The organism is Actinokineospora xionganensis (assembly GCF_014323725.1).
Classification (GTDB): domain Bacteria; phylum Actinomycetota; class Actinomycetes; order Mycobacteriales; family Pseudonocardiaceae; genus Actinokineospora; species Actinokineospora xionganensis.
Genome location: NZ_JABVED010000024.1, coordinates 1 through 56612, shown reverse-complemented (window position 1 = coordinate 56612; position 56612 = coordinate 1). Strand labels below are relative to the sequence as shown.

Annotated in this window: 56 protein-coding genes and 1 pseudogene (1 of these 57 running past the window's edge); 33 read left to right on the top strand and 24 right to left on the bottom strand. The window is 70.0% G+C overall.

Going from position 1 to position 56612, the window contains the following annotated elements:
* From GPZ80_RS28665 to ychF, 5 genes are all read right to left on the bottom strand, one after another.
* Positions 1-125, bottom strand: the start of a protein-coding gene (locus GPZ80_RS28665) for a type II toxin-antitoxin system death-on-curing family toxin (RefSeq protein ID WP_187224220.1). 265 nt of this gene lie to the left of the window's left edge; 125 of the gene's 390 nt are visible here — the first part of the coding sequence; the start codon lies at positions 123-125; its stop codon lies beyond the left edge, outside the window.
* Positions 122-244 (bottom strand): hypothetical protein, encoded by a 123-nt coding sequence (locus GPZ80_RS33510; RefSeq protein ID WP_281401506.1) that lies wholly within the window; start codon positions 242-244, stop codon positions 122-124. The genes GPZ80_RS28665 and GPZ80_RS33510 overlap by 4 nt, the downstream gene beginning before the upstream one ends.
* A gap of 79 nt (positions 245-323) precedes the next feature.
* Entirely contained in the window at positions 324-746 is a 423-nt protein-coding gene (locus tag GPZ80_RS28660) for a type II toxin-antitoxin system VapC family toxin (RefSeq protein WP_187224219.1), read from the bottom strand.
* Positions 743-1000 (bottom strand): type II toxin-antitoxin system Phd/YefM family antitoxin, encoded by a 258-nt coding sequence (locus tag GPZ80_RS28655; RefSeq protein ID WP_246477573.1) that lies wholly within the window; start codon positions 998-1000, stop codon positions 743-745. The genes GPZ80_RS28660 and GPZ80_RS28655 overlap by 4 nt, the downstream gene beginning before the upstream one ends.
* A 46-nt stretch (positions 1001-1046) precedes the next feature.
* Entirely contained in the window at positions 1047-2126 is a 1080-nt protein-coding gene (ychF, locus tag GPZ80_RS28650; protein ID WP_187224218.1) for a redox-regulated ATPase YchF, read from the bottom strand.
* A 338-nt stretch (positions 2127-2464) separates the two neighbouring features.
* On the opposite strand from ychF, the gene GPZ80_RS28645 reads away from it, so the two are divergent.
* Positions 2465-5695: a S8 family serine peptidase gene (locus GPZ80_RS28645; protein ID WP_187224217.1), complete on the top strand. Its 3231-nt coding sequence runs from the start codon at positions 2465-2467 to the stop codon at positions 5693-5695.
* Between the two features lie 123 nt (positions 5696-5818).
* Positions 5819-7288: an AlkA N-terminal domain-containing protein gene (locus GPZ80_RS28640; protein ID WP_187224216.1), complete on the top strand. Its 1470-nt coding sequence runs from the start codon at positions 5819-5821 to the stop codon at positions 7286-7288.
* Positions 7289-7378: 90 nt separating this feature from the next.
* Here the strand turns inward: GPZ80_RS28640 and GPZ80_RS28635 are convergent, their stop codons facing one another.
* The gene (locus tag GPZ80_RS28635; protein ID WP_187224215.1) at positions 7379-10303 is read right to left on the bottom strand and encodes an AAA family ATPase; all 2925 of its coding nucleotides are present in this window, start codon (positions 10301-10303) and stop codon (positions 7379-7381) included.
* Positions 10300-11445 carry an exonuclease SbcCD subunit D gene (locus GPZ80_RS28630; RefSeq protein WP_187224214.1) on the bottom strand — a complete coding sequence of 382 codons (1146 nt, stop codon included), beginning with the start codon at positions 11443-11445 and terminating at the stop codon, positions 10300-10302. Before GPZ80_RS28630 ends, GPZ80_RS28635 begins: the two co-directional genes overlap by 4 nt.
* 134 nt (positions 11446-11579) lie before the next feature.
* Between GPZ80_RS28630 and rmuC the strand changes: the two genes are divergently transcribed.
* Both rmuC and GPZ80_RS28620 read left to right on the top strand, forming a co-directional pair.
* The gene (rmuC, locus tag GPZ80_RS28625; protein WP_187224213.1) at positions 11580-12527 is read left to right on the top strand and encodes a DNA recombination protein RmuC; all 948 of its coding nucleotides are present in this window, start codon (positions 11580-11582) and stop codon (positions 12525-12527) included.
* A gap of 179 nt (positions 12528-12706) precedes the next feature.
* Complete coding sequence (locus GPZ80_RS28620) at positions 12707-13633, top strand: DUF6542 domain-containing protein (protein ID WP_187224212.1); 927 nt, start codon at positions 12707-12709, stop codon at positions 13631-13633.
* Positions 13634-14083: 450 nt separating this feature from the next.
* Here GPZ80_RS28620 and GPZ80_RS28615 read toward each other — a convergent pair whose 3' ends face one another.
* On the bottom strand, positions 14084-15043 hold the full coding sequence (locus tag GPZ80_RS28615; protein WP_187224211.1) for a 4-hydroxy-3-methylbut-2-enyl diphosphate reductase: 960 nt from the start codon (positions 15041-15043) through the stop codon (positions 14084-14086).
* Between the two features lie 98 nt (positions 15044-15141).
* On the opposite strand from GPZ80_RS28615, the gene GPZ80_RS28610 reads away from it, so the two are divergent.
* Entirely contained in the window at positions 15142-15735 is a 594-nt protein-coding gene (locus GPZ80_RS28610) for a lipid droplet-associated protein (RefSeq protein ID WP_187224210.1), read from the top strand.
* 38 nt (positions 15736-15773) lie between these two features.
* Here the strand turns inward: GPZ80_RS28610 and GPZ80_RS28605 are convergent, their stop codons facing one another.
* Entirely contained in the window at positions 15774-16577 is an 804-nt protein-coding gene (locus GPZ80_RS28605; RefSeq protein ID WP_446678432.1) for an RNA-guided endonuclease InsQ/TnpB family protein, read from the bottom strand.
* Between the two features lie 319 nt (positions 16578-16896).
* Here GPZ80_RS28605 and xseA point away from each other — a divergent pair, with 319 nt between their 5' ends.
* Genes xseA through GPZ80_RS28585 form a run of 4 tightly spaced genes read left to right on the top strand, consistent with a single transcriptional unit; the run spans position 16897 to position 19484 of the window.
* Positions 16897-18141, top strand: coding sequence for an exodeoxyribonuclease VII large subunit (gene xseA / locus GPZ80_RS28600; protein ID WP_187224209.1), 1245 nt, complete (start codon positions 16897-16899; stop codon positions 18139-18141).
* 2 nt (positions 18142-18143) lie between these two features.
* A complete protein-coding gene (locus GPZ80_RS33055) occupies positions 18144-18566 on the top strand; it encodes a sugar ABC transporter substrate-binding protein (protein WP_312880634.1) in 423 nt (140 codons plus the stop codon).
* Positions 18563-18766, top strand: a complete 204-nt coding sequence (locus GPZ80_RS33050) for an exodeoxyribonuclease VII small subunit (RefSeq protein WP_187224208.1) — start codon at positions 18563-18565, stop codon at positions 18764-18766. Before GPZ80_RS33055 ends, GPZ80_RS33050 begins: the two co-directional genes overlap by 4 nt.
* Before the next feature lie 49 nt (positions 18767-18815).
* Positions 18816-19484, top strand: coding sequence for a GNAT family N-acetyltransferase (locus GPZ80_RS28585; RefSeq protein ID WP_187224207.1), 669 nt, complete (start codon positions 18816-18818; stop codon positions 19482-19484).
* On the opposite strand, the gene GPZ80_RS28580 is transcribed toward GPZ80_RS28585, so the two are convergent.
* Complete coding sequence (locus GPZ80_RS28580) at positions 19456-20031, bottom strand: DUF4245 domain-containing protein (RefSeq protein WP_187224206.1); 576 nt, start codon at positions 20029-20031, stop codon at positions 19456-19458. The two genes, GPZ80_RS28585 and GPZ80_RS28580, sit on opposite strands and share 29 nt — an antisense overlap.
* A 168-nt stretch (positions 20032-20199) precedes the next feature.
* Here GPZ80_RS28580 and GPZ80_RS28575 point away from each other — a divergent pair, with 168 nt between their 5' ends.
* From GPZ80_RS28575 to GPZ80_RS28560, 4 genes are all read left to right on the top strand, one after another.
* The gene (locus GPZ80_RS28575) at positions 20200-20340 is read left to right on the top strand and encodes a hypothetical protein (protein ID WP_187224205.1); all 141 of its coding nucleotides are present in this window, start codon (positions 20200-20202) and stop codon (positions 20338-20340) included.
* Positions 20341-20412: 72 nt separating this feature from the next.
* Positions 20413-20949, top strand: a complete 537-nt coding sequence (locus GPZ80_RS28570) for an RNA-guided endonuclease TnpB family protein (protein ID WP_187224204.1) — start codon at positions 20413-20415, stop codon at positions 20947-20949.
* 204 nt (positions 20950-21153) lie between these two features.
* The gene (gene glpX, locus GPZ80_RS28565; RefSeq protein WP_187224203.1) at positions 21154-22218 is read left to right on the top strand and encodes a class II fructose-bisphosphatase; all 1065 of its coding nucleotides are present in this window, start codon (positions 21154-21156) and stop codon (positions 22216-22218) included.
* Between the two features lie 126 nt (positions 22219-22344).
* Positions 22345-22953 (top strand): L,D-transpeptidase, encoded by a 609-nt coding sequence (locus GPZ80_RS28560; protein ID WP_187224202.1) that lies wholly within the window; start codon positions 22345-22347, stop codon positions 22951-22953.
* On the opposite strand, the gene GPZ80_RS28555 is transcribed toward GPZ80_RS28560, so the two are convergent.
* Entirely contained in the window at positions 22954-23931 is a 978-nt protein-coding gene (locus GPZ80_RS28555; RefSeq protein ID WP_187224201.1) for an NAD(P)/FAD-dependent oxidoreductase, read from the bottom strand. It lies immediately after the preceding gene.
* A 64-nt stretch (positions 23932-23995) separates the two neighbouring features.
* Between GPZ80_RS28555 and GPZ80_RS28550 the strand changes: the two genes are divergently transcribed.
* On the top strand, positions 23996-25387 hold the full coding sequence (locus GPZ80_RS28550; RefSeq protein WP_187224200.1) for a class II fumarate hydratase: 1392 nt from the start codon (positions 23996-23998) through the stop codon (positions 25385-25387).
* Here the strand turns inward: GPZ80_RS28550 and GPZ80_RS28545 are convergent.
* Positions 25384-26247, bottom strand: coding sequence for a DMT family transporter (locus GPZ80_RS28545; protein ID WP_312880633.1), 864 nt, complete (start codon positions 26245-26247; stop codon positions 25384-25386). The two genes, GPZ80_RS28550 and GPZ80_RS28545, sit on opposite strands and share 4 nt — an antisense overlap.
* Before the next feature lie 47 nt (positions 26248-26294).
* Between GPZ80_RS28545 and pdxR the strand changes: the two genes are divergently transcribed.
* Positions 26295-27686: a MocR-like pyridoxine biosynthesis transcription factor PdxR gene (gene pdxR, locus GPZ80_RS28540; protein ID WP_187224199.1), complete on the top strand. Its 1392-nt coding sequence runs from the start codon at positions 26295-26297 to the stop codon at positions 27684-27686.
* On the opposite strand, the gene GPZ80_RS28535 is transcribed toward pdxR, so the two are convergent.
* Entirely contained in the window at positions 27687-28337 is a 651-nt protein-coding gene (locus GPZ80_RS28535; protein ID WP_187224198.1) for a hypothetical protein, read from the bottom strand. It lies immediately after the preceding gene.
* 103 nt (positions 28338-28440) lie between these two features.
* On the opposite strand from GPZ80_RS28535, the gene GPZ80_RS28530 reads away from it, so the two are divergent.
* From GPZ80_RS28530 to GPZ80_RS28515, 4 genes are all read left to right on the top strand, one after another.
* Positions 28441-29967: an ATP-dependent DNA ligase gene (locus GPZ80_RS28530; RefSeq protein ID WP_187224239.1), complete on the top strand. Its 1527-nt coding sequence runs from the start codon at positions 28441-28443 to the stop codon at positions 29965-29967.
* A 204-nt stretch (positions 29968-30171) separates the two neighbouring features.
* Complete coding sequence (locus GPZ80_RS32240) at positions 30172-30693, top strand: helix-turn-helix domain-containing protein (protein ID WP_312880636.1); 522 nt, start codon at positions 30172-30174, stop codon at positions 30691-30693.
* A 13-nt stretch (positions 30694-30706) separates the two neighbouring features.
* The gene (locus GPZ80_RS28520) at positions 30707-31624 is read left to right on the top strand and encodes a hypothetical protein (RefSeq protein WP_187224197.1); all 918 of its coding nucleotides are present in this window, start codon (positions 30707-30709) and stop codon (positions 31622-31624) included.
* Between the two features lie 18 nt (positions 31625-31642).
* Positions 31643-33079, top strand: a complete 1437-nt coding sequence (locus GPZ80_RS28515) for a GuaB1 family IMP dehydrogenase-related protein (RefSeq protein ID WP_187224196.1) — start codon at positions 31643-31645, stop codon at positions 33077-33079.
* 300 nt (positions 33080-33379) lie between these two features.
* Here GPZ80_RS28515 and phoH2 read toward each other — a convergent pair whose 3' ends face one another.
* Together phoH2 and GPZ80_RS28505 are read right to left on the bottom strand one after the other, a co-directional pair.
* Positions 33380-34768: an RNA 5'-3' helicase PhoH2 gene (gene phoH2 / locus GPZ80_RS28510; RefSeq protein ID WP_187224195.1), complete on the bottom strand. Its 1389-nt coding sequence runs from the start codon at positions 34766-34768 to the stop codon at positions 33380-33382.
* A 369-nt stretch (positions 34769-35137) separates the two neighbouring features.
* On the bottom strand, positions 35138-35920 hold the full coding sequence (locus GPZ80_RS28505; protein WP_187224194.1) for an isoprenyl transferase: 783 nt from the start codon (positions 35918-35920) through the stop codon (positions 35138-35140).
* A gap of 43 nt (positions 35921-35963) precedes the next feature.
* Here GPZ80_RS28505 and GPZ80_RS28500 point away from each other — a divergent pair, with 43 nt between their 5' ends.
* Positions 35964-36401, top strand: coding sequence for a CoA-binding protein (locus tag GPZ80_RS28500; protein WP_187224193.1), 438 nt, complete (start codon positions 35964-35966; stop codon positions 36399-36401).
* A 105-nt stretch (positions 36402-36506) separates the two neighbouring features.
* Positions 36507-37133, top strand: coding sequence for a PAQR family membrane homeostasis protein TrhA (trhA, locus tag GPZ80_RS28495; RefSeq protein ID WP_187224238.1), 627 nt, complete (start codon positions 36507-36509; stop codon positions 37131-37133).
* A gap of 386 nt (positions 37134-37519) precedes the next feature.
* Here trhA and GPZ80_RS28490 read toward each other — a convergent pair whose 3' ends face one another.
* A complete protein-coding gene (locus GPZ80_RS28490) occupies positions 37520-37891 on the bottom strand; it encodes a hypothetical protein (RefSeq protein WP_222720000.1) in 372 nt (123 codons plus the stop codon).
* Positions 37892-38221: 330 nt separating this feature from the next.
* Positions 38222-39442, bottom strand: coding sequence for an RNA-guided endonuclease InsQ/TnpB family protein (locus GPZ80_RS28485; protein ID WP_222719999.1), 1221 nt, complete (start codon positions 39440-39442; stop codon positions 38222-38224).
* Positions 39443-39695: 253 nt separating this feature from the next.
* Between GPZ80_RS28485 and GPZ80_RS28480 the strand changes: the two genes are divergently transcribed.
* Both GPZ80_RS28480 and neuC read left to right on the top strand, forming a co-directional pair.
* Positions 39696-40766, top strand: a complete 1071-nt coding sequence (locus GPZ80_RS28480; RefSeq protein ID WP_187224191.1) for an N-acetylneuraminate synthase family protein — start codon at positions 39696-39698, stop codon at positions 40764-40766.
* Positions 40759-41913, top strand: coding sequence for a UDP-N-acetylglucosamine 2-epimerase (gene neuC, locus GPZ80_RS28475; RefSeq protein ID WP_187224190.1), 1155 nt, complete (start codon positions 40759-40761; stop codon positions 41911-41913). The genes GPZ80_RS28480 and neuC overlap by 8 nt, the downstream gene beginning before the upstream one ends.
* Positions 41914-41919: 6 nt before the next feature.
* On the opposite strand, the gene GPZ80_RS28470 is transcribed toward neuC, so the two are convergent.
* Positions 41920-42648 (bottom strand): acylneuraminate cytidylyltransferase family protein, encoded by a 729-nt coding sequence (locus tag GPZ80_RS28470; protein ID WP_187224189.1) that lies wholly within the window; start codon positions 42646-42648, stop codon positions 41920-41922.
* Between the two features lie 59 nt (positions 42649-42707).
* Here GPZ80_RS28470 and GPZ80_RS28465 point away from each other — a divergent pair, with 59 nt between their 5' ends.
* Both GPZ80_RS28465 and GPZ80_RS28460 read left to right on the top strand, forming a co-directional pair.
* On the top strand, positions 42708-43358 hold the full coding sequence (locus tag GPZ80_RS28465; RefSeq protein WP_246477572.1) for a hypothetical protein: 651 nt from the start codon (positions 42708-42710) through the stop codon (positions 43356-43358).
* Complete coding sequence (locus GPZ80_RS28460; RefSeq protein WP_187224188.1) at positions 43355-43831, top strand: hypothetical protein; 477 nt, start codon at positions 43355-43357, stop codon at positions 43829-43831. The genes GPZ80_RS28465 and GPZ80_RS28460 overlap by 4 nt, the downstream gene beginning before the upstream one ends.
* A gap of 235 nt (positions 43832-44066) precedes the next feature.
* On the opposite strand, the gene abmR is transcribed toward GPZ80_RS28460, so the two are convergent.
* Positions 44067-44621: an ATP-binding transcription factor AbmR gene (gene abmR / locus GPZ80_RS28455; RefSeq protein WP_187224187.1), complete on the bottom strand. Its 555-nt coding sequence runs from the start codon at positions 44619-44621 to the stop codon at positions 44067-44069.
* 115 nt (positions 44622-44736) lie between these two features.
* On the opposite strand from abmR, the gene GPZ80_RS28450 reads away from it, so the two are divergent.
* Positions 44737-45285 (top strand): hypothetical protein, encoded by a 549-nt coding sequence (locus GPZ80_RS28450; RefSeq protein ID WP_187224186.1) that lies wholly within the window; start codon positions 44737-44739, stop codon positions 45283-45285.
* A gap of 69 nt (positions 45286-45354) precedes the next feature.
* Here GPZ80_RS28450 and GPZ80_RS28445 read toward each other — a convergent pair whose 3' ends face one another.
* From GPZ80_RS28445 to GPZ80_RS34270, 3 genes are all read right to left on the bottom strand, one after another.
* Positions 45355-47358, bottom strand: a complete 2004-nt coding sequence (locus GPZ80_RS28445) for a thioredoxin domain-containing protein (RefSeq protein WP_187224185.1) — start codon at positions 47356-47358, stop codon at positions 45355-45357.
* A gap of 171 nt (positions 47359-47529) precedes the next feature.
* On the bottom strand, positions 47530-48516 hold the full coding sequence (locus GPZ80_RS28440; RefSeq protein ID WP_222719998.1) for an RNA-guided endonuclease InsQ/TnpB family protein: 987 nt from the start codon (positions 48514-48516) through the stop codon (positions 47530-47532).
* A gap of 9 nt (positions 48517-48525) precedes the next feature.
* Positions 48526-48606 (bottom strand): helix-turn-helix domain-containing protein, encoded by an 81-nt coding sequence (locus GPZ80_RS34270; RefSeq protein WP_512699357.1) that lies wholly within the window; start codon positions 48604-48606, stop codon positions 48526-48528.
* 102 nt (positions 48607-48708) lie between these two features.
* Between GPZ80_RS34270 and GPZ80_RS28435 the strand changes: the two genes are divergently transcribed.
* The 5 genes from GPZ80_RS28435 (at position 48709) to GPZ80_RS28415 (ending at position 54117) form a co-directional block, all read left to right on the top strand.
* Positions 48709-50115 (top strand): 3' terminal RNA ribose 2'-O-methyltransferase Hen1, encoded by a 1407-nt coding sequence (locus GPZ80_RS28435; protein ID WP_187224184.1) that lies wholly within the window; start codon positions 48709-48711, stop codon positions 50113-50115.
* Positions 50115-52640: a polynucleotide kinase-phosphatase gene (locus tag GPZ80_RS28430; protein ID WP_187224183.1), complete on the top strand. Its 2526-nt coding sequence runs from the start codon at positions 50115-50117 to the stop codon at positions 52638-52640. Before GPZ80_RS28435 ends, GPZ80_RS28430 begins: the two co-directional genes overlap by 1 nt.
* Positions 52637-53284: a nucleotidyltransferase domain-containing protein gene (locus GPZ80_RS28425; RefSeq protein WP_222719996.1), complete on the top strand. Its 648-nt coding sequence runs from the start codon at positions 52637-52639 to the stop codon at positions 53282-53284. The genes GPZ80_RS28430 and GPZ80_RS28425 overlap by 4 nt, the downstream gene beginning before the upstream one ends.
* A gap of 84 nt (positions 53285-53368) precedes the next feature.
* Positions 53369-53587 carry a DNA polymerase beta superfamily protein gene (locus GPZ80_RS28420; RefSeq protein WP_222719995.1) on the top strand — a complete coding sequence of 73 codons (219 nt, stop codon included), beginning with the start codon at positions 53369-53371 and terminating at the stop codon, positions 53585-53587.
* 71 nt (positions 53588-53658) lie between these two features.
* Positions 53659-54117: a VOC family protein gene (locus GPZ80_RS28415; protein ID WP_187224182.1), complete on the top strand. Its 459-nt coding sequence runs from the start codon at positions 53659-53661 to the stop codon at positions 54115-54117.
* Between the two features lie 28 nt (positions 54118-54145).
* Here the strand turns inward: GPZ80_RS28415 and GPZ80_RS28410 are convergent.
* Positions 54146-54325 (bottom strand): annotated as a pseudogene (locus GPZ80_RS28410) (hypothetical protein); the annotation flags it as partial.
* Between the two features lie 35 nt (positions 54326-54360).
* A complete protein-coding gene (mca, locus tag GPZ80_RS28405; RefSeq protein WP_187224181.1) occupies positions 54361-55242 on the bottom strand; it encodes a mycothiol conjugate amidase Mca in 882 nt (293 codons plus the stop codon).
* Between the two features lie 127 nt (positions 55243-55369).
* Between mca and GPZ80_RS28400 the strand changes: the two genes are divergently transcribed.
* The gene (locus GPZ80_RS28400; RefSeq protein ID WP_187224180.1) at positions 55370-55810 is read left to right on the top strand and encodes a DUF4307 domain-containing protein; all 441 of its coding nucleotides are present in this window, start codon (positions 55370-55372) and stop codon (positions 55808-55810) included.
* Positions 55811-55982: 172 nt separating this feature from the next.
* Positions 55983-56480, top strand: a complete 498-nt coding sequence (gene greA / locus GPZ80_RS28395) for a transcription elongation factor GreA (RefSeq protein ID WP_187224233.1) — start codon at positions 55983-55985, stop codon at positions 56478-56480.
* Positions 56481-56612 lie beyond the last annotated feature (132 nt).

The window sequence follows — 56612 nt, the reverse complement described above, 5'->3', positions numbered from 1 at the left end:
CCCATCACCGCGGTTCGCGGGCGGTGGGCGGCGGACTCCAGGAGGCCGAGGTCTCGGACCTGGTCAGCATTCAGGTCCGCCGCGACGGACAGCAGGTCCTCGACGGTGGGGTAGTCGACGGTCATTTCGACAGCCGGTCCAAGAGAGAGGCGTAGCGCTCCCGGCCCGCCTTCGACAGCGCGCGCAGTCGGGCTTCGCGCTCAGCCGGCGTGGGCGTGGGCTCGCTCGGCGGCGTGCTGTCCATGTCGGAAAGCTACCGCTGGCACGGCCCCACGGACGACCTGTTTAGACCGGAGACCTGAACTCGACCCGGCTGAACAACGTCAGGTGGCCGACCATGGATTCACGATGTCGCCACCCATGACGGAGAAGTCGGCGACATTGCGAGTGGCCACGACGAGGTTGTGCTCCTGCGCGGTTGCCGCGATCAAGGTGTCCCGTTCCGGCCGTGGATCGGGGACATGCATCGCAGCGGCACGCCGTGCGACGCCCATGTCCACTGGAAGGATTCTCCCCGAGAACCCTTCCAGCACATCATTCTCAAGCCAAGCGCGCAGTTTCTTACCGCTCGTGGGATCTCGCCTTTCCACCCGAGCGATTCCGATTTCGATCTCCATCACGGTGATGACGCTGAGCCATAGCTCACTGGTGCGCTGGGATCGCGCCCATGATCGAACGGCCGGATCTGCCAGTCGCTCGGATTTGCGCAGCTCACTTACGACATTCGTGTCCAGCAGAAAGCTCACAGGTCCGACGCCTTCAACGCGACGTCCAACCGCTCCGGCTCGAAGTCGATGTCGTCGTCTTCCATGCTCAGCCAGTCGACGATGCTCCGCTCGTCGGCCACGAGTCGTCGATAATCATCGATCGACAGCAGGACATGGGACGGCTCTCCGCGATCCGTGATCACGACGGGCTCGTTCGAAGCGGCCCGTTTGGCGGCGCTGACGTCTTGGTTGAACTCGCGCGCAGTAATGACCGCCATGACAACCACCTCCATGTAGCTACGTACCTACATTACCTGGGTTGTCAAGCGTCGGACCGACTCAGACGTTGAAGCGGAATTCGACCACGTCGCCGTCGGCCATGACGTAGTCCTTGCCCTCGATGCGGACCTTGCCCGCCGCCTTCGCCGCCGCCATCGAGCCGGTGTCGACCAGGTCCGCGAACGAGACGACCTCAGCCTTGATGAAGCCGCGCTCGAAGTCCGTGTGGATGACGCCCGCCGCCTGCGGTGCCGTGGCGCCCTGGGGGATCGTCCACGCACGCGCCTCTTTGGGCCCGGCGGTCAAGTAGGTCTGCAGGCCCAGGGTGTGGAAACCGGCCCGGGCCAGTGCGTTGAGGCCGGGCTCGGACTGGCCGACCGACTCCAGCAGCTCCAAAGTGGACTCGTCGTCCAGCTCCAGCAGTTCCGCCTCGACCTTCGCGTCCAGGAACACCGCGTCGGCGGGGGCGACCAGCTTGGCCAGTTCCTCGCGGCGGGCAGTGTCCATCAGGACGCCCTCGTCGGCGTTGAAGACGTAGAGGAACGGCTTGGTGGTGAGCAGGCTCAGCTCGCGCAGCTGCGAGATGTCCACTTCGGACTGTGCGGCGAACAGAGTGCGGCCGCCGTCGAGGATTTCCTTGGCCTTGAGGGCCGCCTCGGCCGCGGGGCGCGCCTCCTTGCGGACGCGGGCCTCCTTCTCCAGCCGCACGACCGCCTTGTCGAGGGTCTGCAGGTCGGCGAGGATCAACTCGGTGTTGATCGTCTCGATGTCCGACAGCGGGTCGACCTTGCCGTCGACGTGCACCACATCGGGGTCGTCGAACACGCGGATGACCTGGCAGATCGCGTTGGCCTCGCGGATGTTCGCGAGGAACTTGTTGCCAAGCCCGGCGCCTTCGGACGCGCCCTTCACGATGCCCGCGATGTCGACGAACGACACCACCGCGGGCACGATGCGCTCACTGCCGAAGATCTCCGCCAACTTCTCCAGGCGAGGGTCGGGCAGGGCGACGATGCCGACGTTGGGCTCGATGGTCGCGAACGGGTAGTTCGCGGCGAGCACGTCGTTGTTCGTCAGGGCGTTGAAAAGGGTGGACTTGCCGACGTTGGGCAGGCCGACGATCCCGAGGGTCAAACTCACGCGTGGCAGTCTACGGACCCCATTCGGGGCCATCCCCGCCGCCGCCCGTGCACCAAATAGTTACGAACTCTTCGCGGCCCAGCCAATTACTCAGCGGTGAGCGTCGTAGGACGGATGTACGCACGTCAGGGGCTATTAGCGGCGTAACAGAGTGACTACTGGGCGCGATAGACGCACAGCCCGTTCACCTTGTCCAGTGTGATTGGTGAGGATTAGCCCAGATGGACGCTAGTCAGGGCAAGGCCCCTCAACAACACTCCGTGAGCGCCCTGCTGTCCTCCGCCTACCGGAGTGCCAGGCGCCACCCAGCTCACCCTGCTGAGGAAGAAGGAAGTCGGATGATTCAACCCGAATGGCGCCGGCGTGGCCGGATCGCCCTCGGCTTGGCGGCCGCAACCGCGGTCGTTGGCACCATGCTGGCCACTGTCCCGAGTGCCGGCGCGGCCCCGACCCCCCAGGGTCCGGCCGAAGAGGCACCTGGCCTCGGCAAGCATGACCAGGAGCTGCTCGCCACCGCGGAGCGTGAAGGCAAGAAGACCGTCACCGTCCTGATCGCCACCAAGAAGGGCGACAGCGCGGGCAAGGTCCACCAGCTCGAGCAGGCGGGTGCGAAGGTGCAGTACCGCGCCGACGAGCTCGGCTACGTGCGCGCCGAAGTCGCCACGGACAAGGTGGAGAAGCTCGCCAAGCTCCCGGGCGTCCAGGCACTCGACCTCGACGAGACGACCCCGCTTCCCGACCCGCGGCCCGTGGGCTACGAGGACCCGACGCCGCAGCCCGCCCCCGGGCCGTCGACGCCGATGGCGAACCCGTACATGCCGACGACGGACACCAACGCGGCGCAGTTCGTCAACGAGCACCCGACCTGGGACGGCCGCGGCACGACGGTCGCGATCGTGGACAGCGGTGTCGACCTCGACCACCCGTCGCTGAACACCACCAGCACCGGCGAGCGCAAGGTCGTCGACTGGGTCACCTCGACGAACCCGAAGTTCGTCAACGGCGTCAACGCCGACAACGACGCGACCTGGCTGCTCATGACCAACAAGGTCGCGGGCTCCACCGTGGGTCTCCCGGCTGAGGCCGAGGTCCGCTTCGCGGAGTTCAACGAGCGCGACCCGCGCCTGGGCGGCGAGGTCGGCAACGACGTCAACCGCGACGGCAACCCCGCGGGCAGCAACGGCAAGTTCGGTGTGGCCTGGAACCCGGCCACCGGGACCGTCTGGGTCGACACCGACCAGGACAAGTCCTTCGCGAACAACGCCGCGATGACCGACTACAAGGTCAAGTACGACATCGGCACCTTCGGCACCGACAAGCCGGCCACCCCGGTGCGCGAGTCGATGAAGTTCGTGGTGCAGACGAGCCCGGCCAACGACGCGGTCAACATCGGCATCGTCTCCGGCGCGCACGGCTCGCACGTCGCGGGCATCGTCGCGGGCAACCGCCTCTTCGGCGGCACGATGAACGGCGCCGCTCCCGGTGCCAAGCTCGTCTCGCTGCGCGTCTGCATGTTCGTCACCGGCTGCACCGCGCACGCGATGGTCGAGTCGATGGTCTACGCGGCGCGTGACGCCAAGGTCGACGTCATCAACATGTCGGTCGGTGGCCTCCCGGCGCTCAACGACGGCAACAACGCTCGCGCCGAGCTGTACGACCGCATCATCGACACGTACAACGTGCAGATGTTCATCTCCGCGGGCAACTCCGGCGCGGGCTCGAACACGATCGGCGACCCGTCGGTCGCCTCGAAGGTCATGTCCGTCGGTTCGTCGATCACCAAGGCGACTTGGCAGAGCAACTACGGTTCCGACCTGGGCGTCTCCGAGTCGTTGCACGGCTTCTCGTCGCGCGGCCCTGCTGAGCACGGTGGCTTCAAGCCGAACATCGTCGCCCCCGGCTCGGCGATCTCGACCGTGCCGACCTGGCAGAACGGCGGCCCCGTCGCGGGCACCTACGCGCTGCCCCCGGGCTACGCGATGTTCAACGGCACCTCGATGGCCTCTCCGCAGGCCGCCGGTTCCGCGGCGCTGCTGGTGAGCGCCGCCAAGGCCAAGGGCGTCTCGCACAAGGCCGACCAGATCCGCACCGCCTTCCAGTCGTCGGCGCGCTACCTGGGCAACCTGGGCGCCTACGAGCAGGGCACGGGCCTGATCGACACGATCCGGGCATGGAACGTCCTCAAGGCCAACCCCAGCCGCACGGACATCACCGTGGCCGTCCCGGTGCGCACCGCCCTGTCGCAGTTCCTCAAGACCCCGGGCGTCGGCGTCGGCATCAACGACCGTGAAGGCGTCAAGGTGGGCGACAGCTACACCCGCGAGTACACCTTCACCCGCACCACCGGCTCGGACTACCCGGTCACCTACAAGGTGCGCTGGAACGGCAACGACGGCACGTTCTCGTCGGCGAACTCGGTCACGCTGCCCAAGAACAGCGCGGTCAAGTTCAAGGTCAACATCAAGCCGACGTCGACCGGCATGCACTCGGCGGTCCTCAACCTGGACAGCCCGATGACCTCGGGCGTCGAGCTGCAGACCATGAACGCCGTTGTCGCGGCGGAGCAGTTCTCCGCCGACAACAACTTCACGGTCGTCAAGGGCGGGCAGATCGGCCGCAACGAGTCGAAGAGCTACTTCTTCAACGTCGCGCCCGGCACCCCGGCCTTCAAGGTCGACCTGCAGGGTGGCGGCTCGACGCCCGGCACCGGGCAGATCCGCTTCCTGCGCTTCCACCCGTACGGTGTCGGCAGCGACAGCAACTCGTCGCTGAGCTGCTACAACCCGCAGGTCGCCCCGGGCGGCAGCTGCACGACGGGCAGCCCGACCAGCCGCTCGCTGGCGAACCCGCAGCCGGGCGTCTGGGAGGTCGTGGTCGAGGCTCGTCGGACCTCCGACACCGCCTTCGCCCCGTTCACCCTCACCGCGTCCGTGCTCGGCGCGTCGGTCACGCCCAACCCGGACGTGATCCCGACCGCCACCGCGGGCGAGGCCATGGACCGTTCGTACACGCTGAAGAACCTTCTCGGCGCGTTCAACGGCCGCGCGACCGGCACCGCGCTGGGCAGCGCCAAGCAGGCCACCCCGAGCATCGCCGACCAGGAGGACCAGCAGTACCCGATCACGGTCACCCCGGGATCGACGTCGCTGCGGGTCAAGATCGGCTCGACGTCCGACGCGGGCGCCGACCTCGACCTGTTCCTGCTCAACTGCACCAGCGGCTCGTGTGTCGTCGCGGGCCAGTCGGCCGACGGTGACTCCGAGGAAGAGGTCCGGGTCAACAACCCGGCCGCGGGCCAGTGGGTCGCCCTCGTCCAGGGCTACGCGGTTCCCGCGGGCACGACCACGTTCAACTACCTGGACGTGTTCACGAACCCCGGTTTCGGCGCCATCGCGGTGACCGACGCCAATGCCTCGCGGACCTCGGGCGTGGAGTGGACGGTGCCGGCGACGGTCACCGCGAACTCGGCTCCCGCCGCGGGCCGCGTGCTCCTCGGCAGCGTCGAGGCGCGCACCGACGAGAACGTCCTGGTCGGCTCCGGTGACGTGGTGGTCCAGGCCGTCTCGTAACACCTGATCGACAGCGAAGCGGGGACCTGCAGGCACGCAGGTCCCCGCTTACGCTTTCTCGGGTCCACCGACGTGTCTGATTTCTGCCAGACGGGGTTCCCGCGACGCCGGCAGCATGGTGTCGTGCTGAAAGATCCCGAACAGCGGTACCGCGCCGTCGCCGCCCGCGACGCGCGGTTCGACGGCCAGTTCATCCTCGCCGTCCGCACGACCGGGATCTACTGCAGACCGTCGTGCCCGGCTTCGACACCGAAGCGGCGCAACGTCGAGTTCTTCGCCACGGCCGCCGCCGCGCAGATCGCCGGCTACCGCGCCTGCCGCCGCTGTCTGCCCGACGCGGTGCCCGGCTCCCCCGAGTGGAACCTGCGCGCCGACCTGGCGGGCCGGGCGATGCGGCTGATCTCCGACGGCGTCGTCGAGCGCGACGGGGTCACCGGCCTTGCCCGCAGGCTCGGCTACTCGGAACGACACCTGACCCGGGTGCTGACCACCGAACTCGGCGCGGGCCCGCTCGCCCTGGCCCGGGCGCACCGCGCGCACTCGGCAAGGCTGCTCATCGAGACGACCACCCTGTCGGTCGCGGACATCGCCTTCGCGGCGGGCTTCGCCAGCGTCCGCCAGTTCAACGACACCATCCGCACCGTCTTCGCCACGACGCCGACGCGACTGCGCATGGCGGCGAAGCGGTCCGCCCGCCGGGCCCAGCCGACGCCGGGGCGGGTCACCCTGCGGCTGGCCGTCCGCGAGCCGTTCGACGCGGTGGGGCTGTTCGGTTTCCTTGCCGCACGGGCGATCCCGGGGCTGGAGTCGGCATCCGCCGACGGTTACGCGCGCACCTTGCGCCTGGCCAACGGCCCCGCGACCGCCTCGCTGCGCCAGGGGGCGGGACACGTCGAGTGCACCCTCCGCCTCACGGACATGCGCGACCTCGGCTCGGCGGTAGCCCGGCTGCGCAGGCTGCTCGACCTGGACGCCGACCCCCTGGCCATCGACGAAATCCTCGGCGCCGACCCGGCACTGGCCGAGTCGGTGGCCCGCACCCCCGGCATCCGAGTTCCCGGCAGCGTCGACGGCGTTGAGACCGTGGTGCGGGCCCTGCTGGGCCAACAGGTCAGCGTCACCGCCGCACGCACCGCCGCCCAGCGCCTGACCGACGCCCTGGGCGAACGACTCGCGACCCCGGACGGCGACCTGACCACCCTGTTCCCCACCGCCGAAGCCATCGCCGAACACGCGGGCGAGGTTCTGGCAGGCCCGACCAGAAGGACCCAGACAATCCGCGCGGTCTGCGCGGCGATCGCGTCGGGCGACCTGGACCTCCATGTGGGCGTCGACGCCGACACCCTGCGAACCCGGTTGCGGACGTTCACCGGAATCGGACCATGGACCGCGGGCTACGTCTCCATGCGCCTACTCGGCGACCCGGATGTGTTGCTGCCACAGGACATAGCCCAACGCAACGGAGCCGCCGCCCTAGGCCTGCCCCCGACCGCGGAGGCACTGGCAGACCACGGCCGCACCTGGCAACCTTGGCGCTCCTACGCAGGCATGCACCTCTGGCGCGCCGCCGCATCGGCAGGAAGTGCCCCGTGACCACGCTCGGCTAGGAAGTGCCGGCGGCTCGCGTGGGCAATGCCAACTACGGACGCCCGCCACCCCAGCTCCAAACGCCCGAACAACAACCTATGCCGTCATCTCCAACGTGGAACCACTACGAGACTTCCGAACCCGCAACCGCACCGGAATCCGCTGCCGCAGCTCCTCCACATGCGACACCAGCCCCACAACCCGCCCACCAGCGCGAAGTTCGTCCAATATCCCCATAACGTCATCAAGCGTAGGCGCGTCAAGCATCCCGAAGCCCTCATCGACGAACAACGTGTCCAACAACGCCCCACCAGTCTCAGCCGCCACCACATCCGCGAGACCAAGCGCCAACGACAATGAGGCTACAAAGGACTCTCCGCCGGACAGCGTCTTCGTGGACCGCGTCTGCCCCGAGAAGTCGTCCAGCACGTCCAGCCCCAACCCACCGCGCTTGCCATGCGACCCAGCCGCATCACTGTGCACGAACGAGAAGCGTCCCTGGGTCATCCGCCGCAGCCGCTCGCTCGCGGCCACCGCCACCTCAGCCAGTCGCGCCGCCAGCACGTAGGATCGCAGCGACATCCGACTCGTGTTCTGCCCACGCCCGTTGACCACGTCGGTCAGCGCGTCCAGTTCCTCGAATTCCGCACGCATCGGAGCCAAGTCCGCCCATACCTTGCGCAAGCGGTCCGCCAGCTTCGCCACCTCGCCTGCCCGGCGGGCGGCCGCACGCGCTGTCACCACGGCGTTCTCAGCGTTCTCGCGGGCCGTGTGCGCCCGGGCCAGCAGCGTGACCACGTCGACCTCTTCGCTCAGGTCGGTGCCCGCCAGGTCGTCCAAAACGCCGCGGAACTTGGCTTCCTGCTGGTCCGCTTCGCTGATCTGCTGCGCCAGCTTGGCGATGACGTTCTCGGCGCGGGCAGCGTCCAGCGCCTCGGTGACGTCGGTGAAGCCCGCCTTGGCCACCGCGTCGACCAGGATCTCGCGTTGCTCGGCAACCCGCGTTCGGGCCGCCACCGCGTGTGTGCGGGCCTCCGACAGGGCGTCGAGTGCCTGCGCGAGTTCGGCGACGTGTCGCCTGCGGTCGACCACGCTCGGGAAGGTCCCCTTGGCGATGTCGAGCCGGAGACCGCGTTCCTCCACAGCGGCGACGAGCGCGGTTCGTTCGGTGGCGCGCGCCACGGTTTCCTGTTGCAGCGTGGCGATTCTCGACCGGACCTGCTCGGCTTCCGCTTCGAGGTCCAGCAGCGTCCGGCTGATCCGGTCGTGCCCGCCCGCCACGGCCACGGCCTTGTCCAACTCGGCCAGAGCCCGCGCGTCGTCCGCTTCCGGGTCGCCCCAACCGCTGAGGCGCTCGCGCAGTCCGTCGACGACGTTCTGCGCCTGCTTGAACGCCGCCGCCGCTTTCTCCCGGGCCGTCAGCTTTCGCTGTTCCTCGGCCTGCGCCGCCCGCTCATCGTCGGCGGTGACCAGCGGGCCGACCGCGTGGGCGGGCGTCGGGTGCTCCACCGAACCACACACCGGGCACGACTCCCCCGGTGCCAGGCCCGCGGCGAGTTCGGCGGCCATCCCGTCGAGCCTGCGCTGGCGCAGATCCAGGAGGTGTTCGCGGGCGTTCTGGTGGTCTTCCACAGCCCTGGTGTTGGCGTCGGCTGCCGCCGACAGGTCGAATTCCGCCGCGGGCAAGGCTTTCGCGTGCCGGACCGCGGTGGCGGTCTCGTCCTGGCGGGCTCTGAGCCCGTCGAGAGATGCCCGCGCTTCCGCCGATTCCGCGAGGCGTTCGCGGGCCTCGGCAAGTTGTCGGGGCAGTTCCGCGATCCGGTCGGCGAGGTCGGCGGATTCCTGTTCGGCCCCCGTCAGAAGCTTTTCCAGTTCGGCGATGCGAGCCTGGTCCTCGCGCTGCCGATCAGATTCCTCGACCAGTCCGACCAGAGCTCCGGCTTCCTCGCGGAGCGTCGTAGCGTCGGCCCGGGCGTCGGTGCCTGTGTAGCCGAGTTCCTCAGCGACACCAACGTATCGGCGTTCCGCTCGCGCGGCGGCGTCCGCCGCGTTCTCGGCCCGACGCAGCTCGTCGGCGACGGCCACGACCGGCACCGCGCGACGGGCCGCGGCCAACTCGGCCCGCCAGGCGGTGCGGTCATCGCGGGCCAGTTCGGCCAGCGCGTCGGTCGCCTCCCGAACCTGGCGGACCCGCTCAGCAGCAGCGCGCCCCTCGGCGAGAGCCTCCTCGGCGGCCTCGCGCTGCCGATTTGCTTCTTCTTGCGCGGCAAGGGTTTCGTCGGTGGCTGTCGCCAGAGCGGCGGTGAGCCCGGACAGCCATTCCGCTTTCGGTTCCTCGGGCTCGTCGCCGGATTCCTGGGCGATGCGGGCGACAAGCGCGTCCACCGACACACTCGCCGCGTCCAACTCGCGGCGGCGCTGGGCGCGGTAGTCCTTGAACCAGTCCTCGACGCGCTGGAAGTGCTCGGTGCCGAACAGCTTCTCCAGCAGCTTCTCGCGCTCGCCGGTGTCGGCGCGCAGGAAAGTCGCGAAGTCGTTCTGCGGCAACAGGACGACTTGGAAGAACTGCTCTTTGGTCATCCCGAGCAAGCCCTGGACCGTGCGCGCGACCTCGTCGATCCGGGACACACCCTCGGCCGGGTAGCCGCTCGGCGAGGCATGGACCCAGGTCAGCACGGCACGCGCCTGCTGCTTGGTCATCCCGCCGCCGCGTCGCTTGGGCCGCAGGTACTCCGGGCTGCGCACGATGCGCATCCGGTGCGACTGCACGGTCAGCTCCAGCACGACCTCGGTGTGCACGTCCGGGCCCGCGTTGTCGCAGCGCAGACGCTTGGCCTGGTCGCGCACGCCCGGCACCGCGCCGAACAGCGCGAACGCGACCGCGTCGAGCAGTGTCGTCTTGCCCGCGCCGGTGTCGCCATGGAGCAGGAACAGGCCGTCGGCGCCGAGCACGTCGAAGTCGACGACCTCATGGCCGGGGTAGGGACCGAACGCGGTGACTTCCAGCCGGTGCAGCCTCACTCCGGCTCCTTCCCGGCGACGGCGGCCAGCGCCTCGCGCAGCAGTCCACGCTCGGTCTCGGTGGGCTCGGCACCCCTGGCGTCGGTGACGAAGCAGCAGGCGACCTCGGCGTCGTCGCGCCGCCGCGACAGCTCGGGATAGCGCTGGGGGCGCTGGTGGCCGCCCGCGGGCCGCCATTCGAGGTGCACGGCATGCGGGAACCGCGCCTGCAGCCTGCGCATGGCGTCGAGTGGGCGAACCTGGTCGGTGAGCTCGACGGAGAGGAACTTGCCCTCGTGGACGTCGTTCGCGGGGTCCGCCAGGACGTCGGCGAGTTCGCCGCTGATCACAGCCAGCTCCCGCGGGACGGGCAGGGTGCGGCGCTCGACGTCGGCGAGGCCGTCCTGGTGTAGCTCGACCAGCCAGACGGACTTGTGGTGCCGGGCCTCGGAAAACGAGTAGGCCATGGGACTGCCGGAGTACCGCAGGTGGTTCGCAAGCGTTTGCGGTCCGTGCAGGTGACCGAGGGCGGCATAGTCGACGCCGCTGAACACCCCGCCTGGCACGTGCGGCACGCCGCCGACCGCGATCGTTCGCTCGGAGTCGCTGACCTCGCCGCCGGTGACGAACGCGTGCGCGAGGACCACCGACCGCGTTCCCGGGCGGCGGCCGAGATCGTCGCGGACGCGGCGCATGGCCTCGCTGAGCACGTCGGCGTGGGTGCGCAGGTCGGGCATGCCGAGACCTTGGCGGGCGACTTCCGGCTCCAGGTAGGGGATGCCGTAGAACGCGACCGGCCCATGGTGGTCATCGATCACCACCGGCCGGTCGAGATCGGAGACCGCGGTGCGGAGGTAGAGGCCGCCCGCCGCCGCGAACTCGCCGAACGCGCCGAGCCGGGGCCCGGAGTCGTGGTTTCCGGGGGTGACGACGATGCGCGCGCCCGCCTCGGCGATCCGGCGCAGGGCGCGACCGCAGACGCCGACGGCTTCAGCGGAGGGGACCGCGCGGTCGTAGAGGTCGCCGGAGACGACGGCCACATCGACCCGGTCGTTCGTCACGATGTCGGCCAGGCCGGCGAGCACCGTCTCCTGCTCGGCGAGCAGGTCTCGGCCGTGGAATGTGCGGCCCACATGCCAGTCGGAGGTGTGCAGCACCCGCATGCCCGCCAAGTTAGAGGCCGGATGCCCCCGATCGGGGGAGCCACGCCGGTCGAACGCTCGTTCGACGCTGGTTCTGTCGGTGGTATGGGGTAAAGATCTTCCCGTACGCCGTTCCGAGAAGGGAGGACTCGCCCGTGACCGCTGTGCTCGGCACCGTCGCCGCGGTGCTCGTCCTGCTGCTCGCCGCCGCCGCGACGCTGTTCTGGCGGCTGTACTCCGACAGCGTCCGCCGAACCGACGCCGCCCGCGCCGAAGTCGAGGCCGAGCGGCGCCGGACCGACTCGCACCAGGCGGCGCTGCGACGGTATGAGGTGGCGTTCGCGTCGATCAGCGGCCGAGGGGAACTGGGCGAACAGGTCTTGGTGGAGACCGCGCGCGCCTTGGGGCTGCGCGAGGGCATCCACTTCACCGTCCAGACAGATGTCGCGGGCGGCGGCGGCGCCCGACCGGACCTGCTGCTCCTGGTGGGCGACGAGCGACGGGTCCCGGTCGACTCGAAGATGAGCCTTGCCTGCTGGGCCGAGGCAGTCGACACCGACGACGCCGAGGAACGTCTCGACGCGCTGCGGGTGCACGTCCGCAACATCCGCTCCCGCGCGGCCGAACTGGCGAGCAAGGGCTACCAGCGGTGGGCGGACGCGATCTACGGCACGATCATGTTCGTCCCGTCGGACGCCGCCGTTGTCGCCGCACTGGACACCGACCCGACCCTCCTGCGCTGGATGCTGGACCGCCGCGTGTTCCTGTGCGGCCCCACGGGCTTCGCCGTGATCGCCTCCGCCGCCCTCTTCGCCGCCACCGAACGCGCGATCGCCGACGACGTCGCCACCGTCCGCGCCCGAGCCGCCTCCGCCCACCGGTCCGCGGGCATGGCGATCGACGCGGTCAACCTGTCCAGCACCCACCTCCAGCGCTTCCTGTCGGCCCGGCGGCGCGAACTGGACGCGCTGGAGCAGTTCAGGACCACCGTCACCCCGTTGACCGACGCCTCCGCGAGCCCGACACCGATGCCGGGCATCCGGCGAACCGAGGAGGCGGTGGTGAACGGGCACGAGATGCCCGAGGGTTCACCCCTCGACTGACCTGTGCCCGAGGCCCGTCGGCCTCACCCACTCGCACGAGCGTATGGGTGGGCCGGGCTCCCCAATCGGGCTTGGAGCCCGCCCACATTGGGCCGAACGGCGTACTCGCGGGTCATGCGTGGCCGCTATTGGGCGAACGATGACAGCCACCCCACACCGACGGACTAACGTGTACCGACGTGACCGCGACTCGCGATCGCCGCAGCGATCTTGATGATGACCACGCCGAGCCCGCGTGGGATGAGCGCCCGATCTTCGGCAGTTCACGGGGACTGCCGTGGTGGGGCGCTGTGCTGCTGGCGTTCGGGCTGGCCCTGCTGGCAGCCGTGATCGATGTGGAGCGCTTGGGCACTCTCGGCAAGATCTACCAGGGCGCCTACGTCCTGGGCTGCGTCGCGGCGATCTGCCTTGTGCGCCGAAGCAACCTGTTCGGTCCGATGGTGCAGCCGCCGCTGGTGTTCGCCGTGACCGCGATCGGCACCATCCTCGCGTTGGGCCCGGAGACACCCGGCGATGGCCTCAAGGGCTTGCTGTTCTCGGTGGCTATGCCGCTGACCAGCAACTTCCCGACGATGGGCATCACCACCGCCGTCGTCGTGGCGATCGGTGTGGCCCGCGTATTCCTGCAGCGCGACCCGGGCGCGACCGACGAGGACGACGAGCCCAAACCCGCGGTCGCCCGCCGTCCCCGCCCGCAGACCCCCCGCGACGACGAGGACCTGTTCGCGGCCAAGCCGCCGCGCCGCCCCCGTCCCGCCCGCGAGGAGGAAGCCGCCCGGCCGCCGCGCAGGCCCGCCCGCGAAGACCGCGCCCGCACTCCCCGCGAAGACCCACCCCGAGGCGCCCGCCCGACCCGCGACGAACGCAAGTCCGCCCGTCCCACGGCTGACAAGCCCGCTCGTGAGGACCGCCCCCGCCGCCCGGCCAGGGACGAGGCGGCAGGCCGCCCCCGCCCCCCACGGGAAGACCCCCGCGCCCGAGGCGCCCGCGACCCGAACCGCGCCCGCGACGCAGGCAAACCCCGCGAAGGACAGCCGGACCGCAAACCCCCACGCCCCGACCCCACCCGCCAACCCCCACGCCGCCCCCGCCCCACCGAGCGCTGACCAGCGCCCTGGGATTCGGTGGCCTAGATCGATATCGACGCCAGGCGGTGTAGTGCCTCCGGCGGGCGCAGGCCGACGGTCCCGGCCGCGCGGACCACGCCAGGGGCGCACTCTCGCTCTCGACCCCAGCGAGGATGCGCAGCCGACAGCTCCGGTCTCACCGGCGGACCGCAGCGGCTGGCACCGGTCCGAGCGCAACTCCCGCCACCGATCCGAGGGGGAGCCTTCGGTGGTGGTGAGCGTCGGTGGTCGTGTCACTGGTGGCGATGGCGCCGCTGGCGGTCTTATCCGCCTGGCTCGACCGAACACTTGACCCCTGCACTCGCCCCGCACCTTGTCCTGGCCCTTAACTCTCGGGTGGCGGTATCAAGGGCGGCGCGGCCTTCGCGAAGGCCGGAACCAAGAAAACGGGCGGCCCCCAACCGGGAACCGCCCGCGGACAAGCAAAGATCACCTAGCTGGCTTGAGGTCCTTGCGCAGCTCCGGCGGCAACGCGAAAGCGATCTTCTCGTTCGCCGTCGTCACCTCTTCGACGTCGCCGTAGCCCCGCTCGGCCAGCCACGCCAGCAGGTCCATCACCAGGTTGTCCGGCACCGACGCGCCGCTGGTCACGCCCACCGTGGTGACGCCCTCCAGCCAGGCCTCGTCCACCTCGTGCGCGTAGTCGACCAGGTACGACGCCCGCGCCCCGGCCAGCAGCGCGACCTCGACGAGGCGCTTGGAGTTGGAGGAGTTGGTCGAGCCGACGACGAGCACCAGGTCGCACTCCGGCGCCAGCGCCTTGACCGCGACCTGACGGTTCGAGGTGGCGTAGCAGATGTCGTCGCTCGGCGGGTTCTGCAAGTCGGGGAACCGCTCGCGGAGCTGGTCGACGCGCTCCATGGTCTCGTCGACCGACAGGGTGGTCTGCGACAGCCAGATGACCTTCGACGGGTCGCGCACGACGACCTTGTCCACGTCCTCCGGGCCGTCGACGAGCTGCACGTGGTCTGGGGCCTCGCCCGCGGTGCCCTCGACTTCCTCGTGGCCCTCGTGGCCGATCAGGAGGATGTCGTAGTCCTCCTTCGCGAAGCGCTTGGCTTCGAAGTGGACCTTGGTCACCAGCGGGCAGGTTGCGTCGATGGTGCGCAGGTTCCGCGCGGCCGACTGCTCGTGGACCGCGGGCGACACGCCGTGTGCGGAGAACACGACAAGCGCGCCCTCGGGCACCTCGTCGGCCTCGTCGACGAAGATCGCGCCGCGTTCGCGCAGGGTCTCCACGACGTGGCGGTTGTGCACGATCTCCTTGCGGACGTACACCGGCGGGCCGTAGGTCTCCAACGCCTTCTCGACGGTGATGACCGCACGGTCCACCCCGGCGCAGTAGCCGCGCGGATTGGCAAGTAGGACACGTTTGGTCGGAGCACTCATGACTCCAAGGGTACGGGCGTGCCGCCAAGCCCGGATGTGGCCCGTGTCTCGACCGCTCCTCGCTGTGCAGATCCGCCGGATTCGGGCAGGCTAGGACCATGAAGTCTCTCCCCCTGCCGTTGCGCCTCGCGGCCGGGCTCGCGGCCACCGCGGTCGAACGTGCCCGCGAGCTGCCCGCCCAGATCGCGGGCCTGCCGGTGACCGTGGTCAGCCAGGCCCTGCAGGCGACGATGCGGGTCCAGCAGCACGTCACCGAGCTGGCCATCAAGGGTGACGAGGCCCTGGCCGCGCTGCGCCCGGTCGAGGAGGCGCCGGAGTGGGCGACCTTCGACGAGGACGTCGACGACTACGACCTGAGCCGCCCCGCGTTCGACCGGGTCACCGACGACGACATCGACGACGACATCGACGACGAGCCCGCGGCCGAGCAGTCCGATGTCGAAGTGCCCGACGATCCCGCCGCCGCGGACCCGTGGGAGCAGGAGGAGCAGGCGATCACCGCGGCCGTGTCTCCTCCGGCGTCCATCCCGAACTACGACGAGCTGTCGCTGCCGCAGCTGCGCGCCCGGCTGCGGGCGTTCTCGGTGGCCGACCTCGAAGAGGCGCTGGCGTACGAGCGGGCGAGTGAGAACCGGCCGTCGTTCGTCGGCATGCTCACCCGCCGCATCGCGACGGTGCGCGACCAGACTTGACTTCCTCCCCTGCCCGCGGGCCGGAGATTCGACAGCGACTACCGCACGAGGAGGAAGTCGCGTTGAGGTTCACGGTTCGCGGGCTCACCCAACGGCAGGCCTCCCCGTGCGGTCACGGCATGCCCTGCCGCGAGTCGAATATTCAGCGCCGCGTTCACGTCCGCGTTGCAGGCGAAACCACAGGACCGGCAGCGGAAGACGGCTTGGCTCTCGCGCGCCTCCCGATCCACGACCCCACACGCCGAACAACGCTGACTGGTGAACCGCGGATCGACCTTCACCACCCGCCCCGGAGCCTTCTGCTCCAGCCGGGTCACCAACAGGCCCCACCCGTTGGCCAGGATTCCCCTGTTCAGGCCCGCCTTCTGTCGCACCCCCCGGCCGGGAGCCTCAAGCGTGCCCCTCGCCGACTGGGTCATGGTGCGGATCTTGAGGTCCTCCACCGCGATCACGTCGAACTCCCTGGCCAGACANACCCCCCGGCCGGGAGCCTCAAGCGTGCCCCTCGCCGACTGGGTCATGGTGCGGATCTTGAGGTCCTCCACCGCGATCACGTCGAACTCCCTGGCCAGACAGGTGCTGGTCTTCTCCACCCAGTCCTTGCGCCGGTCGGTGTCACGGGCTCCGAGCCTCGCGATCGCCGTCTTGACCTTGCCGCGCCGATTGGAGCCGCGTTGGGCGCGGGCGAGCTTGCGCTGCAAACGCAACAGCCGCACCTTCTCGCTGGCGCGCAGAGTGGGCACCGACAAGAGTTCCCCAGTGGAGAGCGCCGCCGACACAGCGACACCGCGATCCACACCCACCACCGCACCCGTACCCGGCGCGGAGATGGGCTCGGGCACCAAGGCGAACGCCACATGCCAACGCCCCGCCCGGTCACGGGTGACCCGGTAGGACTTCACACCGTCAGCCACCGCACGCGACCAGCGCAACCTCACCCACCCGACCTTGGGCACCCGCACCTCAGCGACCTTGCGGGACACCCGGCGCACGTCCTCCGGCTTGACGGCCGAGACACGCCGATCAAGCTAACGGCCACCACCGACAGATCCAGGAGACAGAGTTGACACCCGATAGGCCAGGACACACGCGGGCCTTGGCGGTCCTCCCGTTCCCGATTTCTCCCCGGCCTGAAGGTCGGAGCATCCTCGGGAGGTCCCGGTGACGGGGTCGACAGCCGAAGAGCCGTGGCCGGTCCGCACGGTCGCCCGAAAGATCTCCGAGTGGATCAACCGGCTGGGCACCGTGTGGGTCGAGGGCCAGCTCACCCAGATCTCGGCCCGCCCGGGCACCGGCACGGCGTTCCTGACGCTGCGCGACCCGGCCGCCGACGTGTCCATGACCGTGACCTGCCCGACCGGTCTGCTGCGCCTGCATGAGCCGCCGCTGACCGACGGCACGCGCGTCGTCGTCCACGCGAAGCCGACGTTCTTCATGAACCGCGGCACCCTGAGCCTGCGCGCGGACGAGATCCGCGCGGTCGGTATCGGCGAGTTGCTCGCGCGCATCGAGCGGTTGCGCAAGCTGCTGGCCGCCGAGGGGCTCTTCGATCCGAAGCGCAAGAAGCGGCCGCCGTTCCTGCCGCGCAAGATCGGCCTGATCACCGGTCGCGCGTCCGCCGCCGAGCGCGACGTGCTGGTGAACGCGAAGGCCCGCTGGCCCGCTGTCGACTTCCGGGTGGAGAACGTCGCGGTGCAGGGGGCGTTGTCGGTACCGCAGATTCTCGACGCACTGTCCGTTTTGGACAAGGACCCGCACGTCGAGGTCATCGTGATCGCCCGCGGCGGCGGCTCCGTGGAGGATCTGTTGCCGTTCTCCGACGAGACGCTGTGCCGCGCGGTGTCCGCCTGTCGCACACCGGTGATCAGCGCGATCGGCCACGAGCCGGACACCCCGCTGCTCGACCACGTCGCCGACCTGCGCTGCTCGACGCCGACCGACGCGGGCAAACGGGTGGTTCCCGATGTCGCGGAGGAGTCCACGCGGATCCGCCATCTGCGTGATCGTGCCCGCCGCGCCCTGCACGGCTGGGTGGACCGCGAACGCCGCCTGCTCGACTCGCTGCGCAGCAGGCCGGTGCTCGCCGACCCGCTGACTCCGCTGGCCAGGCGCGCGGAACAGGTCGACGCGCTCGCCGAACGCGGCAGGCGCGCGCTGCTGGGCAGGCTGGCCGCGGAGCAGTCGGCGCTCGCGGCGACGCGCGCCCGCTTGACGACCCTGGGGCCAGCCGCCACGCTTGCTCGCGGGTATGCGGTCGTCCAGCTCACCGATACCGACGGGACTCCCCGGGTTCTCCGCTCCATCGAGGACGCTCCGGAGGGCACCCGTCTGCGGATCCGGGTCGCGGACGGCGCACTGCACGCGGTCGTCACCGGCGATCGGGACGCGCCCGCCGAAGGGAGGTAGCCGTGAGCGAGACCGACCGGCCGATGCCGGTTCTCCCTGTGTCATACCGGGAACCGTCGTTCCTGCCACTCACCGTCGCCACCGCTTCGGGCCACCCGGCGCTGCACCCACCCGCCACCCGCGCCGACGCCGCGGCCGCCGAGTGCTGGACCGCGTTGCTCGCCGGCTGCGACACGGCGGGCCGGTCGCTGCCCGGCAGGCTCCGCGAACTCGCCGACGCGACGTCGACCTACGCGGGCGCCGCGTGGTGGAACGGTGACGGCGCCTGCCACCGCGGGCGCATCGATCGGGCCCGTGCCCGCATCGAGGAAGCGGTGGCCGACCGCGATGGTGCAGACTTCGCCGAGGCCTTCGTCGGCTTCGACCAGGCGGTCGCCACCGCCCTGGTGCGCGTGAACAACCGAATGAGGAGTCCCGCACGGTGACCGAGCCCGGATACGAACAGGCCCGCGACGAGCTGGCGTCCGTGGTGGCGAAGCTGGAAGCCGGCGGACTGTCCCTTGAGGACTCACTGACCCTGTGGGAACGCGGTGAGGCCTTGGCCAAGATCTGCGACCGACACCTGGCAGGCGCCCGCGAACGGGTAGAGACCGCCTTGGCCGCCGTCGAGGCAGAGAACGACTGATCGCGCGAAAACGAAGTGACGCCCCAACCGCGAGCCGTCACGATGGGGCATGCTCATCGATCACTTTCCCGTGCTCGGGCTTCGGCTGACCACGCCGCGGCTTGAGTTGCGGTTGCCTTCGGATACCGAACTCAGCGCACTCGGCGATCTGGCGGGTGCGGGAATCCATGGCCCGGACGAGATGCCGTTCATCGTGCCGTGGACGACCCGTCCGCCCGCCGAGGTGGCACGGTCGGTCATCCAGCGCCACTGGCAGCAGTTGGGTGAGTGGTCGCCGGAGAACTGGTCGCTCAATCTCGCGGTGTTCCGCGACGGCGTCCCTGTCGGCAGGCAGAACATCCGGGCGCGCGACTTCGCCGTCACCCGGGAGGTGTCCACCGGTTCATGGTTGGGGAAACGCCATCACGGGCAGGGCATCGGCACCGAGATGCGGGCCGCCGTGCTGCATCTGGCCTTCGCGGGCCTCGGCGCGGAGGACGCCGTCTCCGCCGCTTTCCCGACCAACATCGCTTCGCATGCCGTGTCCCGCAAGCTCGGCTACCGGCCCGATGGTGTCGAGCGGCTGGTGGTCGACGGCAAGCTCCTCATCGACCAGCGGCTGCGTCTGAGCAGGGCCGACTGGGAGCGGCACCGCACCGTGCCGGTCGCGGTCGACGGGCTTGACCGGTGCCTGCCGCTGTTCGGGGTCCCTACGACCGAGGCAGCGGCGCGGCCTTGAGCGTGGCGGTGGCGAGGGTGCGGAACTCCTCGTCGCTGCCGTTGCCGGTGATCATCAAGGTCACCCCGTCAAGCGACGTGGCCCAGGCGTGTTCGTCGCGGCGGCCCGGGTAGACCTGCCAGGTCTGCCCGCCCGCTTCGACCGCACCCGTCGGCGCCGACTCACGGTCGGTCTCGACCCGCACCACCTCCGCCGCAGCGGCGCTGGACTGGCTGAGCTGGACGAATCGGCCCGGGGTGATCCACCCCACCCGGACGACCACCGAGACCGGCTCGACCGGCCCGGAGCTGGTCGAGTTCGCCTTCCACTCGGCCGGGACGGCCGGGAGGCGGATGGCGAAGTCGGTGCTGCGGGCGTAGCGGCCCAGGTCGACGGCGGCGTCGACAGTGGGGGCCAGGGCTGGGTCCGCGTCGGGCCTGCCGGGGCTGAACGAGCAACCGCGGTTGAACGCGAGCACCGACCCGATGATCAGCAACAGGGCCAACAGCGACAACAGCATGTCGCGCGCGGTGTGCGATGCCCGGTCGGGGCGCTGGGGAGGAGCCACCCTCCCATCGTCGCAGGCGGCGCAGGCTCCGGCGTGGCGAGGTGTTGCAAACGGTTCGAGGCTCTGTGGCCGATCGCGAAGGGGAGTTTCCGGTGCCGCTCGCCACGGTCCCCGGAATGATCGTGTTGCAGGCGTACCGGTTCGCGTTTGGACCCGACACTGACCCAAGTGGCTGTGTTGCGGTCCCATTGTGGTGCGCAGCGGTACGCCTACAACTGGGGCCACGCCTTGATCAAGGCCGAGGTGGATCAGCGGTGCGCCGAGAAGTCATACGGCGTGGCGCAGGCCGAGTTGACGCCGTTGGTGTAGTGGTCGGACTACAGCCTGCGGAAACTGTGGAACCAGGCCAATCCGAGGCACCTCGACGTCGCCTTGCGGGACATGCGGCGGCTGCAGCGGCAGGCAGCCCGCCGAGCCGGCCCGGACCGGCGCACCGAGCAGGTCCCATCAGCCCGGTGGCGCCAGACTCGGGCCCGAATGGCCCGCCTGCACGCGGCGGCGGCCAACGCGCGCCGTGACGGGCCGCACAAGCTGTCCACCCGCCTGGTCCACACCCACCTGCTCGAAGACCTGAATGCCGCCGGGATGCCGCGCAACCACCGCGTGGTCCGGCACATCGCCGGTACCGGCATCAGCGAACTACGACGGAAGATCACCTACAAGACCGCATGGACCGGGGGCCGCGTGCACTTGGCGGACCGGTGGTACCCGTCTTGGAAAACCTGCTCGGCCTGTGGCGCGGTGAAAACCAAACCGCGCCTGTCCGAGCGGACGTTCCGCTGCGACCTGTGCGCATTCTCACTGGATCGTGATCTCAACGCCGCGCGAAACCTCGCCGCACTCGGCGAGGTCACAGGAGCCATGTCCTCCCCGAGCCGCGGGGCGACACGAAACGAGCCCGATGGGAAACCCACGTAAGACCCGCATGGCGGGCAACGGGTACCGCCACGGGAAGACCCGGCTACCAGGCCGGGTCAACGCCGCATCGCAAGGTGAAGGCTCACGCCGCGGTGTCACAAGTGTCGTGAACAGCACGCCCCTGGGGATTCCGCCCCGGCACGTCCCATCTGGGAGGATGCGAGGTGGTCTCACACCGCAGGCCGCGCCGATCCGGGAGGCAGAATGACCACCTCGACCACCAGCGCTACCCCCGCGCGACGCCGGGAAGCACCCGACCGCAACCTCGCGATGGAGCTGGTCCGGGTCACCGAGGCCGCCGCGATGGCGGCGGGTCGCTGGGTCGGGCGGGGCGACAAGATCGGCGGCGACCAGGCCGCGGTCGACGCCATGCGCAAGCTTGTGCACACCGTGTCCATGCGCGGCATCGTGGTCATCGGCGAGGGCGAGAAGGACGAAGCGCCCATGCTCTACAACGGTGAGCTGGTCGGCAACGGCGACGGCCCCGACTGCGACGTCGCGGTCGACCCGATCGACGGCACCACCCTGATGGCCAAGGGCATGCCGAACGCCCTCGCGGTCCTCGCGGTCGCCGAGCGCGGCGCCATGTTCGACCCGTCGGCGGTCTTCTACATGGAGAAGCTGGCGGTCGGACCCGAGGCGGCCGACGTCGTCGACATCACCGCGCCGGTGGCGGAGAACATCCGCCGGGTCGCGAAGGCCAAGCACAGCGACGTGTCCGACGTGACGGTCTGCATCCTCGACCGCCCTCGCCACGACGCCCTGGTGCACGAGGTCCGCGAGGCGGGCGCGCGCATCCACTTCATCTCCGACGGCGACGTCGCGGGCGCCATCTCCGCGGCCCGCCCGAACACCGGCGTCGACATGCTGCTCGGCATCGGCGGCACCCCCGAGGGCATCATCGCCGCGGCCGCGCTCAAGTGCATGGGCGGCGCGATCCAGGGCAAGCTGTGGCCGAAGGACGACGCCGAGCGCGAGAAGGCGATCGCCGCGGGCCACGACCTCGACCGCGTGCTGCTCACCGACGACCTCGTCGGCGGCGACAACGTGTTCTTCTGCGCCACCGGCGTCACCGACGGCGACCTGCTGCGCGGCGTGCACTACCGGGCGGGCGGCTGCACCACGCAGTCCATCGTGATGCGTTCGAAGTCCGGCACGGTCCGGATGATCGACGGTTTCCACCGGCTGACCAAGCTGCGCGAGTACGCGTCGGTCGACTTCGACCGCTCGGCGGAGGACGACGAGCAGGAGCTCCCGCCGCTGCCGTAGTCCGCGCCCGGCCCGCTCCCAAGGGAGCGGGCCGATAACGGGTTGGTAGCGGGCAGCAACTTTCCGTGGTCCGCGGGCGTCTTGTCGGTAGAGGGGCTTGTCCCACTTAGCGACAAGGAGCTGGACATGCGGGTCAGCAAGACGATTTTGGGGGCGACGATCGTCGCGATGGCTCTGCTCAGCGCGTGTGGGAGCACACCGGAGCCCACCGCCCAGGTCGGGAGCACCACCACCACGACGTCTTCCAAGGCGCCGACCACTACGACGACGCCGTCAACCACCACGGCCGCGCCGACGACCACCACCACAACGAAGCCACCGGTCACCACCACCAAGCCGAAGCCCAAGCCGACCACCACGAAGCCGCCCGCACCGCAGTCGCAGGGCAGCCCGTGCAAGGCCACGGCCGACGCGTGCATCGACCTGTCGGCCAACAAGTCCTGGCTGCTCAAGGACGGCAAGGTCGTCTACGGGCCGGTCCCGATCACCCACGGCCGTCCGGGCTACCGCACGCCGGTCGGCACGTTCAAGGTGGGTTGGAAGGACATCGACCACAAGAGCAGCATCTTCAACAACGCGCCGATGCCGTACTCGGTGTTCTTCAACGGCGGCATCGCGTTCCACGCGGGCAGCCTGACCCAGCAGTCCCACGGCTGCATCCACCTGTCGAACGCCGCCGCGAAGCAGTACTACAACTCGCTGCCGGTCGGCGCCATCGTGCAGGTTGTGCAGTAGCTATTCAGCGTTGCTGGAGTGGCCGGGGAACAGGTGCGCTTCGGGGTTGAGGGCCACGGCGATGTTGTTGACCGCCGTGGCCGCCTCACCGAAGCCGGTCGCGATCAGCTTGACCTTGCCCGGATAGGCCGCCACGTCGCCCGCGGCGTAGATCCGGTCGCGGGCGGTGCGCATGGTGGAGTCGACGGAGATGCTGCGGTGGTCGATCTCCAGGCCCCATGACTCGATCGGCCCGAGGTCGGCGGTGAACCCGAGCGCGGCGACGACGGCCTGGGCGGGCAGCACCTCGACCTCGCCACCGACCATCACGTCGATCTCGTGGAGGCCTTCGTCGTCTCCGCGCAGGGCCGTGACCTGGGCGTCGGTGATGACGCGGACGCCCAGGTTCTCCACCTGGCGCACCGTCGCCGGCATCGCGCGGAACTTCGCGCGGCGGTGGACCAGGGTGACGCTCGACGCGATCGGGTGCAGGGCCAGCGCCCAGTCGAACGCGGAGTCGCCGCCGCCGACGATGACGACGTCCTGGTCGCGGTGCACTTCCAGGGCCGGTACGAAGTGGACCATGCCGCGGCCGAGCCAGCCGTCGCCCGCGGGCAGCGGGCGCGGGGTGAACTCGCCGATCCCGGCGGTGATCAGCACGGCCCCGGCGCGCACGACGGTGTCGCCGTCCAGGGTGACCTCGAACTTGCCGTCCACTTCGGACAGCTCGCGGGCCCGCCTGCCCAGCAGGTAGGTCGGCTTGTACTGCTCGGCCTGCTCGACCAGCGCGTTGATCAGGTCGCGGCCGAGCACGGCGGGGAACCCGGCGACGTCGTAGATCATCTTCTCCGGGTACATCGCGGTGACCTGGCCGCCGGGCTCGGGCAGCGAGTCCACCACGACCGTGCTCAGTTCGCGGAACCCCGCGTAGTAGGCGCCGAACAGGCCGGTGGGGCCCGCGCCGACGATCAGCAGGTCGACATCCACAGGAGCCGTCATACCGTCCACCCTATGTGCCGAAGCTGACCATGCCCAGCTTCCAAAACGGGGTGACACTTGAGGTATGGCCGAGTACCGCATCGAGCACGACACCATGGGCGAGGTCCGCGTCCCCGCCGACGCCCTCTGGCGGGCGCAGACGCAGCGGGCGGTGGAGAACTTCCCGATCTCGGGCCGCCCCCTCGAACGGGCCCAGATCCGGGCGCTGGGGCTGCTGAAGGCCGCCGCCGCCCGGGTGAACGCCAAGCTGGGCGTCCTCGACCAGGACCTGGCCGAGGCGATCGCCGACGCCGCCTCCGAGGTGGCCGACGGCGGGCACGACGGGCAGTTCCCCATCGACGTGTTCCAGACCGGTTCGGGCACGTCGTCGAACATGAACGCCAACGAGGTGATCGCGACCCTCGCCACCCGCGCCCTCGGCCGCGAAGTTCACCCGAACGATCACGTCAACGCCTCCCAGTCGTCCAACGACACCTTCCCCACGACGATCCACCTCGCCGCCACCGAGGCGCTGGTCGAAGACGTCATCCCCGCGCTGACCCACCTCGCGGCGGCCATCGAGGCCCGGGCCGCGCAGTGGGGCGACGTGGTCAAGTCCGGCCGCACGCATCTGATGGACGCGGTCCCGGTGACCCTCGCCCAGGAAGCGGGCGCCTGGGCAGCACAGGTCCGCTACGGGGTCGAACGACTGAAGTCCGCACTCCCCCGACTCGGCGAACTGCCCATCGGCGGCACGGCGGTGGGCAGCGGCCTCAACGCCCCCGAGGGCTTCGGCGCCCTGGTGTCGGGTGAGCTGGCCAGGATCACCGGCCTGCCGGTGACCGAGGCCCGCGACCACTTCGAGGCCCAGGCCACCCAGGACTCGGTAGTCGAGGCGTCGGGCCAGCTGCGCACGGTCGCGGTGTCCCTGTTCAAGATCGCCAACGACCTCCGCTGGCTCGGCTCGGGCCCCCGCACCGGCTTGGCCGAACTGGCCCTGCCGGACCTGCAGCCCGGTTCGTCGATCATGCCCGGCAAGGTCAACCCAGTGATCTCGGAGGCGACGATGATGGTCGTCGCCCAGGTCATCGGCAACGACGCGGCGGTCGCGTTCGCGGGCAGCCAGGGCAACTTCCAGCTCAACGTGATGCTGCCGGTGATCGCCCGCAACATCCTGGAGTCCGCCCGCCTGATCGCGGCGGTTTCGCGGCTGCTCGCGGACAAGGTGGTCACAGGAATGGAACCGGACATAGACCGACTGCGCGAGCAGGCCGAGTCGTCGCCGTCGATCGTGACCCCACTCAACAAGTACCTCGGCTACGAGGAAGCGGCATCGATCGCGAAGCAGTCGCTGAAGGAGCGACGAACAATTCGCGACGTCGTCCTCGACCGCGGCCACGTGGACGCCGGGAAGCTCACGGTCGAGCAGCTCGACGAGGCGCTGGACGTGCTCCGGATGGCTCGCGGCGGCCGCTAGCCACGCAACCCGACAGCACACCCGACGGCAACGATCGAAGCCCCGACAAGGGCCGCCATCGTCAACGACTGCGCCCCCAACCCCACCGACACAACCAACCCGGACACCGGCATCACCCCGATCAACACCGCCGCCCGCCCAGCCCCCAACACCGAAACACTCTGGTACCAAAGGCAAAACGCCACCACGGTGATCACCGCGACCGCCAACACCGCCACCAACTCCACGGCAGACGGCAGCCGAAACGCACCATCGAACGGCACGGCGAGAACACCCGCGCACACGGCCGCGAGCACATGGCACCAAAGAGCAACCGAGAACGTCCCCAGCCTGCGCACCACTCCGACAGCGAACAGCGTGAACGCCGCCTCGCACAGCATCGTGAGGACCGCGAGCAACAGACCGGGCCCGCTCCAGGTCCCCCCGCCCGAAAGCACGACGATGCCCGCGACGACCAGACCGGCCCCCGCGAGCGCGCGAACAGCGGGCCGCACACCGGACATCAGCGGCGCCACAAGGGCGATCACCAGTGGGCTGCCGCCGAGGACCGCGGCGACCAGCCCTGGTTCGGCGTGGTGTTGCGCGGTGAGCAGGAAGATGTTGAAGCCGATCATGCCGACACCGACGACGGCCAGCAGGGCGGGCAGGTCCTTGAGCCTCGGCAGGGTGATCGGCAGCCTGCGGGCCATGGCCCAGCCGAGAATCAGCACGGCGCCGACGGCGTAGCGGGCGGACTGGCCCGCGAGGATCGGATAGTGAATCAGCAGGCCCGACATGGGAACGCTGCCGCCGATGAATCCGCAGGCGAGCGCGCCCGCGGCCACTCCCCGCCTGGCGGGTCTCGCGATGGTGATCGTCACGCCATTCAGCTTCACGGGCGACTGGTCCACCCGTAAGCTCCACTTTTGTGGCGAAGAATTGGTCCACTTTTCGTGAACTCCTGATGCCCGACTTCGCGGAGACCCAGCGCGGCAGCCGCGGGCGGACGCTGGAGACGGCGCTGCGGTCGGCGATCCGCGAAGGCAGGCTGCCGCTGAGCACGCGGCTGCCGTCGAGCCGCGACCTCGCGGGCCAGCTCGGCATCTCCCGAGGCACGGTGACCGCCGCCTACACGCAACTCGCGGCCGAAGGGTTCGTGGTCTCCCGCCACGGTTCCGGGACGGCGGTGGCGTGCACGCTCGTCCCGCCCGACCCGCGAGCGCCAAAGTCCGACCCGGTGGCGCGTCGCTGGCGCTACGACCTGCGTCCCGGACTGCCCGCGCTGGGGGCGTTCCCGCGCGCGGCCTGGCAGGCGGCGACCCGCGCGGGGCTGGCCGCGCTGTCCGACGACGAACTCGGCTACCCGGACCCGGCCGGGCTGCTGACGCTGCGCCGGGAACTTGTCGGTTACCTCGGCCGGGTGCGGGCCGTCGACGCGGGAGACGTCGTGATCACCCACGGAGTCGCGGAGTCACTCGCCCTGCTGGCCGCCGTGCTGCGCGCCGCCGGGCACCGCGAGGTCGCCGTCGAGGATCCGACGCATCCAGGCATGTCGGAGGTGTTCGCCGCGCACGGCCTGCGCCCGGTCGGCGTCGCGGTGGACGACGCGGGCATCCGGGTGGACCTGTTGGCCCGCACCGGATGCCGAGTGGTGTTGGTGACCGCCGCGCACCAGTTCCCGCTCGGTGTCGTGCTCAGCGCCCACCGACGCCGGGAACTGTTGGCCTGGGCGCGCGAACGAGACGGGCTCGTAGTCGAGGACGACTACGACGCCGAACACCGCTACGACCGGCCCGCCGTGGCGGCCACCCAGGCGCTCGACGCCGAGCGGGTGGCCTACGTGGGCAGCGTGAGCAAGGTGCTGGCGCCCGCGATCCGACTCGGCTGGCTGGTCGCGCCGACCGCTTTGCGGGACCGGCTGGTGGACCGCAAACGCCTGTCCGATCTGGGGTGCTCCCCGATCGCGCAGGCCGCGTTCACGCACCTGCTGCGCTCCGGTGGCTACGACCGGCACCTGCGGCGCACCCGGCAGCTCTACCGGCAGCGCCGCGACGCGCTCCTCGGCGCGGTCTCGGCGGAACTGCCGGGCTGGCGGCCACACGGTGTCGCCGCGGGCCTGCACCTGGTGCTGCGCCTGCCCGACGGCACCGATGACACCGCCCTGCAGGGGAAACTGGCGGACATCGGGATCAACGCGCCCGCGCTGTCCGGCTACCTGGTCGAACGCGAGGCGCCGTTTCCCGGGCTCGTCGTCGGCTACGCGGCGACCACACCCGACCGGCTCCGCGCCGCCGTCAGCGAGATGGCCGGACTGTCCTGATCAGACCGAGCAGACGTCCACCCGCGACTCAAGGATGATCTTCGTCAGGACTCGCGAGGAGTTGAACCGCAGGCGGTACAGCGCCTTCGGGTTGCCGGGCACCGCCACGGTCGGGCCGTGGGCGTAGTCGAAGTGCGCGGGGTCGAAGTCCGGGTACGTCGCGTGCACCTGGGCCGCCGTCCACCCGATCCGCATGCCCTCGGGGGTGTGGATCCAGTCGACCTGCTTGGGGTGGATCGCCCACACACCATGCGTTTCGCTGACCACGGCCTGGTCGAGCGCGGTGATCGGCAGCGCGGGCCAAGGTGCGCAGAGTCCGTCGCCCTCGGTGGTGCGGGTCAACATGCCGAGCGCCTCGGCGGCGTCGGCGGACATGCCCAGGCGCAGCGTCTGCCAGCCGAACGGGCCGATCACGTCGTTGTCCCCGGTCGACTTGGGCTTCACTTTCGTGGTGGTGGTCGGCTTCTTCGCCGGGCTCTTCACCGTCTCCACTTCGGACGGACGCGCGGCCGGCGTGGCGGCCGGGGTCGCGACAGCGCCGCCCGTGGTCGTCGTGCGCGGCGGGGCGGCGTCGGACTTCGGCGCCGCGCAACCCGACACGCCCACGGCGACCGCGCACACCGCGATCGCCAACCGGTTGATGAGTCCCATGTGACCGCTCCCTGGTTCGTCCTGCTCCCACACCACAAGACGGCCATCCCCCGCCGAGGTTGCGGGTGTCGATCGACCGCGCCGCGGGCAGGATGGACCCATGGTGGGACTGACGGACGTGGTGGCGGTGTCGGCGGAGGTCGGCGCGACCCGGTCCCGGCTGGCCAAGGTGGCCGCCATAGCCGGGGCGCTGCGGCTCGCCGAGGACCCGGACGAGGCAAGGGCCGTGGTCGCTTTCCTCTCCGGCGCGATCCGGCAGGGCCGGATCGGCGCGGGCTGGCGGACCCTGGTGGCACTCCCGCCGCCCGCGGCGGACCCGACGCTGAGCGTGGCCGACGTCGACGTGGCCTTCGATCGGCTCGTGGGCACGCGGGGCGCGGGCTCCGTGGGCAGGCGGGCGGAGATCATCGCCGGGCTGTTCGGCGCCGCCACCGCCGCCGAGCAGCGGTTTCTCCGCGCGCTGATCACCGGTGAGCTGCGTCAGGGCGCGCTTGAAGGGGTCATGCTCGACGCGGTCGCCAAGGCGGCGGACGTGCCAGGTGCGGCGGTCCGGCGGGCGTTCATGCTCTCCGGGCGGCTCCCGGAGACCGCGGCACTCGCGCTCGCGGGCGGGGTCGACGCCCTGGCGGCGGTGCGGCTGGAGCCGGGCAGGCCGGTGCGGCCGATGCTCGCCTCCCCTGGCACCTCGGTGACGGCTGCGATCGCGGACCTGACCCCGTGCCTGGTCGAATACAAACTGGACGGCGCGCGAATCCAGGTGCACAAGGTCGACAACGAGATCCGCGTGTTCACCAGGACCCTGCGGGAGATCACGCACAGCGTGCCGGAGTTGGTCGAGCTGGTGCGGGGGCTGCCCTGCCACACGGTCGTGCTCGACGGGGAGACGCTGGCGCTGTCCGACGACGGCAGGCCGCGCCCGTTCCAGGAGACGCAGAGCCGGTTCGGGAGCACGACCGAGGAGCAGGTGCGGGCCCTGCTGCTGCGGCCGTACTTCTTCGACTGCCTGCATCTGGACGGCGTCGACCTGATCGACGAGCCGCTCCGGGCGCGCAACGAGGCGCTCAACCGGGCGGTGGGTCCCCACGTCATCCCTGGTGCCGTCGACCCGACGCCGGAGGAGGCCGAGGCGGTCGGCGTGGCGGCGTTGGCGGCGGGTCACGAGGGCGTGATGGTGAAGGACCTCGATTCGGCATACCAGGCGGGCAGACGCGGAAAGGCTTGGCAGAAGGTCAAACCCGTGCACACACTCGACCTGGTGGTGCTCGGCGCCGAGTGGGGACACGGCAGGCGTTCCGGGTTCCTGTCGAACCTGCACCTCGGCGCCCGCGACCCCGACGGCGGGCCACCGATCATGGTGGGCAAGACGTTCAAGGGCCTGACCGACGAGCTGCTGCGCTGGCAGACGGCGGAGTTCCCGAAGTACCAGCGGGACCGCGACGACTGGGCTGTCTACTTGCGACCGGAGCTGGTGGTGGAGATCGCCTTGGACGGGGTCCAGGCCAGCACCCGCTACCCCGGTGGCGTGGCGCTGCGCTTCGCCCGGGTGGTGCGGTACCGGCCGGACAAGCAGGCAGCGGACGCCGACACGATCACCGACGTCCGCGGCCTGCTCCCGGTGGCACCGGGCTGAAGCAGGCGGCGGTTCAGGGCAGGCGAAGTCCGCCCGGCCGCCGTCCTCGGGTCAGTCGCGTCGCGAGGCAGGGGAAATGATGGCCATGAAGGCCACCTACGCGACGCCGACCACCAGTGCCCAAGCACGATCCATGGCGCAACCGAACAACGCTGCCCCGGTCCGGGGTGCTCGTCTGCGCGCTCGTCTCCTGGTTTGTCGGCGGTGGTCGCCAGGTTGATCGGCATGTCCCGATTCCGCCTTCAGCCGACGCCCGCACAAGAGCGGGTGTTGTTGGAGCACTGTGGGCATGCCCGGTTCGTGTGGAATCTCGCCGTGGAACAGCACGCCCGTTGGAAGCCGGGGCGCAAGGCTGCACCGGGGTTCGTCGAGCAGTGCCGCCAGTTGACACGGGCGCGGGCGGAGAACCCGTGGCTTGCCGCCGGGTCGGCGACCGCGCAGCAGCAGGCTCTGAAGGACTTCAGCCAGGCGATGGAAACTTCTTCGGCCGGACCCACCGGCTGCCCACCTGGCGTAGGCCTGGGCGAGGCGAGGGCGAACGCCGCACTGAATATTCGATTCGCGGCAGGGCATGCCGTGACCGGGCGGGGAGGCGCGCCGTTGGGTGAGCCCGCGAACCGTGAACCTCAACGCGACCTCTTCGTATCGAAGTCGCTGTTGAAATCCCAGCTTTCAGGCGGGGAGGATGTCAATGTGAACATTCACACCAGTTCACCCACGCGGTGAAGGCGAGGCCCGGTTGACCCCGGAAGAGCTGGCCGAGGCCCTTCGCCGCGGCCCTTTCCACCTGGCACTGCGCAGTGCGATCGCCCACCGCCGCCTCTCCCTCGCCCGGCTGCGCTCACACCTGGCCCGCCTCGACATCCGGGTCGCCGAGTCCACGCTGAGTTACTGGCAGCGCGGACTGCGCCATCCGGACACCCAGCACGCCCTTCCGGCGGTACGCGGACTGGAGACCGTGCTCGGCCTGCCCGCCGACTCGCTGGTCGTGCTGGTCGGCCCCCACCAGCGCGGTGGCAGGCAGCGCCGGGCCGCCACGTCGTTCTCGGAGCTGGTCTTCAACGGTCCGGTGACCCGCGACCTGTTCACCCAGATCGGCGCGGACGCCGACGCGGCCAACGCCGACCTCGAGCTGATGTTCGTCCACGAGCGGATCACCATCGCCAAGGACCGCTCCCAGGGGCGGATCCAGACCCGCGTCGTCGGCCGCACCCGCCGCGCCGGGGTCGACCGGTACATGGCCGTATACAACGGCGAGCCCGGCGTCGAGATCGCCGACGTGCGGGTCAGCGCGGACGAGGGCTGCAGGCTGGGCCGGGTGCGCAGGCTCGACACGTGGGTCGTCTTCGAGCTGATGTTCGACCGCAAGCTGGCCGAGGACGAGACCGTCGTGCTCACCTACACCGTCGACGACGAGTCCGGCATCGAGTGCCCGGGCTACTCCCGGATGTTCCGGGTGCCGTGCGGGCCGTTCCTGCTGCAGCTCGAGCTGCCACCGGACAACCTGCCCGCCCGGATCACCCAGGTCGTTCGCGGCAACGACACGCTCCCGCCGAGCAGGTGCGAGGAGCTGTTCTGCGACCGCGGCCACATGGTCAACGCCTTCTTCGCGTCGGTCGAGCCCGGTATCGCGGGAATCGCGCTGGACTGGGACTGACGAAGTACGGTTGGTCACGTGCACTTCGCCCACGGCAAGCCGGACCACGACCTCACCTACGACGACGTCTTCCTGCTCCCCGGCCGCTCGTCGGTCGCCAGCCGGTTCGACGTCGACCTGTCCACCTCGGACGGGACGGGCGCGACCATCCCGATCGTGGTGGCCAACATGACCGCCGTCGCGGGCAGGCGGATGGCCGAGACCGTCGCCCGTCGCGGCGGGCTGGTGGTGCTGCCCCAGGACGTCGACCCGACGGTGGTCGGCGGCATCGTGTCCTGGGTGAAGTCCCGCCACACCGTGTGGGACACCCCGCTGGTGCTCACCGCCGCCGACTCGGTCGCCGACGCACTCAACCTGCTGCCCAAGCGGGCGCACGGCGCGGTGGTCGTCGTCGACCGCGACGGCAAGCCGATCGGCGTGGTCGACGAGGCCGCTTGCCAGGGCGTCGACCAGTTCACCCGGGTCATCGAGGTCGCCGACCCCGGTTTCGCCATGCTGCCGACCGACAGCGCGCCGCGGACCGTGTTCGACCAGCTGCACGGCCGCGCCGCGCGGGTGGCGCTGGCGGTCGACCGCGACGGCAGGCTCACCGGCATCCTGACCGAGTCCGGCGCGCTGCGCGCGGACCTCTACCAGCCCGCGGTCGACGCCGAGGGCAACCTGCGGGTGGCCGCCGCGGTCGGCGTCAACGGCGATGTCGCCGCGAAGGCCGACGCGCTGCTGAAGGCGGGCGTGGACACGCTGGTCGTCGACACCGCGCACGGCCACCAGGAGAAGATGCTCACCGCCCTGGCCGCGGTCCGGTCGGTCTCCCCCACCGTGCCGGTCGTCGCGGGCAACGTGGTCACCCCGGAAGGTGTCCGCGACCTGATCGAGGCGGGCGCGGACGTCGTCAAGGTCGGTGTCGGCCCCGGCGCCATGTGCACCACCCGGATGATGACCGGCGTCGGCCGCCCGCAGTTCTCCGCCGTGGCCGAGTGCGCCGCCGCGGCGCGCGAGCTGGGCAAGCACGTGTGGGCCGACGGCGGCGTGCGCCACCCCAGGGACGTCGCTCTGGCCCTGGCGGCCGGGGCGGCGAGCGTGATGATCGGATCGTGGTTCGCGGGCACCTACGAGTCCCCTGGCGACCTGCGCCGCGATGAGCACGGGCGGCTCTACAAGGAGTCGTTCGGCATGGCGTCCAAGCGCGCGGTGTCGGCGCGGACCCGCTCCGACAGCGGCTTCGACCGGGCCCGCAAGGCCCTGTTCGAAGAGGGCATCTCGACCTCCCGGATGCTTCTCGACCCGGCCGCCCCCAGCGTCGAGGACCTGCTCGACTCGATCTGCTCGGGTGTCCGTTCGGCGTGCACGTACGCGGGCGCGCACGACCTCGACGAGTTCCATGAGCGCGCAGTGGTCGGGATGCAGTCGGCGGCCGGGTTCGCCGAGGGCCGCCCGCTTCCCGGCGGCTGGTGAACGCGGAATCCGTTCGTTGGATCTCAGCGATCGTTCCCGCTTCGTTGACCGTTTGCTTCGGCGGGGCCGGAGTCTGACATGGTCTCGACAGGCGTTTTGTCTCTCCGGGGAACTTCCCGGCGATAGGCTCGCTCACGCGGTATCGGCGAGCATGGCACATTGTCCGCACACACGAGCGACACGCTCGCCGCGCAGACGGCCCACGACAGGCCCTCGTCATCCCCGCGGCATCGGACCGCGACTTACAGGCGGAATCCCCGCCCCGCGAACGCAGGGCGGGGATTCCGGTGTGGAAGTGGACTATCCGGTGTGGTCTTCGAGCATTTCCGTCACCAGCGCGGCGATCGGGGACCGCTCGGATCGGGTCAGCGTGACGTGGGCGAACAGCGGATGCCCCTTCAGCTTCTCGATCACCGCCGCGACCCCGTCGTAGCGGCCGACGCGCAGGTTGTCGCGCTGGGCGACGTCGTGGGTGAGCACGACCCGGGAACCTGAGCCCAGCCTGGAGAGCACCGTCAGCAAGACGTTGCGCTCCAGCGACTGGGCCTCGTCGACGATCACGAACGAGTCGTGCAGCGAGCGGCCGCGGATGTGGGTCAGCGGCAGCACCTCGAGCATCCCGCGGTCGAGAACTTCCTCGATCACGGCCTTGCTGACCAGCGCTTCGAGCGTGTCGAAGACCGCCTGCGCCCACGGCTGCATCTTCTCGCTCTCGGAACCCGGCAGGTAGCCGAGGTCCTGCCCGCCGACCGCGTACATCGGTCGGAAGACCACCACCCGCTTGTGGAGGCCGCGTTCCATGACGGCCTCCAGCCCGGCGCACAGCGCGAGCGCCGACTTGCCGGTTCCGGCTCGGCCGCCGAGGGAGACGATGCCGATGTCCGGGTCCAGCAGCAGGTCGAGCGCGATCCGCTGCTCGGCTGAGCGGCCGTGCAGCCCGAAGGCCTCACGGTCGCCGCGCACGAGTTGGACCTGCTTGTCCGGGGTGACCCGGCCGAGTGCGCTGCTGGTGCCCGCGAGGAGCCGCAGACCGGTATTGACCGGGTGTTCGGTGGTGTCGAGACCGAATTCGGCCAGGTCAACGGTGTTGTCGTCGGCGGCGAACAGCGCGTCGACGAGATCCTGGCCCACCTCGACGTCGGCGATCCCGGTCCAACCGGACGGAGTCACCTCGCCGGCGCGGTATTCGTCGGCGTCGAGACCGACCGCACCGGCTTTTACCCGCAGCGGGATGTCCTTGGTGACCAGCGTGACCGCGAGGTCCTCGGCCGCGAGGTTGAGCGCGCACGCGAGGATGCGCGCGTCGTTGGAGTCGGTGCGGAACCCGGCTGGGAGCACCGACGGGTCGGAGTGGTTGAGCTCGACATGCAGGGAGCCGCCGGAGTCGCCGATCGGGATCGGCTTGTCGAGCCTGCCGTGGGCCAGCCGTAGATCATCGAGCAGTCGCAGGGTCTCCCGTGCGAACCAGCCCAGTTCGGGATGGTGCCGTTTGCCCTCCAGCTCGCTGATCACGACCAGCGGGATCACGACCGAGTGCTCGGCGAACCTGGTCAGTGCCCAGGGGTCGGAGAGCAGGACGGAGGTGTCGAGGACATACGTGCGCGGAGCTGGGTCGGCCTCCTTGGAAGACGTGCGAGAAGAGCCTGAGGAAAGGCTGGCAGTGCGCCTGGACGATCGCGAAGCAGTCACGGCAACTCCCTCACGGACACGGCACCGCGTCCGCTCCTCGGTGGGCCGGGCACTGGCCCTGGCTGGTTGGCCGGGTCGTCGTCGGAACTACCGACTTCGACCTCGCCGTCCACGAGGACCGGGTGCCGGCCCCCTCGCGATCGTCATGCTCACGACCAGGACCTCCCGGGCCGGATCGCCATGGACACGATCCGACACTTCGAAAGCTACCTGCGTGGACCGACACTTCGCTGGCTGCCACACAGGTGATTTTCTTTTTCGTCACCGGGCGGCCACGCTCACGACACGTGATCACTCGACAGAGAGTGACTACCCGCGGACACCGGTGCGTAATCGCGGGGCGTCATCTGCCTGCGGCGGGGCTGGGACCTAGGAGCCGAATCGGCGGTGCCGAATACCATAGGCGCGCAAAGCTCGCAAAAAGTCGGTGCGCCGGAAATCGGGCCAGTAGGCCTCGCAGAAATGGAACTCCGAATGCGCGGACTGCCACAGCAGGAATCCCGACAGACGCTGTTCACCGGAGGTTCGGATCACGAGGTCCGGGTCGGGCTGGCCTGAGGTGTAGAGGTGTTCGGCGATGTGGTCGACGTCGAGGACCTCGGCGAGCTCCTCGATCGTGCTGCCCGCCTCCGCGTGCTGCTGCAGCAGCTTGCGCACCGCGTCGGCGATCTCGCGGCGACCGCCGTAGCCCACGGCGATGTTCACTTCCATCCCCGTGCGCCCCTCGGACCGCTGCGCCGCCGCCGAGAGCCGTTTGGCCGTCTCGGTGGGCAGGATGTCCAGGGCGCCGATGATCCGCAGCCGCCACGGGCTGCCCGGCTCGGCCAGTTCGTCGACGACGTCGCCGATGATCTCCAGCAGCGGGGCCAGTTCGGACTCCGGACGGGTCAGGTTGTCGGTGGAGAGCAGCCACAGGGTGACGACCTCGACCCCGGCCTCGTTGCACCAGCCGAGCAGATCGGCGATGCGCTGCGCGCCCACCCGGTGCCCATCGTTGACGTCGGTGAACCCGGCCTCCCGGGCCCAGCGCCGGTTGCCGTCGAGCATCACGCCGACGTGGCGGGGGATCTCACCGCCCGCTTGCTGGAGGAGACGCTTCTCGTAGAGGCCGTACACAACGTCGGCCACTCGCCTGCGAAGACTCACGGGCATGGAGAGTACGCCGTTCGGCCCCCGAAACAGGCACACTGGTCGCGTGCACCGCACTGGTATCGATCCGATATGGCAGGACCTCACGGCCATCGAGCGGTTGGTCCACGAATCCCGGACCGTCGCCGTGGTCGGCCTCAGCGCCGATCCGGCACGGCCCAGCTTCGCGGTCGCCAAATACCTGGTGGCGAGCGGTCTGCGGGTGCTGCCCGTGAACCCGGCGCTGACGCAGTGGGAGGGCCTGCCTGCCTACGCGTCGCTGGCCGACATCGAGGTGCCGATCGACATCGTCGACGTGTTCCGCAGACCCGAGCACGCGCCCGGTGTCGCCGAGGAGGCCGTCGCGGTCGGGGCGGGCGCCCTGTGGCTGCAGATCGGGGTGATCAGCGAGCAGGCGGCGCGGATCGCGGCCGACGGCGGGCTCGACGTCGTGATGGACCGGTGCCTCAGGGTCGAGCACCGTGAGGTCGTCGGCTGGTCCTGATGTGCGGCCGGCCACAGCCTTCGGCGACGCAACTTACGCTGCCGTAGCGTTGGTGGCGTGACGGCAGCGACGACGACCGAACCGGATCGGTCCACCAAGCCGCGCATGCGCGGTGTCATCCACTTCTGGTCCTTCATCGTGTCGGTGGTGACCGGCGCGACCCTCATCGCGCTCGCCGCGTCCACGGTGTCAGGCGTCGCCGCACTCGCCACGTCCGTCTACGTCATCACCGTGCTCGGCCTGTTCGGCGTGAGCGCCCTGTACCACCGCCGCTGGTGGGTGACCGAGCGCGCGCGGACGTGGATGAAGCGGCTCGACCACTCGATGATCTTCCTGTTCATCGCGGGCACGTACACCCCGTTCTGCCTGCTCGGCATGACCAAGCCGACGGGGTACGTGATCCTCGGCGTCGTCTGGGGCGGCGCGCTGCTCGGTGTCGGACTCAAGCTGCTGTGGCCGCACGCCCCGCGCTGGCTGGGCACCCCCATCTACATCGCGCTGGGCTGGGTCGCCGTGTTCGTGCTGCCCGAACTGCTGCGCAGCGCCGGTGTCGCCGCCCTCGTCCTGATCCTGGTCGGCGGCGCCTTCTACACCGTCGGCGCGGTCTTCTACGCGACGAAGTGGCCCAACCCGTGGCCGGGTGTGTTCGGCCACCACGAGTTCTTCCACGCCGCCACCGTCATCGCGGCGCTTTGCCACTACGTCGCGATCTGGCTCGTTCTGTATTCCTAGCTGGGCTTTCTTGCCCTACGAGCCTCGCTCAGCGCACGGCGTCACGACCTTCGAGGCGGTTGATGTCCACTATGCTTCGCGCTCTGTCGACGCCCCCCACCGTTCCCTCTGGCTCACTCGCCGAGTCCCCTCAACCCGTGCTCCAGTGGCCGCCCTTCTCGCGTCGCCAATCCTGCTGGTAGGCCTCGAACGCCACGAAATGCGGCTACGTCCTGGAAGGCACCAAGCGCAGCGCCGCCTTACACGACGACGGCCGACACGACATGCACTTGCACGCCCGCCTCCAAGGTCACCCGACCGATCGACCAGACACGGCTTAGGCCTTGCTTACCAATTGGCGCGCAGATGCGAGGCTCCTAGACCTGCACTCTGTGCGCCTTGCTCGGCTACGCCGGGTCGTCCGTCTGCCACGGGTAGACGAACTGGTCGGGGTCCAGGTGCCACGTTTCGAGGATGGCGGCCAGTTCCGGCTCGCCGGTGGCGGTGGCGGCCTTGACCAGGACTGCTCCGAGGTCATAGTCGAACCCGTCGAGGCGGTCGGCGTCGTAGTCCCAGTGCCGCAGGGTGAAGGTGCGGGCCTGGTCAGCCCGTTTCCAGCCCTGATCACGGGCTTCGGTGTCGGCCTCGGTGACGTCCGGTCTTATTTCGACCAACGCTCGCCTGCCCGGTCCGGACGCCCGCACCTCGGCGACCAGGCGCTGGCCAAGCCGCAACGCGGTCACCTTGTCGGTGGGCCACTGGCGTGACGGTGTCTTCATCATCGGGAAGGTACGTCCCGTACACCTGAGTCGGTAACCGATCGGTGTCGACCGGGCACTCCTGTTGACACGGCGACGGCTGGGCCGGGTAACGTCTCGACGCTGCCACGGCCACCGGACGGGGCCGCCTGACGTGTGTGGAAGTTTGGGCGGCGACGTTGCCCCGACCCCCCGAAGGAGGGAAGTTGATCTTGCCTGAGTCCCGTTCGTTGAATCTCAGTGATTCTTCCTGCTTCGCTGACCGTTGCTCCGGCGGGGCCGGAGGCTGATGTGGTCTCCACAGGCGTTTCGTCTCTCCGGGGAACTTCCCGGCGAGGTGATCTGATCCGGTCACGCGGCATCGGCGAGCATGGCCGCGAGCAAGTTGGTGGCGGCGTTGCGGTCGCGATGATGGACCGTTCCACACCCGGTGCAAGTCCAGGTCCGTTCGGCGAGGGTGAGCCCACCATGCCGCTGCCCACAGCCCGGGGTCGAGCAGGTCTTGGAGCTGGGGAACCAGCGGTCGGCTTTCCACACCCGCGACCCGTACCAGCGAGCCTTGTAGTCGAGTTGGCGGGTGAACTCGCCCCACCCGGCGTCGGAGATGGCGCGGGCCAACCTGCGGTTGCCTGCCATCCCGACGATGTTGAGTGTTTCCACCGCGACGGCCGATTTGGTTCTCGCCAGCCTCGTGGTGGTCTTGTGCAGGAAATCGGTGCGCCGGTGGGCGACCCGCAGATGCACCCGGGCCACCTCCGCGCGCCGCTTGGCCCGGTTCGCCGAACCCCGTCGGGACCTGGCCAGCGCCTTGTTCGCCCTGCGCAGCTTGCGCAGCGCGGCCTTGAGCAGCTTGGGCGCACGGATCTCGGTGACCGTCCCGTCACTGTCGACGACGGTGGCGAACGTGGTCAGCCCCAGGTCGACCCCGCATGCCGGGGCATCCGGCGGGGCGGCGCGCCGCTGGTCAAGTTCGGCGCGGTCGACCTCGATTTGAAACGAGATCCACCACCGCCCGGCCCGCTCCTTCACCGTCGCGCCCAACACCCGGGCTTCACTTTCCGCGAGTCGACTCACCAACCAGGTCATGTCCTCTCGGGTGGCGATCGATCCGACCCCGGGCAGCCGCACGGTGCGGGTGTCGACTGGCTTGGCACGGTCGGCGTCGTAGCGGAACCGGCCACCATGCTTACGTTTGCGCCAGGACGGAAACCCGACCTTGGGGCCCTTGCGTTTGCCGGAGCGGCTATCGAAGAAGGTGCGGAATCCGGCCGCCCGGACCCGACATGCCTCCTTCGGCACCCGGGAGGACAACCCGGCCTCGGTGAACCACGGGAACCGCACCGGGTGCGCGGCACGCCACGCCGACTCCAACGCAGGCGCCGACCAAGGCACCGGAGTCAACCCACCCTCAGCCACGCCGTAGGTCTTCTCCGCCTCGCGCTGATCAAGGGCGGCCTTCACCCGTTCCAACGCGAAATTCTCCACCAACCGAGACAACCCCGCGTGCTGCCCCAACAGGACCCGCTGCTCATCGGTCGGGGCCAACTCCACCCGAAACCCCTGCTTACTCACCGCCGACCCCACCAATGCAGCGCACATGTGTGCGCACACGCTCGCCGGGCAGACCAACACTCCACAAACCACCCCCGGCCTTCCCCAAGCACCACACCGCCCCCAACCCCGTCAGGGTCGACCACGCCCACGCTACGACCACGCACCGACAAAACAGCTGACTCGACCTACCCCCGGCCGGATCACCACCAGCCATGCGCCAAACCTGAGAGCCACGATGGAGAATTTCACGCATGAACACCAAGGATCGCTGATGAACACCCCAGCAGGTGCCAACCCCGCAACCGCACCGGAGTTCGCCATCGGCGACCGCCTGGTCGGACTGGGACACGCCCCGCTGGTGATCGCCGAGATCGGCATCAACCACGAAGGGGACCCGGCGAAGGCGCACCGGATGGTCGACGACGCCGCCGACGCGGGCGTGGAGTGCGTGAAGATCCAGACGCACGTCGTCGAGGACGAGATGATCCCCAACGACGTCGTGCCGGGCAACGCGGACGAGCCGATCTACCAGATGATGCAGCGCTGCGCGTTGTCGCCGCAGGACGAGCGCGAGCTGAAGCAGCACGCCGAGGACCGCGGGATGATCTTCCTGTCGACCCCGTTCTCCCGTGCCGCCGCCGACCGCCTCGCCGAGCTCGACGTCGCCGCGTACAAGATCGGCTCGGGCGAGTGCAACAACTACCCGCTGGTCAAGCACATCGCCGCGTTGGGCAAGCCGGTCATCCTGTCCACCGGCATGAACGATGTCGCGTCCATCCGACCCGCGGTCGACATCCTGCTCGAGGCGGGCGTCGGCTTCGCGCTGCTGCACTGCACCTCGCTCTACCCGACGCCGCCGGAGATGGTGCGGCTCGGCGCGCTGGCCGAACTCGGCGCCGCGTTCCCCGAGGCTGTCCTCGGCCTGTCCGACCACACCACGTCGATCTACCCGTGCCTGGGCGCGGTGCCGCTGGGCGCGCGCGTCCTGGAGCGGCACTTCACCTCGGACATGGGCTGGCCGGGCCCGGACATCCCCGTGTCGTCCACGCCGGAGGAGTTCGGCAGGCTGGTCACCGGGTCGAAGCTGATCCACGCGGCGCTGGGCGGCAGCAAGGAGATCCTCGGCGACGAGCAGCCGACGATCGACTTCGCCTACGCCAGCGTCGTCACCACCGCCCCGATCGCCAAGGGCGAGCCGTTCACGGAGGCCAACACCTGGGTCAAGCGCCCGGGCACCGGTGAGATCAAGGCCGCCGACTACACCACCGTCCTCGGCCGCCACGCGACCCGGGACCTGGCCGCGGACGACCAGGTCCGCTGGAACGACCTGGCGGATGACTGAGCACCACCGCGAGGTGCTGTTCGTCACCGGCACCAGGGCGGACTTCAGCAAGCTGCGCGACATCATGCTGGCGGTGCAGGACAGCGACAACCTCTCGGCGCGCGTCGTGGTCACCGGCATGCACCTGCTGCGCCGCTACGGCTACACCGTGCACGAGGTGGAGCGGGCCGGGCTGCGGCAGCTGCACCAGATCCCGAACCAGATCGAGGGCGAGCCGATGGCGCTCGTGCTCGCCAACACCGTGCAGGCGCTCACCCGGCTCGTCCACGAGGAGCGGCCGGACGCGATCGTGGTGCACGGCGACCGCGTCGAGGCGCTGGCCGGGGCGCTGGTCGGGTCCCTGACGAACGTGCGGGTGATCCACGTCGAGGGCGGCGAGCTGTCGGGCACCATCGACGACACCCTGCGCCATTCGATCTCCAAACACGCGCACGTGCACCTGGTGGCCAACGACCGCGCCCGGGACCGCCTCCTGCAACTCGGCGAGGAGGCCGACCGCGTCTTCGTCGTCGGCAGCCCCGAGATCGACATCCTGACCTCGCCGGACCTGCCCACGATCGACACGGTCCGCGAACGGTACGCGATCCCCTTCGAGCGTTACGGCGTGCTGGTGATGCACCCCGTGACCACGGAGCCCGAGCACAACGCCTGCCACGCCGCGGCGGTGGTCGACGCGGTGCTCGCCACCGAAGGCCACTGGGTCGTCATCGACCCGAACAACGACGAGGGCTGCTCCGACGTCCGCCACGAGCTCGACCGGCTGACCGGGCCGCGCTTCGTCCGGCTGCCGTCGATGCGGTTCGAGTACTTCGTCTCGCTGATGCGCCACGCCGAGGTGATGCTCGGCAACTCCTCCGCGGGCGCGCGAGAGGCCCCGGTGCTCGGCACCCCCAGTGTCGACGTGGGGAGCAGGCAGCGTGGGCGAACCGACGCGACCGGTGTGCTGCACGCGGTTCCGGAACGCGACGCCATCATCGAGGCGCTCGCCAAGGCGGCAGCCCTGCCGCGACCGTCGGCGTTCCACGGTTTCGGCGAGCCGGGCGCCCGCGGGCGGATCATCGATCTGCTGGAGGGCGCCGACATCTGGCGGCCCGCGCTGTACAAGGTGTTCGTCGACCGATGGAAGGACGCCGGTGACAGCGCCTGACCCCGGTCAGCCCCGCAGGCCGAGTTCCTCGGCGCGGCGGCGGGCCACCACGAGATCGTCCTCCCGATCGATGTCCACCGCCCGATCGGGGTCGACGACCTGGGGCAGCACCTCGGGCACGAAGAACCTGTTGTGCGCGCGCAAGTCCCCCGTGCCGACCACGTACACACCGCCGGTGGGCCGCAGCACCGGCGGCAGCGCCTGCCTGGGCGCCTCCAGGTCGGGCCAGTCGCGGGCGGGCCGCAGCACGCCGTCGACGAGCACGCACGCCTTCCACGGGTGGTGTTCGTCCGAGGTGGTCATCTGCACGACCGAACCGGTGGCCCGGTTCGCGTGCAGGGCAAGGCATTCCTCGATGTCGGCGGCGGTCCGCAGCGGCGACGTCGGCTGGATGAGCACGATCAGCGTGTCGTCGGCCAGCCCGAGGGCGGTGGCCGCGTGCGTGACGGCGTCCACGGTCCGGCTGTCCCAGGCGGCCAGGATGTCCGGCCTGCGCACCGTCTCCGCTCCGGCCGCGGCGCCCGCCGCCGCGATGTCGGGGTCGTCGGTGCTGACTACGACCCGGTCCACTCCTTGGGCCGCGGCCGCGGTGGCCACGGCGTGGGCCACCAGCGGGCGTCCCAGGAAGGGCGCGAGGTTCTTGCCGGGAAATCCGACCGAGCCACCTCGCGCGGGCACCACCGCCACCACCAACCGCCGCACCGCGGCCTCACTTCCAGTGTCGCGTCCGTCCATTGCCGATCCGACTGTAAGGGCACTCGCCGATGCTCCCCACCCCGGCTGACCCGGCAGCCATGAGTGCGACGCGACGCGCGGCGCTGCGCGACCTGATCACGGCCTACGCCAAGGCGTCGCGGCCTCGGACGATAACCGTGGTCGGCAACTCGCCGGTCGGCCCCGACGCCGACAGGGCCTCGCTGATCGACTCCAGCGACCTGGTCGTGCGGATGACCAGCCTGGCGTTGGACACGCCGGGCGCCGAGCCCGCGCTCGGCAGGCGTTGCGACGTGGTCGTGCTGCACCGCGGGGTGCTCGCCAGCCCGTTCACGTTCGCGGACTACACGAGCAGGCTGTACCTGATGGTCGAGCCCGGCAGGTTGCACTGGGAGCCGGAGGAACTGCCGCACTGGTGGCCGCGGGACCTCGGGTTCGTGCCGGTGTCGAACTACGAGTTCACCGTGCCGCTGCTGAAGCTGCTCGGGATGGATCTCGCCGAGCCCGCGTGGGCCACCACGGGGACGTTCGCGGCGTACCTGTTCACCGAGCTGTTCCCCGAGGCCACCACCCGCCTTACTGGCATGTCCATTGTGGACAACCCGGACCAGACGACGTTCCAGCACGCCTGGGGCGAACCGGTCCACGTCACCCCCGAACACCGCCTGCAGCTCGAATCTCAGCTGCTCAAGCAGTGGGACGCCGAAGGAAGGATCGAGCTGCTGCCATGAGCGACACCGAAAAAGCCAAGGAACTGCTGCGCGCCGCGGCCCGGCAGATCAGCTCGCCGGTCTGGCGGCGAATCCGCCCAAGGATCGAAACCATCGCGGCCCGCTACGCGCAGCAGGCCGAACGCCACGCCATCGACCACGCCGACCGCACCACCCAGGCGATGCGCGATGAGATCGGCGCGCTCCGCCGTGAGGTCGAGCACCTCCGCCACATCGCCGACGAACTGCGCCCGCGCACGGACACCGCCACCCACGAGGTCCGCGCGATGGGCACCCAGGTGGCGGCCGTCGACGAGCGGCTGGCAGTCCTCGAGCGAAACGTGGAAATCGGCATCGCGACGGACGCCGACAACGGTGAAGCCCGTTCCCTGGTGGACGAAATCCGCGACGAACACGCGCGGGTCCGCGCACGCCTGACCGCGATGGCCTCCTACGAGGAACGCATTGGCAGACTCGAACACGACCGCACCTGAGCACGACAGGACTCCCGGTGAAGGGCCGGACCGATCGGAACGGCCCTTCAGTTCGAACCACCCTGACCAGGCCCGACAGGATGGCGTGTCCCGCCGGTTTGCCTCGCCCAGGTTTGCCTTGCCTGCCCTGGCTTAACTCGCCTTGCCTTGCTTCGCCTTGCCACGAACCCGACGGCCCGCCAAGCAGGCTCAACCGTTTCGGCCCCGTGAAACGCAACGGGCCGAACCCACCTGCCTAAAGCTCAGGCCCCTTGGCCCGAAGATCATCAACCTTGGTCATGGCCTCCCGCAGCTCACCGAGCCACTCCTCGGCGTGCACCCCCACCAGCCGAACCGCCCACGCCAGCGCCTCAGACCGGGACCGTGCGACCCCGGCGTCGACGAGGGTGTCCAGCACGAGTCGTTCCGGCTGTCGTAGCCGTGTCATCACCGGCACCGACAACGTCGTGAACAGCTCCTCGGTCGACCCCTGCCGCGCACCCCACGCCACCTTCCGGGCATAGCGGTGTTCAGCCTGCCGGGCGATCTCGATGCGCTCGTCGCGGGTGGCTTCACGCCAGCGGGAGATCCGGCCGGACTCGGCGGCGGCGCGGGCGGCGTCGTCGGCGTAGTCGCCGTCGAGGTCGGGCAGGGTGCCGACGATGAGGATCTCCTCACGGTCGACGGTCACGGTGGGCTCACCGGTGAACCAGCCGTCGGGCAGCCTGCCGGAGAACCAGCCCGCGGCGTCGTCGGCTGAGGGAAGGTCGGACTGTCCGCCGCGAGGGCGGTGGCTCCAGGTCCTGCGCATGTCAGCTCCTTGATTACAAGATTACGTTACTGCTGACATTACGCCGATACAGCGAGCGTGGGGCCACGTTCGCCGTCGGCGGACTTCGCTATCCTCCGAGCCGACCATCAGGGGGATGATCGTGATTTCGGTCGACTACGTGCACTCGCGTCCAGGCGGGCGCGTCCAACTGTCCTTCACGCCGCAGCGAGTCGCGGTGAGCACTTCGCCCACCCGGTGGCGGGACTGGGTCCGGCGGTTCTGGTGGTCGGTCCTGGGGGCTCTCGCACTGGCCTGGATCGGCACTCTCGTCCACTGGTCCGGCGCGCCCCGCGAGGTGGCCATCGCCCTGGCCGCGCCCGGAGGAGTCCTCTTCGGCTGCCTGCTGATTTACGCGCTGATCGCCCTGGTCGTCGCCATCTTCACCGCGGGCGTGGGTGAGCCGAGCATGGGTTGGCTGGGCCGCTGGGTGGACCGCAACGCCACCCCGGCACAGCCCCTCGGCGTCATCCCCGTCGGCGCGGTGACCCACGTCCGCTCCGAGCGGAAGTTCCGCCGGACCACCGCCCACGTGACCTTCACCGACGGCCGCACGGTCCGCTACACCCGCTGGGGCTTCCGCCACGTCGCCAAGCCGATGGTGGAAGGCTTCAACGCCATGACCATGGCACCTCACCAGCGATAACGCGGCCCAGCAGACACCCCTCGGCATTGGGCAGGTGGGGTTCACGGCCTGTCGAGGGTTCGCGGTAAGTCAGCCCGTCAGAGCCGCCACCAGGTCCTCCGCCGCCGTTCGCGGCCGGTCACACACGTATCCCCGGCACACATACGCCGCCGCCTGCCCGTCCACCAGTGGCCGGTCGGCCAGCAGCGGCGCCGAGCCCGGTTCGCCGGCCACCACCACCGCCCCGCCCGGCGCGTGCTTGAGGGCTGCCTCCGCCAAGCCCGCGCGGTCGGCCGGGGAACCCACGATGGCCACCTGCACGGGTCCATGGGCGACGGCCTCGGCGACGGTCAGCCAGTGGCCCGCGAACCGAGGCGCCCGCGACGCCAGGATTCCCGCCCGGTAGATCGCCTCCTCGCACGCCGACCGATACCTGTCGGCCCGCTCCGGCCCGGCCAGCGCCGAACCGGCCAGAAGCGCCCCTGCCAACGCGGACGCGCCCGACGGTGAGGCGTTGTCGCCCGGGTCGGCCGGGCGCCACACCAGGGCGTCGGCGTCGTCGGCGGTGTCGTGGAAGGCGCCGGGCATGGTCGGGTCGGCGAAGTGGGCCAAGGCGGTGTCGAGCAGGTCGCACGCCGCGTCGAGCCAGCGCTGGTCGGCGGTGGCCTGGTGCAGAGCCAGGAGCGCGTCGGCGAAGCAGGCGTAGTCCTCGAGGACGCCCGCCGCGGTGCCGACCGCGCCCGCGCGTGAGGTGCGGCGCAGCCTGCCGTCGACCAGGTGCAGGCGCAGCACCAGATCCGCGGCCCGCTCGGCGGCGGTGATCCACGCGGGTTCACCCAGGGCGAGGCCTGCCTCGGTGAGCGCCGCGATGGCCAGGCCGTTCCACGCCGTCACGACCTTGTCGTCGCGCCCCGGCTGCGGGCGGGTGTCCCGCGCGGCGAGCAGCGCCGACTTGACCCGCAGCCAGCGCGGCACGTCGTCGACCTCGCGGCTCAGGCGCAGCGTGGACGTCCCGTGTTCGAAGGTGCCGGACTCGGTGACGCTGAGCAGTTCCGCCGCCCAGGCCCCGTCTTCGGCGCCGAGCACGTCCGTGAGCTGCGCGGGACTCCAGACGTAGGTCAGCCCCTCCTCGCCCTCGGTGTCGGCGTCAAGGGAGGAGGCGAACCCGCCTTCCGCGGTGGCCAGGTCACGCAGCAGGAAGGTGGCGGTGTCCACGGCGACCTCGCGGTAGGGCTCGGTTCCCGTGCGCCGCACCAGGTGCGCGGCCAGCCGCAGCAGCAAGGCGTTGTCGTAGAGCATCTTCTCGAAGTGCGGCACCACCCAGCCCGCGTCGACGCTGTAGCGGGCGAACCCGCCCGCGAGCTGGTCGTTGAGCCCGCCGTCGGCCATGGCCCGCATCGAGCCCTCCACGATCGACAGCGACTCGACCGAACCGGTGCGCTCGTGGTGGCGCAGCAGGAACTCCAGCACCATCGTCGGTGGGAACTTCGGCGCGCCGCCGAATCCCCCGTTGACCCGGTCGTAGTCGCCGAGCAGCGACGCGGCCGCCCCGGCCAGGACCTCCTCGTCGACGATCGACTCGACCATCGGCCCGGTCTGCTTGCCCAACTCCTCGACGATCCGGTCGGCGGCCTCGCGGACCTCGCCGTCCTGCGCGGACCACGCGTCGCGGACCGCCGCCAGCAACTGCCGGAACGACGGCATCCCATGCCGCGGCTGCGGCGGGAAGTAGGTGCCGCAGTGGAACGGCTTCGCCTCTGGGGTGAGGAAGCACGTCATCGGCCAGCCGCCGTGCCCGGTCATCGCCTGCGTCGCGGTCATGTAGACGGCGTCGACGTCGGGCCGTTCCTCCCGGTCGACCTTGACGTTGACGAAGTTCTCGTTCATCAGCGCGGCCGTCTCGGCGTCCTCGAACGACTCGTGTGCCATCACGTGGCACCAGTGGCAGGCCGCGTAGCCGATGGACAGCAGCACCGGCACGTCACGGCGCGCGGCCTCGGCGAACGCCTCCGGACCCCACTCCCACCAGTCGACGGGGTTGTCGGCGTGCTGGAGCAGATACGGGCTGGTCGAGAGTTGCAGCCGGTTCGCCATGCGTCAACCCTCTCATTGGCATCCTCCCCCGCCTGATGGCCAGGGATTTCAACATCGACTACCTTACGAGGATGTCGTGTTGAGGTTCACGGTTCACCGGCTCACCCAACGGCGGGCCTCCCCGTGCCGTCACGGCATGCCCTGCCGCGAATCGAATGTTCAGCGCCGCGTTCACATCCGCATTGCAGGCAAAGCGCAGGACCGGCACCGGAAGGCAGCTTGGCTCTCGCGCGCCTCCCGATCCACGACCCCACACGCCGAACAACGCTGACCGGTGAACCGCGGATCGACCTTCACCACCCGACCGCGAGCCTTGCGCTCCAACCGGGTCACCAGCAGGCCCCACCCGTTGACCAGGATTCCCCAGTTCAGGCCCGCCTTTTGCCGCACACCAGGGCACGGTGCCTTTTGGGTGCCTTTCGCCGACCAGGTCACGTTGCTGATCTTGAGATTCTCGATCGCGATCACGTCGAACTCTCGGGCCAGGCGGGTGCGGGTCTGCTCGACCCAGTCCTTGCGCCGGTCGGTCTCGCGGGCCTTGAGCTTCGCGATCGCCGTTTTGGCCTTGCCGCGCCGGTTGGAGCCGCAATGGGCCCGGGCGAGCTTGCGCTGCAGCCGCAGCAGCCGCGCCTTCTCGCTTCCACGCAGAATGGGAGCGCAGAGCAGTTCCCCTGTGGACAGCGCGGCCGACACCACGACACCGCGGTCCACGCCCACGACGGCGCCCGTGCCTGGTCCGGCGATGGGCTCGGGCACCACGGCGAACGCCACATGCCAACGGCCCGCCCGGTCACGGGTGACCCGATAGGACTTCACACCATCGACGGCGGCACGCGACCAGCGCAACCGCACCCATCCCACCTTGGGCACCCGCACCTCACCGACCTTGCGGGACACTCGGCGCACATCACCCGGTTTTACTGACACGATCCGGAAACCCTCGCCCCGCCCGCGTGTGCGCCAGGTCGGCCGCCGGTGGGTTCGGCGGAAGAAGTTCGTCATAGCCTGGGCGAAGTCCCGCAGCGCCTGCTGCCGCACGATTACCGACCCGGCCGCCAGCCACGGGTTCGCCGCCCGTGCCTGCGTCGACTGGCGCGCCTGCTCGATGTACCCCGGTGCCGTCTTACGATCCGGCCTCCAGTGCGCGTGCTGCTCCACCGCGAGGTTTCACACGAACCGGGCATGCCCACAATGCTCCAACAACACCTGCTCCTGCGTAGGTGTCGGCTGAAGACGGAACCGGGACATGCCGATCAACCTAACGACCACCACCGACAAATTAGGAGACAAACAGTGGGTCGCGTTCTCAAATGACATGAGATCCGGCAGCGAGTAGGCGACACTTCGCGGGTGCTGCTGACCCTGACGACGAACCACACACCGGCGACCGACCTGGGATACCTGCTGTTCAAGCACCCAGGCAAGGCGCAGGCGTTCTCGACCGCGTCCGGCACCGCCCACGTGTTCTACCCGCGGGCCGACGAGGACGAGTGCACTGCGGCGCTGCTGCTCGAAGTCGACCCGATCGCCCTGGTCCGCGGCCGCAGGAACGACGCGTTCACCCTGGGCCAGTACGTCAACGACCGCCCGTACGCGGCGGGCTCGATGCTCGCGGTCGCCCTGTCGAGTGTCTTCCGCACCGCGATGATCGGCCGCTGCGACCAGCGCCCCGGACTGGCCGCCACACCGATCCCGCTGCGGATCCGGGTGCCCGCCGCCCCCTGCTGGGCCGGTCCCGACATGGCCGAGCGGCTGTTCGCGCCGCTGGGCTGGCGGGTCGACGCCCGACCGGTGCCGCTGGATACCGAGTTCCCGGAGTGGGGCGACTCGCGCTACCTCGACCTGCGGATCGAGGGTGAGCTGAAGCTGTCCGACGCCCTGAAGCACCTCTACGTGCTGCTGCCGGTGATGGACGGCGCCAAGCACTACTGGGTGGGCGAGGACGAGATCGAGAAGCTGCTGCGCGCCGGGGACGGCTGGCTGTCCGGCCACCCGGAGCGCGACCTGATCAGCCTGCGCTACCTGGCCCACCGGCGCGGCTACCAGCGCACAGCCCTGGACCGGCTCGCGGAACTCGACGGCGGCACGGAGGCCGAGCCGGTCGACGTGCTGCCGGAAGCGGCGGTCCTGGCGGAGGACAAGCCGGAGCCGCTCTCGGCGACAAGGCGGCGCGCGGTGCTCGACGCGCTGCGCGAGGTCCGGGCGCACCGCGTACTCGACCTCGGCTGCGGCGGCGGGGCGCTGCTGCGCGACCTGTTGGCCGACCCGACGTTCACCGAGATCGTCGGCTGCGACGTCTCGGCGGGCGCGCTGGACGCGGCGCAGCGGCGGCTGCGGCTCGACCAGTTGCCCGACCGCGCCCGCGACCGGGTCGCGCTGCGCCAGTCGTCGGTGACCTACACCGATCCGGCGCTGGCGGGCTACGACGCGGCAGTGCTGATGGAGGTCGTGGAGCACGTCGACGCGAGCAGGCTGCCCGCGCTGGAGCGGGCGGTGTTCGGCACGGCCAACCCGCGCCACGTCATCGTCACGACACCGAACGCCGAGTACAACGTGCTGTACCCCAACCTGCCCGCGGGCAAGATGCGGCACACCGACCACCGTTTCGAATGGACCCGCGCGCGGTTCCAGGACTGGGCCCAGGGCGTGGCGGACCGCTGCGGCTACACCGTCCGCTATGCCCCGGTCGGCCCGGAAGACCCGGTCCACGGTCCCTCCACCCAGCTCGCCGTGTTCTCCCGGAAGGAGGCAGCCTGATGGATCTCCCCATCCCCGACATGTCGCTCGTGGTGCTCATCGGCGCCTCGGGCTCCGGCAAGTCCACCTTCGCGCGCAAGCACTTCGCGCCCACCCAGGTGCTCTCCAGCGACTACTTCCGCGGTCTGGTCAGCGATGACGAGAACGACCAGTCGGCGTCGGCGGACGCTTTCGACGCGCTGCACTACATCGCGGGCAAGCGGCTCAGTGCGGGCAAGGTCACCGTGATCGACGCGACCAACGTGCAGCGCGAGCCGCGGGAGCAGCTGATCAAGCTGGCCCGGGAGCACCACGTGCTGCCGGTGGCGATCGTGCTCGACATCCCCGAGGCGGTGTGCGTCCGGCGCAACGCCGAGCGGCCGGACCGCGACTTCGGCGCGCACGTGGTGAAACGGCACCGGGCCGAACTCCGGCGTGCGCTGGGATCGTTGCAGCGCGAGGGTTTCCGCAAGGTGCACGTGCTGCGTGGCGAGTCCGAAGTGGACGAGGCGCGGATCGTGCCGGAGCGGCTCAACAACGACCTGCGCGACCAGACCGGGCCGTTCGACGTGATCGGCGACATCCACGGCTGCCGGGCGGAACTGGAGGAACTACTCGGCGAGTTGGGCTACGCGATCACCCGTGACGACCAGGGGCGGTCGGTCGGCGCGCGCCACCCCGAGGGCAGGCGCGCGGTGTTCGTCGGCGACCTTGTCGACCGCGGCCCGGACACCCCGGGCGTGCTGCGGCTGGTGATGGGGATGGTCGAAGCGGGCGACGCCCTGGCGGTGTGCGGCAACCACGAGCAGAAGCTGGTCCGCGCGATGCGCGGCCGCAAGGTGACTGTGGCGCACGGTCTGGCGGAGTCGCTCGCACAGCTGGGCGAGGAGTCCGACGAGTACCGCGCCCGCGTGGAGGCGTTCTGCGACGGGCTGATCTCGCACTACCGGCTCGACGGCGGCAACCTCGTCGTCGCGCACGCGGGTCTTCCGCAGGCCTATCACGGCCGCGCGTCGGGCCGGGTGCGCAGCTTCGCGCTCTACGGCGACACGACTGGTGAGACCGACGAGTACGGCCTTCCGGTGCGCTACCCGTGGGCCAACGACTACCGCGGCCGCGCGATGGTCCTCTATGGACACACGCCGGTGGTGGATCCGGAGTGGGTCAACGGAACCATGTGCCTGGACACCGGCTGCGTGTTCGGCGGCAAGCTCACGGCGCTGCGGTACCCGGAGCGCGAGACCGTGTCGGTCAAGGCGCACCAGGTCTGGTACGAGCCGACCCGCCCGCTCGCCCCGCCGGACCCGTTCGGCGGCCGCGAGCCGAGCACGCTCGCCCTGTCCGATGTCGTCGGCAAGCGAGTCGTCGACACCGGGACCATGGGCCAGATCACGGTTCGCGGCGAGCAGGCGGCGTCGGCACTGGAGGTCATGAGCCGCTTCGCGGTCGACCCCCGGTGGCTGCTGTATCTGCCGCCGACGATGGCGCCGACACCGACGCGGGCCGACGGTGAACTGCTCGAACACCCGACCGAGGCGTTCGCCGACTTCCGTTCGCGCGGTGTGCGCGAGGTTCTGTGCGAGGAGAAGCACATGGGCTCTCGCGCGGTCGTCCTGCTCACCCGGGACGAGTCGGTGGCGCCCGCGCGCTTCGGCATCGACGGCGACGGCGCCGTGCACACCCGCACGGGCAGGCCGTTCTTCGACGAAGACCTCACCGGTCGGCTGCTCACGCGCGTGCGGGCCGCCGCGACGGAGGCCGGGCTGTGGGCCGAACTCGACACCGACTGGATGCTGCTCGACGCCGAGCTGATGCCGTGGAGCGCCAAGGCGTCGGCGCTGATCACCGACCAGTACGCGGCGGTGGGGGCGGCGGCGGGTGTCGCGCTGCCCGCGGCCGCCGACGCTCTCGCCGAGGCGGCCGGACGCGGCGTGGACGTCGCGGACCTGTTGGCACGCACCCGATCCCGGGAGACGAACGCGACTGACTTCCGCGCGGCCTACCGCCGGTACTGCTGGCCGACCGACGGTCTGGACGGCGTACGGCTGGCGCCGTTCCAGATCCTGGCCGCGCAGGCAACGGTGTTCCACGACCGACCGCACACCTGGCACCTGACGATCGCCGACCGCCTGCGCGCGGCCGACCCCGACCTGTTCGCGGTGACGCGCAACCTGGTCGTCGACACCGAGGACGCCGGGTCCGTAGGGGCGGGTGTGCGCTGGTGGACGGAGCTGACCGAGGCGGGCGGCGAGGGGATGGTCGTCAAACCGGCGGCGAACCACCTGCCGAAGACACAGCCCGGGGTGAAGGTGCGCGGCCGCGAGTACCTGCGGATCATCTACGGCCCGGACTACACCGAGCCTGCGAACCTTTCGCGGCTGCGGGACCGCAACCTCGGCCACAAGCGGTCGCTGGCCCTGCGGGAGTACGCGCTCGGGCTGGAGGGCCTGGCCCGCCTCACCCGCGGCGAGCCGCTGTGGCGGGTCCACGAGTGCGTGTTCGCGGTGCTGGCACTGGAATCCGAGCCGGTGGACCCGCGACTGTGATCCTGTCCACCGTCGTCGGTTCACATGCCTACGGCCTGGCCACCGCGGCGTCGGACATCGACCGCCGCGGTGTCTACGCCGCGCCCACGGAGTCGTTCTGGCGGTTCGAGAAGCCGCCGTCCAGTGTGGACGGCCCGTTGGCGGAACAGCTGACGTGGGAGGTCGAACACTTCTGCGCGTTGGGGCTCAAGGGAAATCCGACCGTCCTGGAGGTGCTGGTCAGCGACCGGGTCGAGGTGTGCACCGACATCGGCGCGGAACTGCGCGCGCTGCTGCGCGCCTTCCTCTCGGAACGGGTGGCGGTGAGCTACGAACGGGCCACGGCCCAACAGCTGGCCCGCGCGACCAGCGCCGCGGAACCCAAGTGGAAACAGGTGATGCACGCCCTGCGCCTGCTCATGGTGTGCCGCACCCTGTTGGCCACCGGCGAGCTGCGCATCGACATGAGGGCCGACCGCGACAAGCTTCTGGCGGTCCGCTCGGGCGAGGTGCCGCTGACGGAGTGTTTGGCCTGGGCGGACCGCCTGCGCACGGACATCGCGGCCGCGCCCCGCGCGGTGCCCGCCGAACCCGACACCCGACGAGTCGAGAACTGGCTGGTCTCAGTCCGACGGAGGAATCTGGATGCCCATCGCACTCCCTGACCTCCAGTGACATGACGCACCCTCCGGGCGCGGCTCGGCCGCTGTGAGCTAACGAGCGTTCCAAGTCGGCCCGACAATCCACTGTTGCCATGCACCGACGTGCGGAAGTTCGCCCGGCTCCTGCTCACGCCCAACGGGTATGTGCTGGAGCAGCTCGTGTCGCCGCTGGTGGTGCACACCGGAGAGATCCACGCCGAACTGCTGTCGATGGTCCCTGGGCTGCTGACCGGCATCAACCTCATGCGCACCGATGTTGTCGACGACAAGCTGCACGACCTGGTCGTCCTTGCCCGGTTCGGCTGAACCGGCATTCACCTCGCGGCGACCGGACCGTAGCGGGAGAGTGGGTGGATCCACCGCGAAAGGAGACGACGATGGCGGCACTCAACATCACCCCGTGCCTGTGGTTCGACACCCAGGGCGAGCAGGCCGCGGAGTTCTACTGTTCGGTGTTCCCCAACTCGAAGGTCAAGCAGGTCGCCCGCTACGGCCCTGACATGCCAGGGCCCGAAGGCCAGGCGATGACCGTCGACTTCGAGATCGACGGCAACCCGTTCGTCGCGCTCAACGGCGGGCCGGAGTTCAAGTTCAGCGAGGCCGTGTCATTCCAGATCTTCTGCGAGGACCAGGCCGAGGTGGACCACTACTGGTCCGCGCTGACCGCGGGTGGCGGCGAGGAGAGCCAGTGCGGGTGGCTCAAGGACAAGTTCGGGCTGTCCTGGCAGGTCATCCCCACCCGCCTGACGGAACTGGTCGACAACCCGGGCGCGATGCAGGCCATGCTCAAGATGGGCAAGATCGACATCGCCGAACTCGAACGCGCCGCCACCTGAGCGGCCCGCCCTAGTCCTTCTTGTCCTCGGGCTCGTCGAAGCTTTCCGGGACCCGCTTGAGGTGCTTGGTCATCGAGCGGATCAGGAACGCCACGGCGATGAAGAACAGGATCAGGATCAGGAAGCCCAGGGGTGAGGACTTGCCGAAGTCCTCGCCCTGCCCGCCGGGGTCGGCGGGCAGCGGCGGGGTCGTCTGCGTGAGGACCATGGGCACGGTGGCCGAGAGGTCCGGGCCGGACAAGATCACAGTGTCACCTTCTCAGCGACCCCGGAGAACAAGTCGTCCTCGGGGAGGGTGCTGTCGACCAGCGACCGGACCAACTCGTACTCCTCGAAGGGCCACACGGTGCGCTGAATCTCCAGCGGCACGGCGAACCAGCGGCTGTCCGGGTCGATCTGGGTCGCGTGGGCGAGGAGCGCGGCGTCGCGGACCTCGAAGTACTCCGAGCAGTGGATCTTGGTGGTGACCCGGTGGGAGATGTCGCCGCGGTCGGCGCTCCAGTTGTCCAGCCACTCGCCGTAGGGCGATTCCAGGCCGGCGGCGAGCAGCGCCTCGTGCATGGCCACCAGGCGGGCCCGGGAGAAGCCGTGCATGTAGTACAGCTTGAGCGGCGTCCACGGGTCGCCCGCTTCGGGGTGGAGGTCCGGGTCGCCCGCCGCGTCGAACGCGGCGACGGAGACCTCGTGGCAGCGGATGTGGTCGGGGTGCGGATAGCCACCGTTCTCGTCGTAGGTGAGCACGACGTGCGGCTTGAAGTCGCGGATGGCCTCGACCAGCGGCGGAACCGACTCCTCCAGCGGCACCAGGGCGAAACAGCCCTCGGGCAGCGGCGGCAGCGGCTCGCCCTCGGGCAGGCCCGAGTCGACGAAGCCAAGCCAGCGGTGCTGCACGCCGAGGATCTCGGCGGCCTTCGCCATCTCCGCGCGGCGCACGGCCGGGATGTCGGCGAGGACCTCCGGGCGGTCCATGGCCGGGTTGAGGATGTCGCCGCGCTCGCCGCCGGTGCAGGTCACGACCATGACCTCGTGGCCGTCGGCGACGTATTTCGCCATGGTGGCGGCGCCCTTGCTCGACTCGTCGTCCGGATGTGCGTGAACCGCCATCAAACGCAGCTTCTCGGCCATGACCTCTCTCTGCCCCCTCGTCGTATGGGGTACCGCGCCAGGCGGATACTCGACCCGGTAAGTCGAACGCGTCGCGGCGGGTCCATTGTTCCCGCCTGGCGGACAGCCGTCACAGGAGGCCCCTCGAATGACCGTGGCCGGTCACGCACTGCCGGAAGGCCGCTACGGGAAGCCGCCCGCCAAGCGGTCCCGACGGACCACTGCGGCCCTCATCGCCCTCGGCGTGCTGGCGGGCGGGGTGGTCGCCTACACGGCGTACGTGAACCTCGGGAGCGCGCCGATCGAGGCGGAGCGGACGTCGTTCGGCAACCTTCCGGGCAATCAGATGCAACTGGTTTTCGACGTGACCCGGCAGACCCCCGAGAAGGCCGCCGTGTGCATCGTGCGGACCCGGGGACTCGACGGCGCCGAGGGTGGCCGCAAGGAGGTCTACATCGCACCCGGACCTTCGCCCGTGCGCGTGACGACCGTGATCGCCAGCTCATCCGAACCGGTGACAGCCGATGTCTTCGGGTGCTCCTACCAGGTGCCCGCATACCTGTCCACAGCACAGCCGCCAACGGGGTGAACTGCGTCCTTATCGGTGCCAAATCGGACAAAACGGACGGTTTAGCACGCCTGTTCATGCTATTCTCGTCTACCTGCACGGCCCCTAGGCGGGCCGTGTTTTTCCATTCCGGGTGCTCGACGAAGCCCGGGACTGCCGGCCCGTAACCACGGGCCCGGAGTACGACGAGGAGTTGGTGACCGTGAGCGACACCCAGGTGACCTGGTTGACCCAGGAGGCCTACAACCGGCTCAAGCACGAGCTCGACGAGCTGATTGAGAACCGCCCGGTCATCGCGCAGAAGATCAACACCAGCCGCGAGGAGGGTGACCTCAAGGAAAACGGGGGCTACCACGCGGCCCGTGAGGAGCAGGGGCAGCAGGAGGCCCGGATCCGGCACCTGCAGGAGCTGCTTCGCGGAGCGAAGGTCGGCGAAGCACCGTCCAACGACGGCGTCGCCGAGCCGGGCATGGTGTTGACGGTCCGCTACGAGGGCGACGACGACGAGGAGAAGTTCCTCCTCGCCACCCGCGAGGAAGGCAGCGAGGGCGAGCTCGAGGTCTACTCCCCCGAGTCGCCACTGGGTCGCGCCTTGCTCGGTGCCAAGGAAGGCGAGACCCGCGAGTACGCACTGCCCAGCGGCAAGATCCAGAAGGTAACGCTAACCAAGGCAGTCCCCTACTCCGGCTGACCCGCGCCTTCCCGCACGGTCGCGAGTCCAACGTTCAAAACAACGAGTCCAACGTTCAGAACATCAACGGCGCCGGTCGCCGCCCAGCGTGAGGTGGGTTCGATGTTCTGAACGTTGGACTCGTTGTTTTGA

Coding starts and splice junctions, on each gene's coding strand:
- GPZ80_RS33510 (WP_281401506.1), bottom strand. CDS start 244: ATGGACAGCACGCCGCCGAGCGAGCCCACGCCCACGCCGGCTGAGCGC.
- GPZ80_RS28655 (WP_246477573.1), bottom strand. CDS start 1,000: ATGGAGGTGGTTGTCATGGCGGTCATTACTGCGCGCGAGTTCAACCAA.
- GPZ80_RS28645 (WP_187224217.1), top strand. CDS start 2,465: ATGATTCAACCCGAATGGCGCCGGCGTGGCCGGATCGCCCTCGGCTTG.
- GPZ80_RS28630 (WP_187224214.1), bottom strand. CDS start 11,445: ATGCGGGTGCTGCACACCTCCGACTGGCATGTGGGCCGCACATTCCAC.
- GPZ80_RS28615 (WP_187224211.1), bottom strand. CDS start 15,043: ATGAGTGCTCCGACCAAACGTGTCCTACTTGCCAATCCGCGCGGCTAC.
- GPZ80_RS28610 (WP_187224210.1), top strand. CDS start 15,142: ATGAAGTCTCTCCCCCTGCCGTTGCGCCTCGCGGCCGGGCTCGCGGCC.
- GPZ80_RS28585 (WP_187224207.1), top strand. CDS start 18,816: ATGCTCATCGATCACTTTCCCGTGCTCGGGCTTCGGCTGACCACGCCG.
- GPZ80_RS28570 (WP_187224204.1), top strand. CDS start 20,413: ATGCGGCGGCTGCAGCGGCAGGCAGCCCGCCGAGCCGGCCCGGACCGG.
- glpX (WP_187224203.1), top strand. CDS start 21,154: ATGACCACCTCGACCACCAGCGCTACCCCCGCGCGACGCCGGGAAGCA.
- GPZ80_RS28560 (WP_187224202.1), top strand. CDS start 22,345: ATGCGGGTCAGCAAGACGATTTTGGGGGCGACGATCGTCGCGATGGCT.
- GPZ80_RS28555 (WP_187224201.1), bottom strand. CDS start 23,931: ATGACGGCTCCTGTGGATGTCGACCTGCTGATCGTCGGCGCGGGCCCC.
- GPZ80_RS28550 (WP_187224200.1), top strand. CDS start 23,996: ATGGCCGAGTACCGCATCGAGCACGACACCATGGGCGAGGTCCGCGTC.
- GPZ80_RS28535 (WP_187224198.1), bottom strand. CDS start 28,337: ATGGGACTCATCAACCGGTTGGCGATCGCGGTGTGCGCGGTCGCCGTG.
- GPZ80_RS28505 (WP_187224194.1), bottom strand. CDS start 35,920: ATGCCCGTGAGTCTTCGCAGGCGAGTGGCCGACGTTGTGTACGGCCTC.
- trhA (WP_187224238.1), top strand. CDS start 36,507: ATGCGCGGTGTCATCCACTTCTGGTCCTTCATCGTGTCGGTGGTGACC.
- GPZ80_RS28490 (WP_222720000.1), bottom strand. CDS start 37,891: ATGAAGACACCGTCACGCCAGTGGCCCACCGACAAGGTGACCGCGTTG.
- GPZ80_RS28480 (WP_187224191.1), top strand. CDS start 39,696: ATGAACACCCCAGCAGGTGCCAACCCCGCAACCGCACCGGAGTTCGCC.
- neuC (WP_187224190.1), top strand. CDS start 40,759: ATGACTGAGCACCACCGCGAGGTGCTGTTCGTCACCGGCACCAGGGCG.
- GPZ80_RS28470 (WP_187224189.1), bottom strand. CDS start 42,648: ATGGACGGACGCGACACTGGAAGTGAGGCCGCGGTGCGGCGGTTGGTG.
- GPZ80_RS28465 (WP_246477572.1), top strand. CDS start 42,708: ATGAGTGCGACGCGACGCGCGGCGCTGCGCGACCTGATCACGGCCTAC.
- GPZ80_RS28460 (WP_187224188.1), top strand. CDS start 43,355: ATGAGCGACACCGAAAAAGCCAAGGAACTGCTGCGCGCCGCGGCCCGG.
- abmR (WP_187224187.1), bottom strand. CDS start 44,621: ATGCGCAGGACCTGGAGCCACCGCCCTCGCGGCGGACAGTCCGACCTT.
- GPZ80_RS28450 (WP_187224186.1), top strand. CDS start 44,737: ATGATCGTGATTTCGGTCGACTACGTGCACTCGCGTCCAGGCGGGCGC.
- GPZ80_RS28445 (WP_187224185.1), bottom strand. CDS start 47,358: ATGGCGAACCGGCTGCAACTCTCGACCAGCCCGTATCTGCTCCAGCAC.
- GPZ80_RS34270 (WP_512699357.1), bottom strand. CDS start 48,606: ATGTCCCGGTTCCGTCTTCAGCCGACACCTACGCAGGAGCAGGTGTTG.
- GPZ80_RS28430 (WP_187224183.1), top strand. CDS start 50,115: ATGGATCTCCCCATCCCCGACATGTCGCTCGTGGTGCTCATCGGCGCC.
- GPZ80_RS28415 (WP_187224182.1), top strand. CDS start 53,659: ATGGCGGCACTCAACATCACCCCGTGCCTGTGGTTCGACACCCAGGGC.
- mca (WP_187224181.1), bottom strand. CDS start 55,242: ATGGCCGAGAAGCTGCGTTTGATGGCGGTTCACGCACATCCGGACGAC.
- GPZ80_RS28400 (WP_187224180.1), top strand. CDS start 55,370: ATGACCGTGGCCGGTCACGCACTGCCGGAAGGCCGCTACGGGAAGCCG.